General features: G+C 34.0%; 55 protein-coding genes (1 of these 55 running past the window's edge). 10 read left to right on the plus strand and 45 right to left on the minus strand.

The window, feature by feature from the left end:
- Nucleotides 1-109: 109 nt before the first annotated feature.
- From CP370_RS02375 to CP370_RS02435, 12 genes are all read right to left on the minus strand, one after another.
- Nucleotides 110-799, minus strand: coding sequence for an RNase H family protein (locus tag CP370_RS02375; protein ID WP_087712810.1), 690 nt, complete (start codon nucleotides 797-799; stop codon nucleotides 110-112).
- A 271-nt stretch (nucleotides 800-1,070) separates the two neighbouring features.
- Nucleotides 1,071-4,040 (minus strand): SEC10/PgrA surface exclusion domain-containing protein, encoded by a 2,970-nt coding sequence (locus CP370_RS02385; RefSeq protein ID WP_087712808.1) that lies wholly within the window; start codon nucleotides 4,038-4,040, stop codon nucleotides 1,071-1,073.
- Between the two features lie 169 nt (nucleotides 4,041-4,209).
- The gene (gene trxB, locus CP370_RS02390; protein WP_087712807.1) at nucleotides 4,210-5,145 is read right to left on the minus strand and encodes a thioredoxin-disulfide reductase; all 936 of its coding nucleotides are present in this window, start codon (nucleotides 5,143-5,145) and stop codon (nucleotides 4,210-4,212) included.
- 71 nt (nucleotides 5,146-5,216) lie between these two features.
- A complete protein-coding gene (locus CP370_RS02395; protein WP_087712806.1) occupies nucleotides 5,217-6,236 on the minus strand; it encodes an NAD(P)H-dependent glycerol-3-phosphate dehydrogenase in 1,020 nt (339 codons plus the stop codon).
- A gap of 36 nt (nucleotides 6,237-6,272) precedes the next feature.
- Nucleotides 6,273-7,109, minus strand: coding sequence for a prolipoprotein diacylglyceryl transferase (lgt, locus tag CP370_RS02400; RefSeq protein ID WP_087712805.1), 837 nt, complete (start codon nucleotides 7,107-7,109; stop codon nucleotides 6,273-6,275).
- Nucleotides 7,106-8,065 carry an HPr(Ser) kinase/phosphatase gene (gene hprK, locus CP370_RS02405; protein ID WP_087712804.1) on the minus strand — a complete coding sequence of 320 codons (960 nt, stop codon included), beginning with the start codon at nucleotides 8,063-8,065 and terminating at the stop codon, nucleotides 7,106-7,108. Before hprK ends, lgt begins: the two co-directional genes overlap by 4 nt.
- Nucleotides 8,058-8,336, minus strand: a complete 279-nt coding sequence (locus CP370_RS02410; protein WP_004897721.1) for a hypothetical protein — start codon at nucleotides 8,334-8,336, stop codon at nucleotides 8,058-8,060. Before CP370_RS02410 ends, hprK begins: the two co-directional genes overlap by 8 nt.
- An 18-nt stretch (nucleotides 8,337-8,354) precedes the next feature.
- Nucleotides 8,355-9,471 (minus strand): peptide chain release factor 2 gene (gene prfB, locus CP370_RS02415; protein WP_098043176.1). Its coding sequence is split into 2 segments (ribosomal slippage): nucleotides 8,355-9,398 and nucleotides 9,400-9,471, totalling 1,116 coding nucleotides; the frame shifts between segments, so codons are not numbered across the junction.
- Nucleotides 9,472-9,551: 80 nt separating this feature from the next.
- Complete coding sequence (secA, locus tag CP370_RS02420) at nucleotides 9,552-11,951, minus strand: preprotein translocase subunit SecA (protein WP_004893881.1); 2,400 nt, start codon at nucleotides 11,949-11,951, stop codon at nucleotides 9,552-9,554.
- A gap of 157 nt (nucleotides 11,952-12,108) precedes the next feature.
- Entirely contained in the window at nucleotides 12,109-12,654 is a 546-nt protein-coding gene (hpf, locus tag CP370_RS02425) for a ribosome hibernation-promoting factor, HPF/YfiA family (RefSeq protein WP_004897724.1), read from the minus strand.
- 81 nt (nucleotides 12,655-12,735) lie between these two features.
- Nucleotides 12,736-13,407 carry a ComF family protein gene (locus CP370_RS02430; RefSeq protein WP_012846454.1) on the minus strand — a complete coding sequence of 224 codons (672 nt, stop codon included), beginning with the start codon at nucleotides 13,405-13,407 and terminating at the stop codon, nucleotides 12,736-12,738.
- On the minus strand, nucleotides 13,404-14,591 hold the full coding sequence (locus CP370_RS02435) for a DEAD/DEAH box helicase family protein (RefSeq protein ID WP_087712803.1): 1,188 nt from the start codon (nucleotides 14,589-14,591) through the stop codon (nucleotides 13,404-13,406). The genes CP370_RS02430 and CP370_RS02435 overlap by 4 nt, the downstream gene beginning before the upstream one ends.
- A 122-nt stretch (nucleotides 14,592-14,713) precedes the next feature.
- Here CP370_RS02435 and CP370_RS02440 point away from each other — a divergent pair, with 122 nt between their 5' ends.
- Nucleotides 14,714-15,379, plus strand: a complete 666-nt coding sequence (locus CP370_RS02440) for a YigZ family protein (RefSeq protein WP_087712802.1) — start codon at nucleotides 14,714-14,716, stop codon at nucleotides 15,377-15,379.
- 17 nt (nucleotides 15,380-15,396) lie between these two features.
- On the opposite strand, the gene CP370_RS02445 is transcribed toward CP370_RS02440, so the two are convergent.
- The 13 genes from CP370_RS02445 to CP370_RS02505 all read right to left on the minus strand — a co-directional run bounded on the left by CP370_RS02445 (nucleotide 15,397) and on the right by CP370_RS02505 (nucleotide 29,577).
- Nucleotides 15,397-16,539: a glycosyltransferase family 4 protein gene (locus tag CP370_RS02445; RefSeq protein ID WP_012846457.1), complete on the minus strand. Its 1,143-nt coding sequence runs from the start codon at nucleotides 16,537-16,539 to the stop codon at nucleotides 15,397-15,399.
- A gap of 101 nt (nucleotides 16,540-16,640) precedes the next feature.
- Entirely contained in the window at nucleotides 16,641-18,263 is a 1,623-nt protein-coding gene (gene rny, locus CP370_RS02450) for a ribonuclease Y (protein WP_012846458.1), read from the minus strand.
- 126 nt (nucleotides 18,264-18,389) lie between these two features.
- A complete protein-coding gene (recA, locus tag CP370_RS02455; RefSeq protein ID WP_087283951.1) occupies nucleotides 18,390-19,481 on the minus strand; it encodes a recombinase RecA in 1,092 nt (363 codons plus the stop codon).
- A 162-nt stretch (nucleotides 19,482-19,643) separates the two neighbouring features.
- Nucleotides 19,644-20,207 (minus strand): CDP-diacylglycerol--glycerol-3-phosphate 3-phosphatidyltransferase, encoded by a 564-nt coding sequence (gene pgsA / locus CP370_RS02460; protein WP_004893865.1) that lies wholly within the window; start codon nucleotides 20,205-20,207, stop codon nucleotides 19,644-19,646.
- A complete protein-coding gene (locus tag CP370_RS02465) occupies nucleotides 20,207-21,256 on the minus strand; it encodes a RodZ family helix-turn-helix domain-containing protein (RefSeq protein ID WP_087283948.1) in 1,050 nt (349 codons plus the stop codon). The genes pgsA and CP370_RS02465 overlap by 1 nt, the downstream gene beginning before the upstream one ends.
- A 58-nt stretch (nucleotides 21,257-21,314) precedes the next feature.
- The gene (gene ymfI / locus CP370_RS02470) at nucleotides 21,315-22,043 is read right to left on the minus strand and encodes an elongation factor P 5-aminopentanone reductase (protein ID WP_087283945.1); all 729 of its coding nucleotides are present in this window, start codon (nucleotides 22,041-22,043) and stop codon (nucleotides 21,315-21,317) included.
- Nucleotides 22,044-23,279 (minus strand): pitrilysin family protein, encoded by a 1,236-nt coding sequence (locus CP370_RS02475; RefSeq protein ID WP_087283942.1) that lies wholly within the window; start codon nucleotides 23,277-23,279, stop codon nucleotides 22,044-22,046.
- Nucleotides 23,276-24,490 (minus strand): pitrilysin family protein, encoded by a 1,215-nt coding sequence (locus CP370_RS02480; RefSeq protein ID WP_012846464.1) that lies wholly within the window; start codon nucleotides 24,488-24,490, stop codon nucleotides 23,276-23,278. The genes CP370_RS02475 and CP370_RS02480 overlap by 4 nt, the downstream gene beginning before the upstream one ends.
- Before the next feature lie 2 nt (nucleotides 24,491-24,492).
- Nucleotides 24,493-26,916 (minus strand): DNA translocase FtsK, encoded by a 2,424-nt coding sequence (locus tag CP370_RS02485; protein ID WP_087712801.1) that lies wholly within the window; start codon nucleotides 26,914-26,916, stop codon nucleotides 24,493-24,495.
- 21 nt (nucleotides 26,917-26,937) lie between these two features.
- Entirely contained in the window at nucleotides 26,938-27,372 is a 435-nt protein-coding gene (locus CP370_RS02490) for a DUF1149 family protein (RefSeq protein ID WP_087283936.1), read from the minus strand.
- Between the two features lies 1 nt (nucleotide 27,373).
- A complete protein-coding gene (locus CP370_RS02495; RefSeq protein ID WP_004893849.1) occupies nucleotides 27,374-27,931 on the minus strand; it encodes a tRNA (cytidine(34)-2'-O)-methyltransferase in 558 nt (185 codons plus the stop codon).
- A gap of 87 nt (nucleotides 27,932-28,018) precedes the next feature.
- Complete coding sequence (locus tag CP370_RS02500; RefSeq protein WP_012846466.1) at nucleotides 28,019-29,185, minus strand: AI-2E family transporter; 1,167 nt, start codon at nucleotides 29,183-29,185, stop codon at nucleotides 28,019-28,021.
- Between the two features lie 11 nt (nucleotides 29,186-29,196).
- The gene (locus CP370_RS02505; RefSeq protein ID WP_012846467.1) at nucleotides 29,197-29,577 is read right to left on the minus strand and encodes a PTS glucitol/sorbitol transporter subunit IIA; all 381 of its coding nucleotides are present in this window, start codon (nucleotides 29,575-29,577) and stop codon (nucleotides 29,197-29,199) included.
- A gap of 138 nt (nucleotides 29,578-29,715) precedes the next feature.
- On the opposite strand from CP370_RS02505, the gene CP370_RS02510 reads away from it, so the two are divergent.
- Both CP370_RS02510 and CP370_RS02515 read left to right on the plus strand, forming a co-directional pair.
- Nucleotides 29,716-30,738, plus strand: coding sequence for a lactonase family protein (locus CP370_RS02510; RefSeq protein ID WP_012846468.1), 1,023 nt, complete (start codon nucleotides 29,716-29,718; stop codon nucleotides 30,736-30,738).
- Nucleotides 30,739-30,807: 69 nt separating this feature from the next.
- Nucleotides 30,808-32,037, plus strand: coding sequence for a DUF2075 domain-containing protein (locus CP370_RS02515; protein ID WP_012846469.1), 1,230 nt, complete (start codon nucleotides 30,808-30,810; stop codon nucleotides 32,035-32,037).
- Nucleotides 32,038-32,105: 68 nt separating this feature from the next.
- Here the strand turns inward: CP370_RS02515 and CP370_RS02520 are convergent, their stop codons facing one another.
- The 4 genes from CP370_RS02520 to CP370_RS02535 form a co-directional block, all read right to left on the minus strand.
- The gene (locus CP370_RS02520; RefSeq protein ID WP_087712800.1) at nucleotides 32,106-33,881 is read right to left on the minus strand and encodes an oleate hydratase; all 1,776 of its coding nucleotides are present in this window, start codon (nucleotides 33,879-33,881) and stop codon (nucleotides 32,106-32,108) included.
- Nucleotides 33,882-33,980: 99 nt separating this feature from the next.
- Nucleotides 33,981-34,880 (minus strand): RluA family pseudouridine synthase, encoded by a 900-nt coding sequence (locus CP370_RS02525; protein WP_087712799.1) that lies wholly within the window; start codon nucleotides 34,878-34,880, stop codon nucleotides 33,981-33,983.
- The gene (locus tag CP370_RS02530; protein ID WP_087712798.1) at nucleotides 34,880-35,692 is read right to left on the minus strand and encodes an NAD kinase; all 813 of its coding nucleotides are present in this window, start codon (nucleotides 35,690-35,692) and stop codon (nucleotides 34,880-34,882) included. The genes CP370_RS02525 and CP370_RS02530 overlap by 1 nt, the downstream gene beginning before the upstream one ends.
- Nucleotides 35,692-36,318 (minus strand): GTP pyrophosphokinase family protein, encoded by a 627-nt coding sequence (locus tag CP370_RS02535; RefSeq protein WP_004897745.1) that lies wholly within the window; start codon nucleotides 36,316-36,318, stop codon nucleotides 35,692-35,694. The genes CP370_RS02530 and CP370_RS02535 overlap by 1 nt, the downstream gene beginning before the upstream one ends.
- 77 nt (nucleotides 36,319-36,395) lie before the next feature.
- On the opposite strand from CP370_RS02535, the gene CP370_RS02540 reads away from it, so the two are divergent.
- Both CP370_RS02540 and CP370_RS02545 read left to right on the plus strand, forming a co-directional pair.
- Nucleotides 36,396-37,019, plus strand: coding sequence for a CYTH domain-containing protein (locus CP370_RS02540; protein ID WP_012846473.1), 624 nt, complete (start codon nucleotides 36,396-36,398; stop codon nucleotides 37,017-37,019).
- 70 nt (nucleotides 37,020-37,089) lie between these two features.
- Nucleotides 37,090-37,695, plus strand: a complete 606-nt coding sequence (locus CP370_RS02545; protein ID WP_095076660.1) for a DsbA family protein — start codon at nucleotides 37,090-37,092, stop codon at nucleotides 37,693-37,695.
- A 10-nt stretch (nucleotides 37,696-37,705) separates the two neighbouring features.
- Here CP370_RS02545 and CP370_RS02550 read toward each other — a convergent pair whose 3' ends face one another.
- From CP370_RS02550 to CP370_RS02575, 6 genes are all read right to left on the minus strand, one after another.
- Nucleotides 37,706-38,581, minus strand: a complete 876-nt coding sequence (locus tag CP370_RS02550) for a competence protein CoiA (RefSeq protein WP_012846475.1) — start codon at nucleotides 38,579-38,581, stop codon at nucleotides 37,706-37,708.
- Between the two features lie 58 nt (nucleotides 38,582-38,639).
- Nucleotides 38,640-39,293, minus strand: coding sequence for an adaptor protein MecA (locus CP370_RS02555; RefSeq protein WP_087712797.1), 654 nt, complete (start codon nucleotides 39,291-39,293; stop codon nucleotides 38,640-38,642).
- A gap of 102 nt (nucleotides 39,294-39,395) precedes the next feature.
- Nucleotides 39,396-39,797, minus strand: a complete 402-nt coding sequence (gene spx / locus CP370_RS02560; RefSeq protein WP_087283923.1) for a transcriptional regulator Spx — start codon at nucleotides 39,795-39,797, stop codon at nucleotides 39,396-39,398.
- A 195-nt stretch (nucleotides 39,798-39,992) separates the two neighbouring features.
- On the minus strand, nucleotides 39,993-41,732 hold the full coding sequence (gene ptsP / locus CP370_RS02565) for a phosphoenolpyruvate--protein phosphotransferase (RefSeq protein WP_004897751.1): 1,740 nt from the start codon (nucleotides 41,730-41,732) through the stop codon (nucleotides 39,993-39,995).
- Nucleotides 41,732-41,998, minus strand: a complete 267-nt coding sequence (locus CP370_RS02570) for a phosphocarrier protein HPr (RefSeq protein WP_004893814.1) — start codon at nucleotides 41,996-41,998, stop codon at nucleotides 41,732-41,734. The genes ptsP and CP370_RS02570 overlap by 1 nt, the downstream gene beginning before the upstream one ends.
- A gap of 119 nt (nucleotides 41,999-42,117) precedes the next feature.
- A complete protein-coding gene (locus CP370_RS02575; protein ID WP_004893811.1) occupies nucleotides 42,118-42,300 on the minus strand; it encodes a hypothetical protein in 183 nt (60 codons plus the stop codon).
- Nucleotides 42,301-42,507: 207 nt separating this feature from the next.
- Here CP370_RS02575 and CP370_RS02580 point away from each other — a divergent pair, with 207 nt between their 5' ends.
- Both CP370_RS02580 and CP370_RS02585 read left to right on the plus strand, forming a co-directional pair.
- Entirely contained in the window at nucleotides 42,508-44,676 is a 2,169-nt protein-coding gene (locus tag CP370_RS02580; RefSeq protein ID WP_087283920.1) for an ATP-dependent Clp protease ATP-binding subunit, read from the plus strand.
- A gap of 126 nt (nucleotides 44,677-44,802) precedes the next feature.
- Nucleotides 44,803-45,081, plus strand: a complete 279-nt coding sequence (locus CP370_RS02585; protein ID WP_034525186.1) for a DUF1827 family protein — start codon at nucleotides 44,803-44,805, stop codon at nucleotides 45,079-45,081.
- Nucleotides 45,082-45,125: 44 nt separating this feature from the next.
- On the opposite strand, the gene CP370_RS02590 is transcribed toward CP370_RS02585, so the two are convergent.
- Both CP370_RS02590 and CP370_RS02595 read right to left on the minus strand, forming a co-directional pair.
- On the minus strand, nucleotides 45,126-46,694 hold the full coding sequence (locus tag CP370_RS02590; protein WP_004897753.1) for a peptide chain release factor 3: 1,569 nt from the start codon (nucleotides 46,692-46,694) through the stop codon (nucleotides 45,126-45,128).
- A complete protein-coding gene (locus CP370_RS02595) occupies nucleotides 46,694-47,560 on the minus strand; it encodes a hemolysin family protein (RefSeq protein ID WP_004897754.1) in 867 nt (288 codons plus the stop codon). Before CP370_RS02595 ends, CP370_RS02590 begins: the two co-directional genes overlap by 1 nt.
- A gap of 115 nt (nucleotides 47,561-47,675) precedes the next feature.
- On the opposite strand from CP370_RS02595, the gene CP370_RS02600 reads away from it, so the two are divergent.
- Nucleotides 47,676-48,137 (plus strand): hypothetical protein, encoded by a 462-nt coding sequence (locus CP370_RS02600; RefSeq protein ID WP_004893795.1) that lies wholly within the window; start codon nucleotides 47,676-47,678, stop codon nucleotides 48,135-48,137.
- Here the strand turns inward: CP370_RS02600 and CP370_RS02605 are convergent, their stop codons facing one another.
- The 3 genes from CP370_RS02605 to recX are packed head-to-tail and all read right to left on the minus strand — an operon-like array spanning nucleotide 48,138 to nucleotide 50,049.
- Nucleotides 48,138-48,635 carry a hypothetical protein gene (locus CP370_RS02605; RefSeq protein ID WP_012846482.1) on the minus strand — a complete coding sequence of 166 codons (498 nt, stop codon included), beginning with the start codon at nucleotides 48,633-48,635 and terminating at the stop codon, nucleotides 48,138-48,140.
- Complete coding sequence (locus CP370_RS02610) at nucleotides 48,607-49,197, minus strand: DUF402 domain-containing protein (protein WP_004893791.1); 591 nt, start codon at nucleotides 49,195-49,197, stop codon at nucleotides 48,607-48,609. The genes CP370_RS02605 and CP370_RS02610 overlap by 29 nt, the downstream gene beginning before the upstream one ends.
- Nucleotides 49,198-49,233: 36 nt before the next feature.
- Nucleotides 49,234-50,049, minus strand: coding sequence for a recombination regulator RecX (gene recX / locus CP370_RS02615; protein ID WP_087712796.1), 816 nt, complete (start codon nucleotides 50,047-50,049; stop codon nucleotides 49,234-49,236).
- A 128-nt stretch (nucleotides 50,050-50,177) separates the two neighbouring features.
- Here recX and rlmD point away from each other — a divergent pair, with 128 nt between their 5' ends.
- Nucleotides 50,178-51,557, plus strand: coding sequence for a 23S rRNA (uracil(1939)-C(5))-methyltransferase RlmD (gene rlmD, locus CP370_RS02620; protein ID WP_180706986.1), 1,380 nt, complete (start codon nucleotides 50,178-50,180; stop codon nucleotides 51,555-51,557).
- A gap of 310 nt (nucleotides 51,558-51,867) precedes the next feature.
- Here the strand turns inward: rlmD and CP370_RS02625 are convergent, their stop codons facing one another.
- The 4 genes from CP370_RS02625 to CP370_RS02640 form a co-directional block, all read right to left on the minus strand.
- The gene (locus CP370_RS02625) at nucleotides 51,868-53,031 is read right to left on the minus strand and encodes a hydroxymethylglutaryl-CoA synthase (protein ID WP_012846485.1); all 1,164 of its coding nucleotides are present in this window, start codon (nucleotides 53,029-53,031) and stop codon (nucleotides 51,868-51,870) included.
- A 1-nt stretch (nucleotide 53,032) separates the two neighbouring features.
- Complete coding sequence (locus tag CP370_RS02630; RefSeq protein WP_012846486.1) at nucleotides 53,033-54,268, minus strand: hydroxymethylglutaryl-CoA reductase, degradative; 1,236 nt, start codon at nucleotides 54,266-54,268, stop codon at nucleotides 53,033-53,035.
- A complete protein-coding gene (locus tag CP370_RS02635) occupies nucleotides 54,246-55,412 on the minus strand; it encodes a thiolase family protein (RefSeq protein WP_087712794.1) in 1,167 nt (388 codons plus the stop codon). The genes CP370_RS02630 and CP370_RS02635 overlap by 23 nt, the downstream gene beginning before the upstream one ends.
- 124 nt (nucleotides 55,413-55,536) lie before the next feature.
- Nucleotides 55,537-56,481, minus strand: coding sequence for an alpha/beta hydrolase (locus CP370_RS02640; RefSeq protein ID WP_087712793.1), 945 nt, complete (start codon nucleotides 56,479-56,481; stop codon nucleotides 55,537-55,539).
- A 74-nt stretch (nucleotides 56,482-56,555) separates the two neighbouring features.
- Here CP370_RS02640 and CP370_RS02645 point away from each other — a divergent pair, with 74 nt between their 5' ends.
- A complete protein-coding gene (locus CP370_RS02645; protein ID WP_087712792.1) occupies nucleotides 56,556-56,852 on the plus strand; it encodes a hypothetical protein in 297 nt (98 codons plus the stop codon).
- Nucleotides 56,853-56,900: 48 nt separating this feature from the next.
- Here the strand turns inward: CP370_RS02645 and CP370_RS02650 are convergent, their stop codons facing one another.
- Nucleotides 56,901-57,671: the 3' portion of a Cof-type HAD-IIB family hydrolase gene (locus tag CP370_RS02650; protein WP_087712791.1), read on the minus strand. The gene runs 42 nt beyond the window's last position; the window shows 771 of its 813 coding nt (coding positions 43-813); the start codon falls outside the window, past its right edge; its stop codon occupies nucleotides 56,901-56,903.

Raw genomic sequence — 57,671 nt, forward strand, 5'->3', positions numbered from 1 at the left:
AAAGGAAATCATCGTTCTTTTTTCATGTCTTAGGAATTAGTTTTTTCCCAGACACTTTAATTTTGGAGAATGTAAATGAATATAAAATAGTTATTTAATGTGTTACTTATTATTTACCATAATTTTCTACAGCCTCTTTTGCTAATCGGTCTGCTTCTTCGTTATATTTAACGTTAGTATGAGCAGAAACCTTATGGAAAACAAGTTTCATATGCTTACTTGTTTCTTTAATTAGATTATAATATTTTACCCTAAGATCATTTTTTCCCTTATCATTCTTTTTATTAATATGAACGTTGTATCCGTAAGCCCAGCCAACAAGTCCGGCATAATCAAAGTAGATATCTAAACGTTTAAAGCCTTTACTGCGAGCCCATTCAATTCCTTTTTCAATAGCTTTAATTTCACCGGCAACATTTCTCATACCTTCAGGAGCACAAGTATCATTTTTAGGCTCTTTATGATCCTTAGTAATCTCAATCCAGCCAGCGCCGGCTATGTCCTTATTGACATCTTCCATATAACTACCATCTGTCGCAATGATAGCTTCATCATCAGTTAAAGAAGCAATACGGTCCTCAATTTCCTTATTAACTGCTTCGTTGTCGTCTGGATCAATGTCGCTTTCTTCAATATAGCCTTGATTAATAAAATCATTGGCTTCCTTTTCTGTGTTAAAGACTTTATAAATAAGACTAGATTTACTTTGAAATTCAGTTTTTATATTGTCCCATTCTTCATGACGTACATCAGTTTTACCTGTATTCGCATCAATCATCGCATAATATCTTTTAACCATATATTTATACCTCTTATTAAAAAAGAAATAATTAGATTAATTACCAACGATCATCGTGTTTATAGATTGGTACATATCTCGTAACCACTTTGGTTTTCTGCTTCGGCTCCTCTTTAGTATCTGTATCACCAAACAGAGTTCCAAAAATCATTATGAATAATCCTGCAATTACCCAAAATGCGATAAAGCACAGCAATTTAAAGGTGCACCAAATGAATGCTGCAACTTTTCCTTTTTTTGTTTTTGCTTTTCTGAATCTATCATACATATACTAATTACGTCTTCTCTTCTTATCTGAAACTAATGAACCTAAACCAATTGAAGCTAATGATAATCCTGCAAGTGCAGCGAAAATACTTACCTTATCATCAACACTAGTTTGTGGCAATGCATGCTTAGTGTTGTTAACAGTAGGCTTTACAGTAGCTGCTTGAGCTTTATTACTATTACTCATTGGAGCTGCTACAACAGCATCCAAAGCTTGGTTAATTTGAGCATCGAATGCTTTACGTGCAGCTGCTTCATGAACTTGCTTATTATTATTGATAATCTTAGTATTAGCAGCAATTCTGTTAGTAAGTGTCTTAATAGTAGCTTGAGACTTAGTAATAGTCTTATCTAAATCTTGAACTTTATTATCTAACTTAGTAACTTCAGCTTTAGCAGTCTTGTAGTCAGCTTCAGCCTTGTCATATGCTGCTTGAGCCTTTTGTACGGCTTCTTTCTTTTCGCTAACTACTTTATCTGCAGCTGAAATTTGATCAATCAAGTCTTTATGAGTATTTACGTAGTTGTCATAATCGGCTTGTGCTTTATCTAAGTTAGCTTTGGCAGCAGTTTGAGCAGTCTTAGCATCTGCTAACTTAACCTTTAAGTCATCTATTTGCTTATTAGCAGCATCTAGATCTTGATTAATGCGAGCTAATTCTGCTTTGTGTTGGTTAAGAATAGTTTCAGCTGAATTCTTATCCTTATTAGCTGCGTCTAGATCATTATTTAACTTCTCTAATTGAGATTTAGTGTTGTTGTAATCATTAATTACAGCAGCGTGATCTTGCTTATAAGTTGCTAAATCTTGAGCTATATCATCTTTAGCCTTAAGTAATGCAGGGTAAGCAGCTTGTAAGTCATTAATACGTTTAGTAGTGTCAACAATTTGATGTTCAACATTTTGCTTATCATTCTTAGCATTAGCTAACTTAGTTGACAAATCATTAATAGATTTAGTTAAAACATTTACTTTAGCTTGTGATTGATTGATATGATCAGTTAATGATTTAATTTGATTATCTAAGTCATTCTTTTGACTAATTAATGAGTTCACATCGTTTTGCGCTTGATCATATGCTTGTTGAGCTTTAACAGGATCAGTTGCAGTAGTCAATTCAATATTGTCGTTAACGTTAAATTTACTTGGATCCTTGATAAACTCATTTTCATGCCAAATTGAATCAATTATATCAGGAACACTAATATAGTGAATCAAAATAATATCTGGTGAACTTGACTGCATATCTATACTAATCGCACTATAAGTTGTAGTTTGACCTTTATTTCCTAGAGATTCTTGTGGCATATAATAAAATGACAACATAGCACCAGCATGTAACCACTCATTATCATGAAAATTAAAAATCATTCCTTTAATATCATCATAAATATGGTTTTTCAAAGAATCCATATCATCTCGCTGATGCCTATAATCATCAGCTGAGTGGGAATAACTTTCAACATGATATGCACCATACGGATCATAGTCGGTTACTGCCTCATACGGAGCTTGTGTGCTGAAATTTTCTCGACCTAATAATTCATACCAATTATTTGCATCATTTAATCCATATTTTCTTGCTGCGGCCGTAATCGCTTTAACATCATGACCACCACCATTGCGCAAACTATTTGTATTATTTGTGCGATAATTATTAGCCACGTCATTAGCAAATTTCATTGCACTTCTATTTAGAATCCGTGGCTTATTTCCTAATTGTGCGCGTGCTTGATTAATAAGATTTAGAGCGAATTTATTAATTTCTAATTGTTCTTCTGCTGTCAAATTATTAAGGTCAACCATATGCTTTTTATCTTTTTCATTAGATTTATAGTGATTTAACTTCCATCCGTCTATTGAAGCAGCATACATTTCTTTAGTGAATTGATCATCATTAAAATTCTTACGATCTTCATTAGAAATATAGTCCCATTTCTTTGCTGCTTTAATATAAGAATCTGGTAAAATCATTACATTTTGAGCTGATTCTCTAATTTGATCTAATGCACTCTTAGCTTCATCACGTTTGGCAGTAGCTTGTGATAACTTGCTATTAACATCATTAGCTTGCTTAGTTACATCATTTAACTTGTTTTGACTTTGGCTAATATCATTATTGACGTTAGCTAAATCTTTATTTGAGATTTCTAATTTAGCTTGAGTATCATTAACAGTTTTAGCTAAATCATTATCTTTAGTTTGTAAGTCAGATAAGGTCTTTTTACTTTGATTTAAATCAGTTTCATTTTGCTTTAAATCATTTTCTGCCTTAGCACTAGCTGATTCTTTAGCGTTCAATTCACCTTGAATTTGGTTATAGTCTTTTTGAACATTGTTAAATTTGTCTTGAGCTTGCTTTGCTTGTGCAGTCAATTCATTGACATGCGTATTAACATTATTCAATGTTTCAGTATTAGCCTTAACTTCACTTTCAGCATTAGTTCTTTGACCAATCAAATCAGTTTGCTTATTTTGTGCAGTTTGAACTTGACCTTCAAGATTTTGTACCTTTTGATCAGCTTGAGTCTTAGCAGCTTGTGCGGATTTTACATTGTTTTCATATGAACTATCATATTGTTTTGTTAAATCTTCTTGCTTAGTTTGTGCGTGAGTTAACTCACTCTTAGCATTATCTAAGTTAGATTTAGCAGTTTGCATTGCTTCTTGTTTTGCTGGCAGAGTAGCTTCAGTTTGAGTCTTTTGACTTTCAACTTGTGCTTTATCTGCTTGAGCTTGTTTTACTTGATCTTGAGTTTTAACAATATCAGACTTATCTTGAGCAATTTGTTTAGTTGCGGCTTTATCTTGAGCTGTGGCTTTTTGTTCTGCTTTATTATTTAAATTAGCATTGCTATCAGCATTAACTTTTTGAACTTCAGCTGCCTTAACTGTCGTAGTCTTAGCACCTGCGATTGATCCTGCAGCTACTACTGCTGCAGAAACATACATCAATTTATCTTTGTTCTTCATTGATACATCCTCCGTTTTATTAAATAACTGAGTTCAACCCTAATAGGTCGATACGAACCTAGTTTAACCCCCCCCATTTTGAGTTTTGTCAATGCTTTCACAAGAAAATAAATTACAACACAAAAAGCTGCCTATCGTTTGATAGACAGCTTTTAATTTAAACAAATTTTTATTCTTCGCTTAAACCTTGGTAATAGTTATATACTTCTTGACCAGCAATACTTCCTTCACCGACAGCAGTTGCAATTTGACGAAGTTCTTTTGCTCGAACATCACCCAAAGCAAAGACCCCATCAACTTTAGTACGCATATGATCATCAGTTAAGATCCAGCCTTGTTCATCAGTAATGCCTAAATCTCTAAAAGCATCCGTTTGTGGTTGAATACCAACATAAATAAATACACCAGCTACTTTAACTTCTTTTTCTTCACCAGTTTCTTTGTCCTTATATTTCACACCAGTTACTTTATTGCCATCTCCGACAATTTCTTCAGTTTGAGCATTCCAGATAAACTTCATCTTATCATTTTCGAAAGCTTTCTTTTGTAATTTAGCTTTTGCACGAAGTTGATCACGCCGATGGATAACCGTGACTGACTTAGCAGACTGTGCCAAATATAGCCCCTCTTGAATAGCTGAATCTCCGCCACCAATTACAGCTACATCTTCATCTCTAAAGAAAGCCGCGTCACAAACAGCACAATATGATACACCTTTTCCAGCATATTCTTCTTCACCGAGAACTCCAAGATGCTTATGAACTGCACCAGTAGCAATAACTACTGCACCAGCTTCGTATTCACCTGAATCAGTTTTAACAATCTTCTTACCACCATCCTGTACAATACTCTGTACATCGCCATAAGCAAATTCAGCTCCAGCATTTGTAGCAGTTTGATACATCTTTTCGCCTAATTCAGGTCCTTGAATATCAACAAAACCAGGATAATTATCAATGCCAGCAGTATTATTCATTTGGCCGCCATAAATACCACGATCCAAAATAACTACTTTCAAATTAGCTCGAGCGGCATATAAAGCAGCAGTTAAACCACCAGGGCCTGCTCCAATTACAATTACATCGTAATTTTTTTTCTCAGCCATATTCTAGCCTCTATTCTTACTTTTTATAAGTATATATTACTATGAACAAATAAAAATTGCAATCTTTTTGCTTATAGTTGAATTTCTGGCTTAGGATTTCTTCCCATCATTGTCTTAATTTCTTGATCTACATCGGCATTTTCATATAAAACACGATAAATAGCTTCACTAATTGGCATATCAATATTCTTTTCTTCTGCTAATTCATGTACTGCCTTAACAGTCGTAGCACCTTCGACAACTTGGCCCATATGATCTAAAACATAATCAAGGCTCTTTCCTTCTCCAATTTGCTTACCTGCACGCCAATTACGAGAATTTTGAGAAGTTGCTGTTACAATTAAATCACCAATTCCTGAAAGACCTGAAAAAGTCATTGGTTTTGCGCCGAAGTATTTAACTCCTAAACGAGTAATTTCAGCTAAGCCTCTAGTCATTAAAGCAGCTTTTGCATCATCACCATATCCTTTACCAACTAAGATACCTGCAGCGATTGCAATAACATTTTTCACTGCTCCACCTACTTCAACTCCCACTAAATCATTATTAGTGTAGAAACGGACATAGTTATTTGAAAATATCTTTTGTACTCTCTTAGCATTTTCTTCACTAGTAGATGCACAAGCAATTGCAGTTAAATCCTTTTGAGCAACATTTTCAGCATGACTAGGGCCTGAAATAGCTACTATTTTTTCACTATCATTTGGATAAACTTCCTCAGTTAAAATATCTGAAATTAGTTTTTTACTTCCTGGTTCAATTCCTTTAGTTGCAGTTACCAATAAAGGAGTAGCGCCAGTTTTATCTAATATTTTACGTACATTTTTAGCAACAATACGAACTGCTTTAGTTGGTAAAACAAATAAAACAATTTCGGCACCATCCAATGCTTTTTCTAAATCTCCAGTAGCGGGCACATTCGGATTAAGTTTCCAATCTTTCATGTAGTGAGTATTAGTATGATGTTCATTAATTTCTTGGTTAACACTATCAATGTTTCCATATAATACTACATCATTTCCGTTATCAGCTAACATTGAACCAAGAACAGAACCCCATGAACCATTACCTAAAACTGCAATCTTTGCCATTTTTTTACTCAAACTTTCTATAAAAAATTATTTCTTTCAATCTCTATTATACGGGTATTTTAAACCGCTGCCAGTTAAATACCACTTTGGCTTTACAACTTTACGACGATAAATCCAAAGAATAATTGCGCCAAAAAACAAAATCAAGCTCAATGCTTGTGAAACTCTAATTGTATTAGCAATGTATAAACTATCCGTTCTCATCCCTTCAACAAAGAAACGAACAGCGGAATACCAAATTACATAACTTAAAAATATTTCTCCACGCTTAAAAAGATGTTTTCTATGACGTAAACTCAAAATTAAAATTAAGCCAATTAAATTTAATGTCGACTCATACAAATAAGTCGGTTGGTAATATGAACCATTAATATACATTTGCTGAATAATGAAATGTGGCAAATGTAGACTTTCTAGAAAGGATAAAGTGGTTTTAGCACCATGCGCTTCTTGATTCATAAAATTACCCCACCGAGCAATTACCTGCGCAGCCATTACACCTGGAGCTATGATATCAAGCATTAGAAATGGCAGTAGCATTCGTTGATGACAAAAAATCAACAACACTATTAGTCCAGCGATCAAACCACCATAAATAGCAATACCACCATTCCAAATAGCAATTATTTGGTCGGGATGTTGAGAAAAATAGCCCCATTCAAAAACTACATAATATATTCGAGCACCAATAAAACCAATCGGAACTGCCCAAAGGAGGAAGTCAATGAAGTCATCAGGCATAATATGCCTTTTCTTTCCTTCATTAATTGCCATTAAAGTTGCTACTAAAACTCCCGTAGCCATTAAAATACCATACCACTTAACTTGAAGCGGGCCCAGATTAAAAGCTACAGGATTTAAAACTAAACTCATTTCCTGCTTTCACCCTCGTCTTTTTTAGAATGGTCTGAAATTAATTCAGTTAGATTTTGTTCAAATTTTTGGCTAGCATCATAGCCCATTTTCTTAGCTCTGAAATTCATAGCTGCTACTTCAATAATAATAGCCAGATTTCGTCCCACTTTAACTGGAACAGTTACTTGCGGTACATCTACTTCAAAAATTTCACGCGTCTTTTCATTAAATCCTAGGCGATCATAATTGGCTTTTGGATCCCAATTTTGCAAACAAATTATCAATTGAATTTCAGTACTGTCTTTAACTGCTCCAGCACCAAAAAGATTCATCACATCAATAATTCCAATTCCGCGAATCTCCATTAAATGCTTTAAGATCTTAGGAGCTTCTCCCACTACCGTCTTATCATCTTTTTGGTAAACATCAACTCGATCATCCGCAATTAAACGGTGTCCCCGTTTAACTAAGTCTAGGGCTGTTTCTGACTTACCAACACCAGAATTTCCAATGATCAATACACCCATTCCATAGATTTCTACTAAAACACCGTGAATACTCTTTCGAGGTGCAAGTTTTTCATCTAGAAATTGAGTAATGACACTTGATAAATGTGTTGTAGCCATATTACTCGAGAGAACAGGTATATTTTCTTTCTCAGCTGCTTCAAGCATCTCTGACGGAATTGGTAAACCTCGTGACACAACGAAACAAGGAGTTTCTGGAGCTGCCATTTTGGTAAATACTCGCTCACGCAAATCATGATCTAGTCGTGCACTATAAGAAATTTCTGTTCTTCCTAGCAATTGAATTCTATTTTTAGGATAAAAATCAAAATAACCTGTTAATTCTAAACCTGGACGTGAAATATCAGAAGTATCAATTAACTTTTGATCCAGATATTCCTTTCCTTCAACCACTCTAAATGAAGGAAGATCTTTTACTAATTCACTGACTTTAACTGCTTCAACCATTTTTGTTATCCTCTTTATCTTCTACATCTTTGACTGAAACATTTCGTGCTTTCTTTCGCTTTTGATTATTAGTGGATGGCTGCACTGGATTATGGCTATCAGTTTTTTCTGTATCTTTTTTGTTACCAGAAAACTTAGCCAGTAGCCAAATAATCAAAGCAACAATTATAGCAACAGGTAACAAGCCAATAAAGAATTTAAATATTGAAAATAAAATACTTAAAATCACTAAAGCAGCTAATACCAATATTAAAATAGTTACAAATCCCATAGATCTTTTCCTTAAACTTTAATTCGGATTTTTTTGGCTCAATAGCCACTGTAAATAAGCATAAATAAAATTATCTAATTTTCCATCCATTACACCATTTACATCACTGGTTTCAAAATTAGTCCGATGATCTTTTACCATATTGTAAGGATGAAAAACATAAGAGCGAATTTGAGAACCAAAGCCAATTTCTTTTTGATTACCTTTAAGTTCTTCGGTCTGCTTTCTTTTCTTCTCTTCTTCTAGCTGGAATAACTTTGCCCGTAACATATTCATTGCAGTTTCTCTATTTTGCAATTGGGATCGCTGAGCCTGCGATGAGGTAACAATACCAGTAGGTAAGTGGGTAATTCGAACTGCACTAGAAGTCTTATTAATATGCTGACCTCCAGCACCACTTGAACGATAAACGTCAATTCTTAAATCATCTGGATTAATATCAACCTCAATACTTTGATCAATCTCTGGTATTACTTCTACAGAAGCAAAAGATGTATGCCGTCTTTTTGCCGAATCAAAAGGAGATATTCTTACTAATCTATGAACACCATTTTCAGATTTAAGTAATCCAAAAGCATTTTTTCCTTGAATCCGGATGCTTACACTTTTAACACCAGCTTCTTCACCAGGCTCATAATCTTCAATTTCAAATTTCAAATCATGACTAGCTGCATAGCGTTGATACATTCTTAAAAGCATATCAGCCCAATCCATGGCCTCAGTACCACCAGCACCAGGATGGATTTCCATTAAAGCATTATGTTGATCATACTTATCTGATAACAATAATGATAATTCATAATCATGAAAACTTTGTGATAATGACACCATTTCTTCAGATAGTTCTTCACTCAATTCAGGGTCTGGATCTGCTTTAAGTAATTCTAAAGCAGTTTGAGCATCATCGAATTTTGCTTCAAGTTGCTTAAAGTTTTCACTTTTTTCCTTCATTCGATTAGTATCATTAATTAAGCTTTGTGCTTGTTCTTGATTATCCCAAAAACCTGGCTCTGCCATTTTTTGCTCATTAATCGCAATACCTTCATTTAATGAATCGAAGTCAAAGAGACCTCCTGAAATGCTCTAACTTAGGACTAAGATCATTTAATTCTGCTTGAATTTCACTAATCTCCATTTTTATTTTCCTCACATTATAAAATTAATTTTTACTTAATAATAGCAAAAAAGAGAGACATTATCTGCCTCCCTTTATTTTTATCGACTAATGTTTTGTCTTATTTGAGCCTTCATAAATAGACGGGTGGCATCAAATTCGATATTACTGATCATTTCTTCAAACATTCTATAGCCCGCTTCTTGATATTCAACTAATGGATTTAATTGTCCATATCCTCTTAGACTAATAGATTGTCGTAATTGATCCATCGCATCGATATGATCAGTCCAGCGTTCATCTACAACACGTAAGATAACAACTTTCTCAAATTCTAACATTTGTTCAGGATCAGCAAGTTGTTTTTCTTTTTCAGCGTAATTATCTTCTGCAATCTGATAAAGGCGCTTCTTAAGTTCTTCCGCACTTAAGTGCTTCATATTAAGCTTTTTCGTAGTTTCTTCATCGGTAATAGCAGATGAAATAAAATCTCTTAATTGATCATTACGCCAATCTTTTTTGTCGCCTTGGGTATACATATCAATCTGATGATCAATAGTCCGCTTAATCATTGGCATTAAAACAGGTTTCAATGATTTATCTTCAGAAATAACCTGCATTCTTTCCCCGTAAATAATTTCACGTTGCGTACGCATAACATCATCGTATTGCAAAGTTTGCTTACGAGTATCGTAGTTGTTACCTTCAACACGCTTTTGAGCTGATTCAACTTGCTTAGTAATCATACGTGATTCAATGACTTTGTCGTCATCATTATCAGATATTCGATCAAGGAATAATTTTACTCGATCTCCACCAAAACGCTTCATCAAATCATCTTCTAAAGATAGATAAAATCTTGTTACACCAGGATCACCCTGTCGACCAGATCTACCACGAAGCTGATTATCAATACGGCGAGATTCATGACGCTCAGTACCAATAACAGCTAGACCGCCTAATTCTTTAACACCTGGCCCTAATTTAATATCAGTACCACGACCAGCCATGTTAGTAGCAATTGTAACTGCTCCTCTTTGACCAGCATTCATAATGATCTCTGCTTCTTTAGCATGGTTTTTTGCATTCAAAACTGCATGTGGGATACCTGCTTGGTTAAGCATTTGGCTTAAACGTTCAGAACTTTCAATAGCAACAGTACCAACCAATACCGGCTGTCCTTTGGCGTGACGCTCTTTAATTTCCTTTACTACAGCTTCAAATTTAGAATCTAAGGTTGGATATAAAATATCCGGTAAGTCTTTACGAGCAATAGGACGGTTAGTTGGAATAGTGATTACTTCCATGTTATAGATCTCACGAAATTCTTCTTCTTCCGTCTTAGCTGTACCTGTCATACCTGCGAGCTTTTTATACATTCTAAAGAAGTTCTGGTAAGTGATAGTCGCTTGAGTTTTAGACTCTTCTTGAATCTTAACCCCTTCTTTTGCCTCAATTGCTTGGTGAAGTCCATCAGAATAGCGACGACCTTCCATTACACGTCCGGTGAAAGAATCGACAATCATAACTTCGCCATTTTGAACTACATAATCAATGTCTTTCAACATAATGTAGTTAGCTCTTAACGCTTGATCAATATGGTGAACTAAAACTTGGTTATCAATGTCATACAAATTCTTCAAACCAAAGTGTTCACAAGCTTTTTTAATTCCTTGATTGGTCAAATTAATTGTTTTGGTTGGCCAATCAATCTTGTAGTCACCATGGTCTTCTTCATCATCTACATCGTCATCACTTTTATCTTCAACTAAGGTTTTAACAAAACGATCAGCACGAATATACTCACTGTTTGCTTGCTCTGCTTGTCCAGAAATAATTAATGGTGTTCTAGCTTCATCAATTAAGATTGAGTCAACCTCATCGATAATTGCATAGTTAAGTGGACGTTGAACCATTTGATCTTTGTAGACAACCATATTGTCTCTTAAATAATCAAATCCTAATTCTGAGTTCGTTGAATAAGTAACGTCACAATTATAAGCATCTCTTTTTTCATCTGCAGACATCGAATTAAGGTTTAAACCTACAGATAAACCGAGCCACTTATATAATTGCCCCATTTCACTTTCATCACGGCTAGACAGGTATTCATTAACTGTTACCACATGAACACCTTTCCCCGTTAAAGCATTTAAATAAACTGGCAAAGTAGCAGTTAAGGTCTTACCTTCCCCAGTCATCATTTCGGCGATATTACCATAATGAAGCGCAATACCACCAATAATTTGAACACGGAAAGGATATAATCCTAAAACTCTTTTTGCACCTTCACGTGCTGTAGCAAATGCTTCTGGTAGAATATCGTCTAACGTTTCACCATTTTCTAAACGCTTACGGAATTCTGGTGTCTTTGCTTGGAGTTGCTCATCAGATAATTTTTCGTACTCGTCTCCTAAAGATTCTACCTTAGTTGCTAATTTTTCAAATTTCTTTAATTCTCTTCTATCGTTATCGTAAATTTTTTTAAGAATATTAGCCATTTAATCGGTCCTTAAATTTAAATTTTGTGCACAAATCTAAAATAATACTATGTAATTTTAACATTAATTTGGAAAAATGAGAAATCTACTATTGCAAGAAAAAGCCTCTTAAGCTTATCGCTGCTCAAGAGACTCTTAATTTATAAGATTGTTTTAATTATTCGTTAGTTTCAATCAAGCCATAACGACCATCATTTCTGCGATATACAATACTTGTTCCATTTGTATCTGCATCTTCAAAAACAAAGAAATCATGGCCCAACAAGTCCATTTGTAAAACCGCTTCTTCTGCACTCATTGGCTTCAAATCCAAATGCTTGTTACGAACAATATCAAATTCTTTAGGTGCTTTCTTTTCTTCTTCTAGGTCTTCATAGAAGAAATCTTTTAAGCCCTTCTCACGACTCTTTCTGTTAATACGAGTCTTGTATTTTCTGATTTGACGTTCTAGTTTTTCAGAAACAAAGTCAATACTCTTGTACATATCATCAGTTGTGTCTTCCGCACGTAAAACTAGGTATGGAAGTGGGATTGTTACTTCCACCTTAGCAGTGTGATCTGGATAAACCTTTAAATTGATATGAGCAATTACATCAGAATTAATTTCGAAGTACTTTTCGAGCTTATTCAATCTCTTTTGAACATAATCTCTTAAGGCATCAGTAACTTCGACATTTTCTCCACGAACATTGTATTTTAACATTGTAGATTCTCCTTCCAACATCTTATGACGTTTTTTCTTACACATTTAGTATAGCAAATTGTAAGCGGTTTTACTAATGATTTATCTGCTAATTGTAAAACTATTTATTTTACAATTAGGATAAACTTCTAAAAGAGCATCTCGTGCATGATACAGGGTTCTACCGGTCGTATAAATATCATCTAGCAATAAAATTTTTCCACTAACATTTTTATTATCGATAGCCGAAAAGGTTTGCTTAGTTAATAACCGTTCCTCCCTATTCTTTTCTCCCTGGGCTTTCTCCGTATCTGCCTTAACTAATAATTTCGTTAAAGGAACTAACTTTTGATAAATAGCGCAAACTGTATCAAATCCTCTCTTTTCTAGATGACTGGGCGAACTCGGAACTGGAACATAATAATCAGCTGCTGGCAACTGATCAATTAATTCAGCTAAGACATGACACAAAATATAATCTCCATATCTTTTGTACCGTACCATAACATCATGAAACGTATCATTATATTGATATAAAGAACGATTGTCTAACAAATTGCCTACATATTTCTGCTTCCACTGTAGACAATCATTACATAGTCCCTCTGTATTTATTTCTTTATTACAACCTGAACATATTTTTCCTTTCTTTTTAACAAACTTTTTTAGACATTCAGAACAAGTATATCTTTCCTTGTACTTAACAAATAAAAACAATTTTTCATAGTTTATCTCTCTGCAAAAAGAAGAGTGACACAATAAACAATTATTCACTTATTCATCATCCTAATCTGTTTCATCGCTTGTCGGATATTTTTTGTATATTTGTGATAACAAAATAAAACTAGCCCATCTCTGTCATCTGCACTTCTTCCTACTCGACCTGCAATCTGAACTAGACTTGGAGTATTGTAAATTGGATCATCTGCCGCAATTACAATTACTTGAACATGTTTAAAAGTTACTCCTCTTTCTAAAATCGTTGTTGTTAGTAAAATATCAATTTCTTGATTACGAAATCTAGCGACTTTACTTTGCCTTTCTTTGTCACCCGCATATACACTCACGATCTTTTTCTCTTTAAAAACAGTAGTCAAATGTTTCTTATATACGGGCAAATCTTTGATTCTCGGAACAAATACCAGAAGAGGTTTGTTCAGATTTATAATTCTCCTAATCTGCTTAATCAGAACAGGATGAACTTTTCCTTTATTAGAAATAAAAGGTTTAAAGAAATATTTTTCTTTCGGTACAGGTAGTAATCCCTTATGAAATCTTCTCTTCAGCAAAGAATAATTAATTACCTTACCTTTAGCCTGTTTTAGCAATTTTTCATCTGGAGTCGCAGTTAGAAAAAATGTACATCCCTTTTCTTTTACAGCATTTTCAGCTGCAAAATGAAGCATTTTATTTTCATAAAAGGGAAAAGAGTCTACTTCATCAATCACAATCAAATCAAAGGCTTGGTAAAATTTTAAAAGTTGATGTGTTGTACATATGATAAATTGCTCGTCTTTTGCATCATGATATTCACGTCCATGGTATTTTCCAATTTCCACATTTTCAAATGCTGCTTGAAAGCGGGGAAATAATTCATCAACTACGTCAATTCGAGGCGTAGCAATTGCTATTCGGAAACCATTTTTTAAAACTTCTTCTACTACTTTAAAAAGCATCTCTGTCTTACCGGCTCCAGTTACTGCATGAATTAAATGATTTCGTCGTTCTTTAAAGGAATTAACTAACTCATTAGAGATCAACTCCTGTTGATCAGTTAATTTTCCCTGCCAACTTAGTGGAGTAACTATTTTAGGATAAGTACTTTTTTCAATGTTTCTTTCTAAATTCTTCTCTTCACTTATTCTTCCAACCCCAATACATTCTCGGCAATATAAATATCCATTAGGTAATGTTGCATCTGCTTTAGTGTTACATCGTTGGCATAAACCATTTATCATTGCAGGAACTTTTGTCGTCTTACTATTTATGTTATGGTTATTTTGACTATCTATTCATTGGCGTCCTTTTAATTCACTCATCAATATCACCCTATATTAATTACGCAGTTGGAGGCGATTTTTTGTCATCAAAACAACTAAACTATTTAACAATCAGTAAATCGGGTCAACATGAGATAGTTATCAAAAAAAGTAGATTCATCTGCTCGTTAGCTCGTACTAAAACAGTGGAAGAAGCCCAAACATTTATTGAGCAAATTTCTAAAAAATATCATGATGCAACTCACAATACATATGCTTATACTTTAGGATTAAATGATAATCAAGTTAAGGCCAGTGATAATGGTGAACCTTCCGGAACAGCAGGTATCCCTGAACTAAAAGCTCTGCAATTAATGAAATTAAAAGATGTGACTGCTGTAGTCACAAGATATTTTGGCGGCATTAAGTTGGGAGCTGGTGGATTAATCCGCGCTTATTCAAATTCTGTAACTGAAGCTGCTCAAAATATTGGTGTTGTAAAATGCGTCATGCAGCAATTAATTGAATTTACAATTCCTTATAATCGACTTGATGAGGTTAATCACTATTTAAATGAAAATAAAATTCTCATTGATAATCAAATATATACTACTGATGTAACAATCCAAATTTTCCTAGATCTAGGTCAAATCACTCAAGTTGAAGAGGATCTAATTAATTTATTATCGGGAAAAGTAGATTTCAAGAAAATAGACCAAAGATTTAATGAAATTCCTGTTACTAATTTAAATTTCCATGAACAATAAAAAAGATTTACGTTGTTTTAACGTAAATCTTTTTTATTTGTATTCTTTTTATTTAATCGTCTCACTTTTACTTCAGGATCTGCACGCTCCATTTTATTAATAGTGTGTTGCAGAAAATGCAGAAGTGGTTTATATTTTTCGCCTAATAATCCGATCGTTTCAACAAAAAGCTCAACTGCGAATAACAGACCTAAAATTAATAACCAGATCCCCCAGCGAGGAGACACTAATGAAAGCAATGAGACAAAAGAAAAAATAAGTGAAATTCCATAAATAGCTAACACAGTTTGACGATGAGATAATCCCATTCGCATTAATTGATGATGCAAGTGATGTTTATCAGCTTGAGATATATTTTTTTTATTTAATTTTCGCCTAATCATTGCATAAACTGTATCAGTAATTGGAACACCCAAAATAAGAATTGGAACTAATAATGACACAAAAGTTACATTCTTTAATCCTTTTAACGATAGGACGGAAATCATAAAACCAATATATAAAGCACCTGTATCTCCCAAAAATATCTTCGCAGGATGAAAATTATAAGGTAAAAAGCCCAATAAACAAGCTGCTAACATAATACACATAATTGGAACATAGTGTTGCCAACTCTTTAAAAAGAAGAAACCAACAATTCCCATTGTTACAAGGGAAATTAAGGTAACACCGGTAGCTAAACCATCTAAACCATCAATAAGATTGACAGCATTTGTTAAGGCAAGAATCCAAAAAATGGTAAGGGGAAAACTCCACCAACCTAGTTGAATATGGCCTAAAAATGGCAAGCTTAACTCTCTTACTTTAATTCCAGCTAAGAAATATACAACCAGGGATGCAACAAAAATCCCAAACATTTTTTGTCTCGGTTTTAATTCTAAAATATCATCAATCAAACCAGTTAAGATAATAACACTGGATGCCAATAATACTGAAAAAAGTTCATGAGTCGGAAAATCCTTCCGTAATAAGACAAATTCTCCAATATTAAAAGCTACGAATATTGCTAATCCACCAATAGTAGGCATTGGCTTTTTATTGATGCGACGAGCATTTGGATTATCAACTGCACCTAACACAAAAGCTAATTCTCTAATAAAAGGAGTTATAGCAGCAGTAATAATTACTAATAAGAATATTTTAACAATTGTTTGAAACATAACAATCTACTTTCTTAAACTTCTCTTTTTCATTATACCTACACCCCAATATAAACACAATAAAGCGGTAAACAAAAAAGACGAATCTTAAAGATTCGTCTTTACTTAGCTATTGCAACAGCACGTTTTTCTCGAATAACCGTAACCTTAATGTTACCAGGATATTCCATATCTTGTTCAATTTGATTTCTAATATCATGAGCAAGAATAGTAGTACGAGCATCTGAGATCTTATCTGGCTCAACCATTACCCTTATCTCACGTCCTGCTTGAATTGCATATGCTTGTTTTACACCAATGTGTCCCTTTGCAATCGTTTCCAGTTGTTCTAATCGACGAATATAGTTTTCTAGAGATTCGCTTCTAGCACCTGGTCGAGCTGAAGAAATCGTATCAGCAGCTACAACTAATTCTGCAATAAAGGATAACTTAGGAACATCATCATGGTGAGCAGCAATTGCATTCACAACCAAATCTGGTTCATGATACTTTCGTGCAAGTTCAACACCAATTTCTACATGGGAACCCTCAATTTCATGATCAATTGACTTCCCAATATCGTGTAATAATCCTGCGCGTACCGCTATTTTTTCGTCTAAACCAAGTTCAGCAGCCATTACGCCTGTTAATTTACCCACTTCAATAGAATGAGATAAAACATTTTGTCCATAAGACGTACGATACTTTAAGCGTCCTAAAATCTTTACCAATTCTGGATGCATCTTATGAATACCAAGTTCCATTAAGGCACTTTCACCAGCTTCGTAAATATCATCATTTACTTCTTTACGAGCACGATCAACCATTTCTTCTATCCGCGCTGGATGAATTCGGCCATCTTTAATTAAACGCTCCAATGCTCTCTTTGCAATTTCACGTCTAATTGGGTCAAAGCCACTTAAGACCACTACATCTGGAGTATCATCAATAATTACATCTACACCAGTTAAAGCCTCAAATGAGCGAATATTTCTACCTTCACGGCCGATGATACGACCTTTCATATCATCACTTGGTAAATTAACAACTGAAACAGTTTTTTCAGAAACTGTATCGGCTGCACTACTTTGAATTGCATCTACAATTACTTTACGAGCAAAATGATCGGCTTTTGCCTTAGCAAGTTGATTACTTTCTTCAATCATTTCTGCTCTTTCCTTAACCAATTGGTCTGAAAGTTTATCTAAAACGATCTTTTTAGCATCTTCTTGATTCAACTCTGCAACTTCATAGAGCTTTTTCTCTCGCTCGGTCACTAATTGATCGGCTCTATTTTCTTTTTCTAGAACTTGAGCCTGCAATTTTTTAATTTGGTTTTCTTTCTGTGTGAGTTGTGAATCTTTTTGATCCAACAAACTATCTTTATGATCAATAGCATCTTCACGTTGCAGTAAGCGACTTTCTTGTCTAGAAACCTCTTGACGTCGTTCATTAAGTTCATTATCTACTCTTTCGCGATAATGATGAATTTCTTCTTGTGCTTCCAGAATTTTTTCTTTTTTTGCATCTGCTGCAGCTTTCTTCATTGCTTCTTTTTGTGAAGCAAGCTCAGCTTCTACAGCTTTAGCTTTACTTTCTGCATCTGCCAAGATGTGTTTTGCATCATGGGCTGCATTCTGTGCTTGAGTTTCCCACTTGTTTTTACGGATACTATAGCCAGCACAACCTCCAACTAAGACAGAAACAATAGCGACAGCAACAGGAACTAAAATTGTATTTACCATATTTTTACTATCGCCTTTTTTATAGAATTATTTCACACATTATTAATAATAAAAGTATCCGGAAGTGATGTCAATCATACAAAAAACCTTGGCCTCTAAAAGCCAAGGTTTAACTGTATCTGTCGATTATTTTTTTTCACTTTTTTCATCGGAAGCATCTTTGTTTACTGGTACTTCCTTGTCTTGTTTTACCTTTTCAGGATTTTCCCGTTCTTCAATTGCTTTAGCATCAATTCCATAAGCTTCACGAACTTTTTCTTTTACTTCTTCGTAAACATCAGGATGCTCTTCTAGATATTGCTTAGCATTCTCGCGGCCTTGTCCAATGCGATCATCCCCATATGAATACCACGAGCCAGCTTTCTTAATGATATCTTTATCAGCAGCCATATCAATTAACTCACCAGTTTGAGAAATACCTTTCCCATACATGATATCGACTTCTGCCACTTTAAATGGAGGAGCAACTTTATTTTTTACAACCTTTAATTTAACTCGGTTACCAATTACGTCTGATCCTTGTTTAATTTGTTCTGCTCTACGTACTTCTAATCTAATCGTAGAGTAAAACTTCAAAGCACGTCCACCAGGAGTAGTTTCTGGATTTCCAAACATAACTCCAACTTTTTCACGAATTTGGTTAATGAAAATAGCAATAGTTTTAGTTTTAGAGATATTTCCTGAGAGTTTACGTAAAGCCTGACTCATTAATCTGGCTTGCAAACCAACATGTGAATCTCCCATGTCACCGTCAATTTCGGCTCTTGGTACTAACGCAGCCACGGAATCCACAACCAAGATATCAATTGCACCACTCGCAATAAGCGTATCTGCAATTTGCAAACCTTCTTCACCAGTGTTTGGTTGAGATAAAATTAAGGAATCAATATCAACACCTAATGCTTCGGCATAAGCAGGATCCATCGCATTTTCCGCATCGATATAAGCTGCCGTTCCTCCACGCTTCTGAACTTCTGCAACAGCATGAAGAGCCACAGTTGTTTTACCAGAACTTTCTGGTCCATATACTTCAATAATTCGTCCACGAGGATAGCCACCAACTCCAAGAGCTGCATCTAAAGCTAGTGAACCGGAAGGAATAGTGGAAATTTGAGTGTCTACTTTTTCACCCATGCGCATCACTGCGCCTTTTCCAAAGTCTTTTTCAATCTTTTTTAAGGCAATGTCTAAAGCCTTCTTTTTATCATCTTTAGCCAAATCTCTTCCTCCTTATTCCATTTATAATAATTATACTTGGTTTGACTACCTAAAAGCAAGAAAAATACGAACTAGCGTTCAATATTATGTTTCTCTACTTTTTATTACGCATTTTTTATTAATTTTTTTCAAAAAAAAGAAGCATCTCTGCTTCTTTTAATCTTAAATTTCACCTTTAAATACATCACCGCTTTGCTTAAAGTAATCGTAACCAGAGTAAATAGTAAAGATTAAGCAAATGTACAATAAGATTGTACCAATATAGTACACATCACCAAGCAATAAGAAAATAATCGAGAGCATCTGAGTCGTAGTTTTAATTTTACCTGGCATTTTTGCTGCTAAAACTTGGCCTTTATTTTCAGCCAAAATCAAACGTAAACCAGTGACGGCTAATTCACGACAAACAATGATAGCTACTACCCATGCAGGCGCTAAATTTAATGAAATTAAAAATACAAAAGCTGTCATCGTTAGCATTTTATCTGCTAATGGATCAGCAAATTTTCCGAAGTTGGTAACTAAGTTTCTTGAACGAGCAATATGTCCATCCAAAAAATCAGTTATTGATGCCACCGCAAAAATTACAGCTGCTAACACATGAGACCAATAAATATGTGCTCCTAGGAAAGTTGCCCCGCCTGCTGGCCAATTAAAAATTAAGACTAGCATAAAAACTGGAATCATAAAAATTCTAAACATAGTTAATTTATTTGGTAAATTCATTAACGGTTACTTTGACCTCCATTATTTTGGGTAGTATTAGTTTGACCTTGTGTGTTCTGCGTATTTTGCGTATTGTTTTGAGTAGTTTGGCCATTTTGTGTATTTTTATTTTGTTGGTTTTGTTGTGTTTGATTATTTACATTATTAGTTGAACTTTGAGTAGTTGCACTACTTTGACGAGTACTACTACTTTGGCTACTTTGATTACTATGTCCAGCAAATGTAAATCTAATTGTCATTGGTGAAGCTGGATTAGTTGCATTATGTGCATTTACCTTCTTACCGGCTAAAGTCAAAGTAGTTGATACACTGTTCCCCATTTGTACAGAAACATTGTTTACATTTTCTGGTAATTGAACTGAGTGCTTCTCATTAGCTTTCAAAGTTCCTTGCCAAACAGAAGAACCATTTACTAAAATTTGTGCCCAAACATCATCCTTAGTGGTTCCTAAAGTTAAAGTTCGGTCACTCTTCAATCCACTAACACGGTAACTATTATTACCTAAACTAGAAATTTTAACTTCTGAGGTTGTAGTTTTTGGAGTTGATTTCTTCTTTGATGAAGCTTTAGATTTTGAAGATTTGATATGAGAAGAAATGGTTACATTCTCAGCTTGATTTGCTGACTGTTGATTAGTTCCAGTAAAGAAGCGAGTGTAAACAATATAAACTACTAGAATTACTAGAACAACACCAACTACTGTTGCAATTTGAGGTAAATAGTTACGCCATAGTCCTTTACGACTATTAGTCGTCTCTTTAATTCTTTCGCTCTTATTGTCGATTGAATTTTCAACATATTCTTCTGGTTTTGCTTCAGGTACTTCAGATTTATAATCTGCTAATAATTCCTTGCCGTTAAGACCAACAACATCAGCAAATTGTCTAATAAAGGCTCTAACGTAAAAATCTCCCGGTAATTGATCAAAATCATCATTTTCAATTGCTGTAAGATATCGACGCTGAATCTTAGTTATTTTTTCTACATCTTCAATTGACATGCCCTTTGCCTTACGAGCACTGCGTAATTTATCTCCAATATCTGCCATAATATCCTCTCAACTTTTTGCAATAATTCAAATATGAGTATACCAAACTAATCGACCATTAAACAAGCCAGCCACCATCGACATAAATAGTTTGTCCAGTTAAATAGTCTGAACGTTCATCAAGCAAATTTTCTACCCAAAAAGATATATCCTTCGGATCTGCCAATCTTCCTGCAGGAATTTCATTTTTAACTTCGTTTAAAGTCTCAGCATCAAAAATTGCATTCATTGGTGTATCAACTGCTCCAGGAGCAATCACATTTACAGTTAAATTAGTCGATGCTACCTCACGTGCATACCCTTGTACAAAGCTTGATAATCCACCTTTACTGGCACTATACACACTCTCTAGCGCACTTGCTTGTCCTCCATACACAGATCCAATAAATATTACTCGGCCATGTGCCTGCTTTAAAAGCCGGGATTCTAAAAGGGAAGTTATCTTTATCGGGGCTAATAAGTTAATTTGGATAATCTTCTCAATTTCATCTAATTCTTGACTTCCAAGAAATTGATAATTAGTGATTCCTTGTGTAAAAATCACAGCACTTATTGGTAAGAGATTTGATACTATTTTTTTAATCACATCATCTTCAGCCAAAAAATTTAATTTTAATGAAAAAAATTCTTGGTCTGGATATTTTCCAATGAATTCCTGTACCATTTTACCGGCTTCTTGTTGGTTATGATTGTAATGAATATATAAAGACCAGCCATTTTCAGCCATATTTTCTGCAATAGCTCTTCCTATTCCACCAGTTGCTCCGAAAATTATTGCACGCTTCATTTAGTTAGCTTCCTCTTTACCTTTTAAAGTTGTAGTAAATATATCACTTTTATCCAATATATTTTCAACAGCTGTATAAAATTCATTAAAACTTAAAGATTGAATTGCCTGAGATGCTGAATTAAAACTATCATTTTCAAGTCCATATTCTGCTTCTTCAATAGCAATTGTACTAAGATCATCAAATTCTCTAATAGTCTGTGCCAATGCTTCCTTTTTTTGAAATACAAAGGCCTCTTCCGTGACTGGAACTTCCAAAAGTTGGCTCTTAATATTCTTTAAAAACAAATCTGGTTTACTTGAAGCGCCGATAATTGTAGCAAAATTACCCGCAGTAGTATATGAGACCTGCAGCTCCATCGGTGAATTTAAAATACCTTGTTTTTGCATCTTTTCAAACCAAGGACTAGTTACTCCTAACTTTGCTTGGAGCATCATTTCAAAAATACTTTGTGCTGTGCTATTCCTTAAACCTACTTTTTTAAAGTCAGGTAGTTTTATTCCTATACCGACCCTAGACGTAATTAAATCGGATGCAATAATTTTATTATGCTGTTTTTGAGAATTTACAATGGATAATTTTTTAGGTGTAACTTTTTTAGAAATTAAATATTTACTCTCAAGTTTCCCTACCTCACGTAAAATTTCTTTAGTTTGGTTTTCGCTGAATCCCCCACAAGCAACAAATTCCATCCGGCAACTAACATAGTTATTGTCATAAATTTCTTGTAAAATTTCTGGCGTCATTTTTTTCAAACTAGATTTTGTACCGGTTAAATCTTCTGCCAAACTTGTTTTCGGAAACATCATTTGCATTAACTCATAATTCACTTGCCAATTAGGGTCGTCTTGGTACATCGCTAATTCTTGAGCAATAATTTTTGATTCTTTAGTAACATTATTTTTAGTAAAATACGTTGTTCCAACTAATTCAAAAATTAACGGTAAAACCTGACGCCAATGTTCAGTAAAGCTAGCGTAAAACATCGTTTCATTATACGTAGTAAATGCATTTGTAGAAGCTCCAATTTCTTCAAATCGTTGAGAAATGTCGCCACTTTTCTTAGTAAATAATTTATGTTCTAAAAAATGAGCTCCACCACATAATTTTTGAGGATCACTACCACCAAAATCTACAATTATTCCCATAAACTTTTGTGCAAAAAGTGGTCTTCTAATTACTTTTGCCCGAAATCCAGATTTGTAGTCTCTAGTTGTTACATCTAATTTTTTCATTTTAAACAATAGCTTTCGTTAAAGTATAATTTTTGACTAAATTCAACCAATTTATCTATCTTGAAGTGATCAACATCAGCAATTCTCTGTACAAAAGTATAGTCACGCCCTCTTAGAGCATTGGCTAGCATCTGAATCAAAATCAAATCTTGCCTATCAGTACTAATTTGGTAGTTACGCTTTAAGGCAGACTTAGCCTTAGAGAAAATTCCTTCATCCACTTTTCCATCTTGCACTGCTTTTACACCCATTTTAATTGCTTTAGAAGCAGCTGCTATTTTATCTTTAGAAATTCCTGTACTAATTAAAAATAGAGAATTATTGAGATAATTAGTCGCATCAATCGCATATGCTGCTCCTAGTTTTTTTCTAACTTCAGTAAAGAGCTTAGACGATTCATCCCCAGCAAGATATTCTCCTAAAAATAATCCGCCAAATTGTTTTAGATATATTGGAAGAGATTGATCATACCCATATCCAATTAAAAGCTGGGCTTGTTCACTCTTAAACTGTATCTCTCTTTCAATTGGATTTTCTTCTGCAGGAAGAGACAATGTAGAAACTACAAAATCATCAAAATAGCCAGGCCAATCAAGTTGTGTTTGAACTAAGTCAGTTAAACTATCGGGATCTTGTGCTTGTCCTAAACAAAAAGCTGGAGCATTTTTCAACGTATTAAAAAATGACTTAATTTCTTCTAAACTAGCGTTTTTGAGTGTCTTTTCATCCCCAAAAACACTATCTTGGTAACTAGGCATATTTCGATACCAGGTATTAAAAAATCCGCTTAAAGAAACATTCGCTGGCAACTCATAATATTGTTTTCTTTCTTGTTCGAGCTGCCTTTTTGCTAATTCTAATAATTGACAATCAAAAAGAGGTTCTTTTACCACCTTAAAGAAAGCATCCATTATTACTTCATAATTATAGTCCGGATCTAAGATTTCACGTGGTTCAACGAAATTTATAGTATAAAAAACTACGATTTGATTTCCAAATACTTCAGGAAAAACTTGCAAACTCGTATTATAAAGATTAGAAAAAGTTTTTGCCTGTAAGTTTATACCCGGAAATTCTTTAGTGGCATTGCTCTGCATGTAAGCTAAGATATTTGCTAATGCCAGTGTTTTTTTATCTAAAGGTAAACGTAAAAAACAGCCCAACGTGGCTGTTTTAAATTTTAAATTATGGTCAATTCTAATATTTGTCATAATTACTGGTCATCGTCCTTTTCTGGTGGAATAAGTACTTGTCTAGGTTTTGATCCTTCGGATGGTCCAACAATTCCTTTAGCTTCCATTTCGTCTACAATTCTTGCAGCTCGATTATATCCAATTCTAAATCTACGTTGAAGCATAGAAACACTAGCTGATTGTTGCTTTCTCACTAAGGCTACTGCCTGATCATAAAATTCATCTTCAGGCTCATCTTCGTTCTCAGCTTGATCCTCAGAATCATTTTTCGAAGGAATCATATCTTCGTTATATACGGCCTCTTGTTGTTCCTTTACCCAGGATACTATTTTTTCTACCTCAGTTACAGAGATATATGCTCCCTGAACCCGTTCAGGTTTAGCAGCACCAATTGGCAAGAAGAGCATGTCTCCACGTCCTAGAAGTTTTTCTGCACCAACTTGATCCAAAATAGTTCGCGAATCTACTCCACTAGAAACAGCAAAAGATATTCTTGAAGGAACATTTGCTTTAATTAACCCGGTGATAACATCAACACTAGGTCTTTGAGTTGCTAAAATCATGTGAATTCCTGCTGCTCGCGCCATCTGAGCCAAACGAACAATTGCATCTTCTACATCATGCCCAGCAACCATCATTAAATCACTTAACTCATCAACAATCACAACAATATAAGGTAGCTTTTCCATTACTGAATTATTTTTATCAGCATTATTTTCAACTACTCTTTGATTGTACTCAGTAATATTTCGAACGCCTCCAGCAGCAAAAAGCTGGTAGCGTCTTTCCATTTCTTTAACAGTTTTACGTAAGGCATTCGTTGCTAATTTAGCATCCGTAACAACAGGGATTAGCAAGTGGGGAATTCCATTATATACAGAAAGTTCAACCATTTTTGGATCAATTAGTACTAACTTTACATCCTCAGGGTAAGCCTTCATCAAAACACTAGTAATAATTGTGTTAATTGCAACGGACTTACCGGATCCAGTAGATCCCGCGATTAACAAGTGTGGCATCTTACGTAAATCTGCTGAAATTACTTTTCCTTCAACATCTTTGCCTAATGGCACATCAAGCGAAATCTCTTTTGATTTTGCATCTTGATGAACCATAACATCTTTAAATGAAACGGCAGAAGTAGTTCGATTCGGCACTTCAATACCAATTAATGGTTTCCCTGGAATTGGAGCTTCAATACGGATATCTTTTGCAGCTAAAGCCAAAGCAAGATCATCCGCTAAGTTGACTATTTTACTTACCTTCACCCCAACTGCTGGCTGGACTTCATAACGAGTGACTGTTGGACCTAATACAGCTTTTTTTACGATAACATGCACACCAAAACTCTTAAAAGTTGACTCTAAAACTTCTTTATTTTTCTGAATTAGAGCCTTGTCTTGACTCTGATCTACATTCTTTATAGTTGACAATAAATTAATTGGCGGCTTTTTATAGTTGGGATTCTTTGGCTGAGTACTTTGTTTTGTCTCTAAATCTCCATGATCAACAGTTTGAAGTTCTTGTTTCATCTTTTGATCTTCTTCAGCATAAGTATGCGAAGCCGGCAAATCATCTATAGGTTTGGCTTCAACTTCTGTTGCTATTGGAATGCTTTCTTGGGAAACTTCAATTGGAGGATCAAATTTTGGACCGCTTTCTTCCTTAACTTTATTAGAAGCCGCAGGTTCACTATTAAAATCAAACATACTTGGGAAAGTATCATCATGATTATCTAAAGGATCAGTTAGTTTTTCTCGATTATTTAATTTTTCTTGCTTATTTTGCTCATGCTTTTCAACTAAATCGCTGTATTTAATTTTTAAAGCTTCCCCAGCATCTTTATTTTTTTCAATTACTAATTGTGAACCTTTTTGAAAACCGGACAGCAAGGTAGCAAATTTTACGTTACAGATCATTAAAATACCGATTAGCATCATCAACAAAGATATTACTTCAGATCCTACGGTTCCCAAAATTGGAAAAGCAAGTTGATAAAACATGCTTCCAATAAAGCCGCCACCGACCTTAGTTGTAATCTGCGCCCGGGAAAATTCTTCACCAATTGATGTCAAAAAAGCATTTACAAATCCTTGATGAATCATCATTTGATTAAAAACGCGAGAACTTTCCCAAAGGAGTAAACCCAAGTAAAATACACCTAACCCACTACCACGCTTCAAACTGAAATGTGGGGGTTGATTATAAATAACCATTACTAAGCCAAACAAACCAAGAATAATACTAGCTAAATAGTGGCTATCACCAACAAAAAATCGAATTAAATTAATTAGTTGTTGACTAAATAAACCGAAATGAACGCAACTTAAAACTGCTACTAAGACAAGTACTATTCCTGTAATGACCCAGTCCATACTTTGCTTTTTCTTTTTAGTAGTTGTTTTTTTCTTTTTTGTTGCCCTGCGTTTTCGCTTTTTAGCCATCAAGACACCTTCTCAATCTTTTTATTTGTCATCTTTATCTTTTTGATTATCCTTGTTTAACTCGTTAAAGTTTGACTTAAAACTAAGGTTAACTGGGTGGTCTAAAGTTAATTGAGTAATTTCATAAGTCAAAGTTTCAATTTCTTCAACTAAAGGTCTAGAAAGTAGTTGATAATCTGACGGTTCTAAATCTGAACCATCCCCAAAATAGTCAATAAATTGAACCACTCTAGTAATCACTCCACTAACTGTAAAGTCACCTGGAGCAGGTGATACTTCAAAAGGAACGGCAATTTCGAAATATTTGCCGTTCTTACCTTCATCTTGACTGCCATCTTCTAAATCTTGATAAACCTGGCGCAAGGAAACATTAACTTGATTTTTTACCATTTGTTCATCATTTAAATCATAGTGAAAAGAACGAACTACGATTGGGGTCATATTTTTAAAATCCATTTTAATTCTCTCCTAAATTTCTTTCATAACGTTCAGGACGATTGTAATTATCCTTTAACTTATCATTTTCATAGTGATGGCTCTTTTCCATATTTGGAAAACCTTGCTGTCTTAAAGCCTCCAATAAAACCATAGCAACTGAATTTGATAAATTATAACAACGAATATTATCAGACATAGGAATTCTAAGATTCCGATCATAATATTCTCTCATAAAAGTTTCTGGCAAGCCTGTTGTTTCTTTACCAAAAACAAAATAATAATCTTTATTTGGATCCGTATAGTCTACTTGAGCATAATTTTTTGAAGAAAACTTTGAGATTAAGTACATTTCATCATTTGGACCAAGTGTATTTAAAAAAGCTTCTAAATCATCATGCATTCTAATATCAACTTTATCCCAATAATCTAATCCAGCACGCTTCATTTTTTTATTATCAATTTGAAAGCCAAGCGGTTCGATTAAATCTAAAACTGTATTAGTACCTGCACAAGTACGAGCAATATTTCCCGTATTTGCTGGCATCAATGGTTCATAAAGTACAACGTGATTTGTCATAAAAAACTCCTCTTGTAAAAAAACGCAGCACCTGTAATATGGCAAGTACCACGCTTAATTCTATCTTCAATTCTACTCTTTACTTCCTTAAGTATCACTATCTTCGATTGATTCATCATCATAAAGATTTGAAATCTTACGATAATAATTGAATAATCTGGTTACAATTATTTTGATTACAGCATAGACAGGGATGGCAAAAATAACTCCCCATAAACCAGCTACTGCGCTTGCACCAATTAATAGCAAAATAGTTGTAACAGGATTCATATTCATCTTATTTCCCATTACTAGTGGTGAAATAACGCGTCCTTCAAGTGTTTGCTCTATAGCAAAAACTATTAAGACTTTGATCAACATCATTGGAGAGCTGATTAATCCTAAAATAATTGCAGGAATAAAGGCAATAAATGTACCAAAATATGGGATCATATTCAAAATTCCAGCTAAAACTGCTAATGTAATTCCATAATTTAGTCCAATTACTGAATAACCTATTGCAAATATTACTCCAACCCAGAAGGCAACAGTAATTTGGCCTCGAATATAGGAAGCAACTGCTCCGTTAATATCACTAAGTAAGCTTGAAAAACTAGGTTGTAGTTTTTTAGGAGCAATCTTAGTCACATAAGGATTCAAACGATGACCATCTTTTAACATAAAGAATAAAACAAATGGTGCTGTTAATAAGGTCATAAAAATCATTGTAATTACGTTAACAGCAGATGACAAGTTACTCAAGGCTAAATTGAAGCTATCTTGACCTGTTTTAAACATTTTAGTTTGTGCATCAGAAATAGCTTGATTAATTCCTCCGCGGACTCCATTTAAGCGTGGATCGCGAATCATCTTTTCGAAACCTTTTTGTGCATCATTCCAATAAGTTGGCCAATTCTTTACTAGGGAATCAGTTTGATGCTGAATAATAGGGATCAAAGTATTAATGATCCAAATCAATCCTCCTACAACGATAACAAATAGTAGAATAATCGTAATTATTCGGGGAACTTTTAATTTTTTCTCCATCCAATCAACTACTGGATCCATTAAATAGTATTGGATTGATGCAACTAAAATTGGTGGAAAAATTGCATTAAAAAATGTCCAAAAAGGATTTAACACAAAAGAAATTTGGTTAAATACCAAAATGATCAAGAAGAACAATAAAATATTAAGTAAGGCTATGCTAAAACGGTTGTTCAAAAACCACTTAACAAAAAAATTACTCTTCTGATGATGTTTTTTTACATCCATAGCTTTCCCTCTTATCTATGTTCATAGGTAATCCACTCGCCTACCTTAAATTCTGGCATTTTTTCTTTAGAATCTTTTTCTAAATATATAGCATTAGTCATTGGCTTTTTCGGAACTTCATCAGTAAATACCAAAGTAGCATGACCAATAGCTTGTATATTCATTTGAACCATTGGTCCAACATATAGAGCTAAATAGGTAGTGCCATCAATTGTGATAGAATCGTCTTTTTTAAAGACAAATTTTTCTACTGGTGTTGCTTGATCGAACTCTTGCAATACAGCAACATCCCGCAACTTATCGGTAGCCTTATTATCAAATAAAATTACGATGTTATCTGCTGGATCCAATGCTTCCGAACCAATAGCAGTAATTGTAGAATTCCATTTCATTTTTATCAACCTCTCTATTAAATTTTACCATATCAACTTATTTATCCAATAACACTTAATTACGATTGCCTATTCGTATTAAAAGGTAGAAAATAAATATGTTATGGAAAGTTTTATCAGGAGGCTAACATAAAAATTATGAAAGTTTGGTTTGGTGGCTATACGAGCCATGACTCAAAGGGTATTTATACCGCTAATGTTGAAAATGATGGAACTGATATTAAACTAACTAATATTAAAAATACTGTTGAAATTGAAAGACCAACGTATTTCCAATTAGTTGGTGATTTATTGTTTACTATCATTCAAAAAGGAGACCAGAGTGGAATTGCTACCTATAGAATTAAAAATGGTGAAGCTGAAAAATTAGATACCTATTTTCACAAAGGAGCAGCTCCTTGCTACATCAGTGTTGATCCACAAAAGCATTTAGTTTTCACTGCAAATTATCACTTAGCAACTATTAATGTGTTTTCTTACGACAAAAATGGAAAATTAACCTTCATTACTAACGACAAGCATGAGGGTCATGGACCAAGAGTAGAACAAGATCAGGCTCACCCACATTTCTTCGATGAAACTCCTGCTGGTAATTTAGTTTCATGTGATTTAGGAATCGACGCTGTTGATTTTTATAAGTTAGACGATAACAGATTAAAACACCTAGCACGCTATCAAATGGAAAAAGGCTTTGGTACTCGGCACCTTACCTTTTCACCAGATGGTAAAACCATGTACATTGTTGGTGAATTATCTAGTCAGGTTAATGTTGCCCGTTTAAATGAAAATACTTGGGAATTTGAGGATATAGCAACATATAAGACTATCCCTGATGATTTTACTGATCATAATGGAGCTGCTGCAATTCGAATTTCTAAAGATGGAAAATTTATTTATATTTCTAATCGTGGTCATGATTCAATTGCTGTCTTTAAAGTTTTAGATGATGGAAAAATAGAATTAGCCCAAAGAATTTCTGTCTTTGGTTCCTTCCCACGTGATTTTAACTGGGATAAAGCAGAAAAGTACCTAGTTGTAGCTAATCAAAATACTAATAACGCAACTCTTTACCGTCGAAACTCTGAAACTGGTAATCTAACTCCAATTCAAAAAGACATTTCTGTTCCTGAAGCTACACGCGTATTATTTGAAGAAGATTAAACTCATTCTATAAATTAAGCCATGAATATTCATGGCTTTTCTTTATTTATTGGAAAAAGGATATACAATATGCAAAATAATGCAGCTGATAAACTTTCACCTTTCAAGAAATTAACAATAGAACAACAAAATCTAATTACTCAAATTATTTCTTTTACTAAACAACACATTAATCGGAACTTTCCCGCTATTTTCACCATCTATGGAGAGGCTGGTACGGGAAAAAGTGTCGTTCTTTCTTCCCTGTTTTACCAAGTGCAGAAATTACGTCATGATAAAACTAATAGTATTTATCAAACTAATAATTACTTTCTTGTTAATCATCCAGAGATTTTGAAAGTTTATCGTCAAATTGCTGGAACTTTGCCTAACCTCTTAAAGAAAAATTTTCAAAGACCAACTACTTTTATTAATCAATTAGATAAGAAAAATGAACACGCTGATATTGTTATAATCGATGAAGCTCACTTACTTCTTTCTAAGCCAGATCATTACAATAATTTTTATCATGAAAATCAGTTAACTGAAATTATTAAAAGAAGCAAGGTAGTGATTTTAGTATTTGATCCATATCAAGTACTAAAAATGAAAACTCTTTGGACTAAAGATCGCCTAGAAAAAATTATCGATCCCTATCCTCATCAAAAATATCATTTAAAACATCAATTTAGAATGACCGCTCCTTCTGAGTTACTTAGTTGGTTCAATTCATTTACTAAACATAAAATCATTGATCCTATCCCTACTAATGCTAATAGCAACTATGACTTTCGTATTTTTGATGATGCCGAGAAAATGCGAAAGGAAATCGTTAAGCGCAACCGTGAAGTAGGATTAAGTCGAGTTCTTTCTACATCCGGCTATCCTTCGACTTTAGATGGAGGCAAACATTACATCCAAGAAGGAAAATTCAAAATGCCATGGGACCAATATAACTACACTGCCACTCCTTGGGCTGAAATACCAAAAACAATTGATGAGGTAGGCTCAATATATACTTGTCAGGGATTTGATTTAAACTATGCTGGTATTATTATCGGACCGCCCATCAGCCAAATCCCAGATAAAAACAAAATCCGTGTTAATTTAGACAAAATAACTGATATAGAAATGTTTAAAAAGAGAAAAGATCTATCTGATCCTCATGAAATCAAAACTCTTGAAGAAGAAATGGTTCTTAATTCTTTAAACGTTTTATTTAAGCGTGGAATCAAAGGAACTTATCTTTATGCTCACGATCCCTTGCTTAGAAAAACTTTAGTCTCTATGTTCAAGCAAGCAACACAAAAGACAAAATAAAAGATTATGGCTTAAAACAAACCATAATCTTTTTTTGTTAATTCTCATTCAAATAAATTGTTACATCTTTAAATTAGATTTGATTCTTCAAGCAACTCTTCAATCCATGTTCCCTTAATCTTTTTCATACCAGCTCTTACAGCTAATTTTTCTGGTAATGGCATTTCTTGGTCTGCTAATTTCTTTTTATCAGACATGTAATACATAGCACGAAGTAATTCCCGGATATCATAAACAGAACTCCAAACTTCTGGAACTCCTCGATCTACATTAAGTAGTGTATAAACAGATTCCATAGCTGTTCTAACTGAATATTCTGTCGTAAACACTGTATCTCTAGTAGGACTTTCAGCAAAGTTACCAATAAATGCTAAATTTTTTGATCCTTCTGGTACAACAGCTGGCCGGTCCCCATCATGACGAGGCATGAAGTAACTAGTAATATAAGGCATATATACCGGAACGGTGTTCATATTTTCTTCTGAAGACAATTCTTTAATTTCACTTTCTGGCACACCCAAATGATAAAGCATTTCTTCAGCAATTTCTTGTCCAGTACAGTCGACTACCTTTTTCTTAATATAATTCCCCTCAGTATCTGAATACAAAGCATAGATCCAGACTACAATTTCATTTGGCTTTTGAGTTGGAAAATGAGGTTGACGGTGAATAGTAAAACTTAGACCCCAATTTGAATCTGTAACCGTAATAATTCCACCAGTATTTACTTTTCCGTCATACAAACTACGCTTAGTCAATCTTTCAAAGTAAGGAGCCACTTTTTTATTCTTTAATGTTGTAGTTGCAGAAACAAACCATGATTTTTCAGGTAAGTTTTCACTAAAGACATCAGGGTGACCAAATGCCGGATCTTGTTTAGCTAAGTTTTCCCATAACTTCCAAGAGCCACCCTTAGCATGAGTAATTGGCGCAGGCGTAGTTTGGTTGCCGTAAGTGGAACTTTCAGTAATTGATCCATTAGTTACAAAGACAATGTCATCTTCAGTTAAATCAATATCTTCTTGCTTACGGTTCTTCTTCATCATAATCTTTTTAGCAACTTTTTCATTTTCTTCATGGTCAACTAATACATTTTCTACTTGAACACCATATTCAAATTTAACGCCATGGTCTTTTAGGTATTTAAGTAGTGGCTTTACCATAGAATCATATTGATCATATTTGTTAAACTTCAGGGCAGTAAAGTCAGGCAACCCATCAATATGGTGAATGAAACGCATACAATAACGTCTCATCTCTGCAAGAGAATGCCATTTTTCAAAGGCAAACATCGTTGACCAATAAGTCCAAAAATTAGTTTCAAAAAATTCAGGTGAAAACCATTCTTCAATTGTTTTTCCTTGAATTTCAGATTCTGGTGTCAAAACTAACTTAACAATTTCACTAGCATGTGAACCCAATTGATATAGTCCATCTGTTGGCAATTCATTACCACGCTTATGAATCAATCGACAATTCGAGGAGTTAGGATCTTCTTTATCAAGCCAGTAATATTCATCTAAGTAAGAAGCTCCTGATATCCGCAATGATGGAACTGATCGGTACATGTCCCACATACATTCAAAGTGGTCTTCCATTTCTCTACCACCTCGAACTACAAAACCAGCATTAGGACGGTTAGTCCCATCTAGAGAGCCGCCCGCAACATCCAATTCCTCTAAAATATGAATTTTATCACCAGACATCTTAGCATCTCGAACCAAAAAGAATGCTGTTGAAAGGCCAGCTAATCCACTACCGATTATATACGCAGATTTTTTGTCTACACCAGCCGGCTTTTTAGTATCCGCAAAAGCTTCATAGTTTCCTTTTGAATAGTACATACAAGTGATCCTCTTTTCTATATTCGAATAGTATTAACACTTCTTATATTCAATTCTATGTAAAGCGGTTACAATAGTCAATTAATTTAGCTGTTATATTTATAATTTATTACTTATCAAGTTCTTCCATAATCTTTTCATATCAATAGGATCTGCTATTTCAATTTTTTGTCTTTTTTCTGAAAAAGGGTCATCAAATTCAAGATAAAAACAATTTAACGCTTGTCGCTTAAAATTATCTTTAATTCCATACAAAGGATCACCAAACAAGGGATGTCCTAAATATTGCATGTGCACCCTAATTTGATGAGTTCGTCCAGTCAAAAGCTGTAATTCTATTAAACTAGCACCTTTAACTTGATCTAAAACCCGATATTCTGTAACTGATCTTTGTCCGTTATTTACTACTCCGCGCTTAACTCCGGTATCTATTTTGCCAATTGGTGCATCAATAGTTCCTTGTCTTTGTGCTTCTTCAAAATTTCCATGCACAATTGCATGATATTTCTTAATAAACTCATTCTTTTCCATCTTACTAAAACGTGCATGCGCAACTGCGTTTTTTCCTACCAAAACTAATCCAGATGTATCTCGATCAAGTCTTGTGATCACATGTGGCTTAAGATCAGTTTGTTTTTGTTGTTGAAAATAGTGCAATAAACGATTTACTACTGCATCATTATCTTCATAGCGAGATGGAATTGACAATATTCCGGCATCTTTATTAATAACTAAATAGTCTTTTTGTTCAAAAACGATATTTAACTTCTTAGATGAGGGCTTTAACCATTTATTTTCTTTTTCTTCTCCTAAAATAAAAATTACTTCATCCCCAGCATGTAGTAAGTAGCTCGTATACCGGCGGTGATGATTCACTAGAACCATCCCACCATGATGCTGGCTATTAGTCAAAGCGCGTTTAGAAAAACCATTTTTTAACAAAAAACGCCCCAGTTTCTGAGGTGTTTTATTTTCAAATTTTAATTTAAAATATTGCATTATTGTTTATCTTTAGGTTGGCCGATAAAGGCATCTTCTACACGATTCCAAAAATGAGTATGTTGATACTTATCGAAACGAATAACATGTTGAGAAATTCGGTACTCAATTTTTTTAATATGCTTATGATTAAATTCATAACCATCAAATGTAACTACATAATGATCATCACTACCTGTTTCCGGCTTAATAGTGATCCATTCATCAGGTGCAATTACAATTGGAGATGAGAGTGTTCTAAACACACGATTATTAATTGAAGCTATTTCAGTCATTTGTAAAGCTTTTAAACGTGGATGAATAACAGCACCGCCTAATGACTTACTATAGGCAGTAGAACCTGTAGGTGTTGAAACACATAAGCCATCCCCCTTAAAACTTTCAAAAAACTGGTCTCGGATGTAAACATCAGCCTTTAAAGTCTTAGAAACTCGTTTAATAGTCGCCTCATTTAATGCAAGCAACTTTTTCTTTTCACCTGCTCCAGTAGTAATGATCAATTCCAATAGTGGATAGGAAGCTGAAGATGGTTGTTTCTTAGTCAAATTATCTACCATTTTGTTAATTTCAAAATTACGCCAGTCAGTATAAAAACCTAGGTGTCCAGTATGAACACCAATAAATCTAATTTTATCAACTAGATTTTGGTATTTATGAAATCCTGAAATTAATGTTCCATCTCCTCCGACAGTAATTACTACGTCAGGATTTTCAGTATCTATTTCAATTTTTCTAGCCTCTAGTAATTTTTCTAACGCTCTAACTACTGCTAAGGTTTCAACTTTATTATTATAAACGAGTGCGACTTTCATTATTGCTCTTTTCCTTTAGATTTAGTAAAAATTCTCTGTGCTTCCTGCACTTCATCTTTAATTGATGACATTTCTTCATCTAACTTATAAGCAGCTTCAGCTGTTGTCTTAAGTCGCTTAGAAATATCTTCCGGATATTTTCCCTGATATTTATAATTTAATGTGTGTTCTACTGTTGCCCAGAAATTCATTGCCAAGGTACGAATTTGAATTTCAGCAATTATTTTCTTTGGTCCATCAGGTAAAAAAACTGAATATTCAATTACCATATGATAGGATCGATATCCTGATGGCTTAGCATTTTGAATATAGTCTCTTTCCTCAACTACCTGCATATCTTGCCGTTCATGAATCAGATCAACTACTCGATATATATCATCAACAAATTGACACATGATTCTAATACCGGCAATATCTTGCATATCGTTCTCAATTACCTCAGGGGCAATAACACGCCGTGTCATTTTTTCTTTAATTGAATCAACTGTTTTAACACGTCCGACCACGAATTCAATCGGCGAATGCTCACCCTTGTTTAAAAAACTTTGTCTAAGTGATCGAAATTTAACTTTTAATTCAGAAACAGCCTGTTGATAAGGCCATAAAAATAAATCCCAATCTTTCATGTATAAATCCTTTCCGTTTCAAACAAAATTATTCTACCATATAGAGGGATAACATTAACTAGTGAAAGGATAAAATTATGAGTAAAAATTTAGAAATTGAATCAAAAACCCTACTAGATAAAGAAACCTATGAGAAAATGCGTGCAGCTTTTACCGCAAAATCTGATTTTATTCAAAAGAATTATTATTTTGATACACCAGACTTTGATTTAAAAAATAGTGATACTAGTCTGAGAATTAGAATTCTTGTTGATCATGCAGAACAAACTATTAAAGTTAAAGAAACTAATCTTAAGGAAAAGAAATATAGTGAACGAGTTGAAATTAATGATTTACTATCTGTAGCACAAGCGGAGCAAATGACTCAAAGTTCATATGAAGGTGACTTCTTTTTATTTGGGGGAGATGTTGGTGACTACCTCCAAAAGCATTATTCCAACGAAGCAATTCGCTCTTTGAAATTAATTTCTTGGAGTCAAACTCGAAGAATACTAGCTAACGGTCCAGAAAACTGTGAATTGACTTTAGATTTAACAGAATTTCCAGATGGATACTATGACTTTGAATTAGAAATTGAAAATGATGATCCTGATACCATCAAAAAGGTACTTTCTGAATTAGAAAAACAATTTAATTTTACAGCTAATAAAGAAAATACTAATCAAAGTAAAGTACAACGTGCCTGGGAACATAAAAAATAAAACAAATTTTTTTTCATTTCATTCATTTTCTGATACAGTATTCATGAACTTGGATGGAGGAAATAACAAAATGTTTGAAATATTTTTCTTTGTTAATCCGATTGGGATTAACTGTTATCAAAATGAGCAGGAAATAATTGCTGCAGTCAGTGGTTACAATCAAAATATTTCTTACCACTTTATTCCCATGACTACAATGAACACAATTCGTAACGATATCAAAGCTAGACATCTTTCTTTAAATAATGTCGAGGTTTTTAACACTTTTAGTCAAAGTGCTTATAACGCAACTAAAGATTATCACACTCTAAAATTGATTGTCGGTAATAAAAAGGCTAGACAATATATCATTAATTTGCAGCATGCGATCAATGATATGAATAAAACTTATTCTCCCGAGCTTGTTATTGAAATTCTCGATTCTTTAAATGTTTCAATTAAAAGCTTTAAGAAGAATCGTGAATCAAACTACATAAAGCTCTCAATGGATAAGGATTTAAAACTCGTTGATGACTTAAACGTCGTCACTACCCCTACAACCATTATTTTTAACTATGATGATGATCGGGGAGATTCTGGTATGATGATCGAAGGTTGCGCAAATCGTGAAGAAATTGAGGCTGCAATCATTGGGGATAAACAGACTAGTAGTGATAATAGTTTACGCTTGTTGTAATTAAATTAGGCTAGATGATTTTTGAATCATCTAGCTTTTTTTGTAGATAAGTTATTATTGGGCTCTTTTCCTTTGGCTCCCTCAGCTCTAAAAATAGTTTCTCAGGTATATCTGCTACTGAAAAATGTAATTGGTATAACAAAGAAGCAATTTCTAACCCTAGTTTACTTTTCTGGGTAATTTGTTTCTGTAAATATATTTTTTGATCTTGAATAGAAGAATACTTTATATTTCGTCGTTTAGCTGGAGTAAAAGTAAATAAATTTGCAATTCCCTTCTCATCTAAAGAAAAATGTTTTATATCATAACTTATTTCCGAACTAAGTGCAGCCTTTAAAATATTATATTTTAATGTAATTACACAACTAAATGGATTAATTTCTAAATAATACCATTGCCATTTTGGACTATACCTTAAAAATATTTCTTTTGAACGATTAAGTTTATTTTTTAAATAATGCCTTTGACCCACAATCCAAATATCTTTTATGGATAATTTTTCATATAAACTATGTCTATGCCTAAATTCTGTCTCACTTAACGGTGCACACTGCACTTCAAAAGCTAATTTATTTTCTACTAATACATCAGCTCTCAATTGTTGATCAAGCAAAGGAACCTCAACTTCTGCATTAACTCCATTTGCTTTTAGTGCAGTACATAAAAGTTGCTTAGATTGATAATGTTCTTCTTTCTCTCCTGTTCCTTTAACTTGATAGAAATGCTTAAAAAATGGTAGCTTTTCTTCTGATAGAATCAAAATCATTCGTTTTCTACAAGACGGACAAGTATAGTAATCTTGATTTAATTTCTTAAAACCTTTATTAACTTGTTCTGCTTCCTTGATGGCTAAGACTAATTTTTTATTTAAAATAGCTGCGTACATTTTATCGCCCAATATTATATACGCAAAAAAGAGAGATGATTTTTTTCATCTCTCTTTTTTAATCGAAATACTCTCTTATATTCCCTAATGCATCTTGGCCAATTAAGCACTTAGTATTTTTCTTTATTCTTTGGAATTGCTTTTCAGTCATTCCATTTCCATATTCATTAGCAATTACCCAAGTATCTTCGGGTTTCAATTCTACATAATTATCATCTAAATAGGCTAAATCTAGATAGTATTCATGATGATAGGTATATAAACTGGAGGCTAATCCTTCAACCTTTAAAGCATCGGCTAAGGCTGCAACTAAATCAATACTATCCAGCTTAAAGACGCGACGATTATCACTGACTAATTTTTCACGATCATCATTAATTTCAGTTTTGCGTTGATCATCATCTCCAGCCCCTAATCCCTTTAAAAGATCTCGTAATTGATCATTTGGATTGTTACTACTATCATCATCACTATCAGGTACTTTTGAAATAAGTAATTCTAATCCAGAACTACTTGGCATAACCTGAAAAGTAACAGGATCTCCTTTAGCAAAAGTATGATCTGTGTCGACTTCACTTAAAATTTGATAGAAGAAATGTTGAATCTGACTTTTGTTTCCTAACAAGTCGAGCATTGTTATTCCGCGTTCTTTAAGTTCATCTGCGTCCATTGTTACACGAATGGTATTTTCACTTATTCTGTGTACTTCCACTTATTATCACCTCGAAGTCTCTATCTTTAATACATTGTAACCTATTTTCCTACTCATATAAAAACGCTAGCTTAAAAAAGCTAACGTTTTTACAATTTTTAATTAAAAATCAGCAGTCATTGCTTGGATCTCTTCAAGTTCTAAGCGACGAACTTTACGAGGAAGAAATCTTCTAATTTCATCTTCGTTGTAGCCTACCTGTAAACGTCTATCCTCCATAATGATTGGACGTCTTAATAGACTAGGATTCTTTTCAACAAGATCAATTAGTTGATCGATTGATAAATCATCTAAATTAATCTTTAAGTTTTGGAAAGTACGAGAACGAGTAGAAATAATTTCTTCTGTGCCGTTTTCAGTCATTCGTAAAACTTGCATGATTTCCTCTTTATTTAGCGGATTGGCGAAAATATTTCTTTCCTTGAATGAAATATCGTGTTCCTTCAACCATGCTTTTGCTTTACGACATGAAGTACAACTTGGTGATGTATATAAATTTAACACTTAACTCCACACTCCTTTGCGTGTAGAAAAATAACTACTGTTTCACTTATATAAGACATTGTATCACAAATACTTGTCTTTTATAAGTTGTAATCAAATTTCTTTTATCAGCTTACATAGTATACTTTAGCAACAAATATTGAAGTTTGTGTGAAGTTCTAACAAAAAAAGAGTACTATTTTAGTACTCTTTTTTCTAATCAAGAATATTAAGCTTTTTCATAGTTTCTTCAACTAATTTCTTGTTTTCATCAGCAGTTTCTGAAACAAAACAAGCTTTATTTGCTAATTCTTTAATATCTTCAGTATTGATCTTCTTCATCAAACTTCTGATACGTAAGATTGAAGTTGCACTCATTGAGTATTCATCAAGTCCCATTGACAAAAGGATTGGGAACATAATGTCATCACCTGCAGCTTCACCACACATACCACACCAAATACCATTTTCATGAGCACCATCAATAGTATGCTTAATCAAACGTAAAACAGATGGGTTGTATGGTTGGTAAAGATAAGAAACGTTATCATTACCACGATCAGCAGCCATAGTATATTGGATTAAGTCGTTAGTTCCAATTGAGAAGAAATCAACTTCTTTAGCAAATTGATCAGCTAAGACAGCAGCAGCTGGAACTTCGATCATCATACCAACTTGTAAGTCGTCGCCGATCTTAACGCCTTCTTTAGCGAGTTTATCTTTTTCTTCAGCTAAGATTTGCTTTGCTTCACGTAATTCTGCTAAAGTACCAATCATTGGGAACATAATTCCTAATGGACCATATGCAGATGCACGAAGTAAGGCTCTTAATTGAGTTCTAAAGATATCCTTGTATTGCATTGAAAGACGGATAGCACGAACACCTAAGAATGGGTTCATTTCTTCTGGAAGATCCCAGTAATCTAAGTGCTTGTCTCCACCAATATCACAAGTTCTAATGATAGTTTGCTTACCATCCATGTCTTCGATAACTTTCTTGTAAGCATCAAATTGAGCTTCTTCGGATGGGAAGTCTTTTGAATCCATGTATAAGAATTCAGTTCTGTACAAACCAATTGCTTCAGCACCGTTTTCTTTTACACCCTTCATATCATTAGGAGTACCGATGTTAGCAGCGATAATAAATTTCTTACCATTTGCAGTTACAGATGGTTCATTCTTTAGCTTCTTCCATTCTTCCTTTTGCTTAGCGAAGGCTTCACCCTTCTTAGTGTATTCTTCGATTTGAGCATCAGTTGGATTAATGATAGCATCGCCGTCTAAACCATCAGCAATAAGCATATCGCCATCTTTAACATCTTTAGTAATAGTTTCAGTACCAACAACAGCTGGAATTTCCAATGAACGAGCCATGATTGCTGAGTGAGCAGTTCTACCACCAACATCAGTTACAAATCCCTTAACGTACTTCTTGTTAAGTTGAGCTGTATCACTTGGTGTTAAATCGTAGGCTACTACTACAACTTCATGGTCAATAGCTGCAGGATCTGGCAATTTCTTACCAAGAAGATGTGCCATAAGACGCTTTGAAACATCGCGTACGTCAGCTGCACGTTCTTGCATATATGCATTGTCAGTCATACCTTCAAAAATAGTAATGAATTTTTGAGCAGTTTCATCTAATGCAGCTTCAGCATTAATTTTTTGATCTTTGATTTCTGTTTCAATAGCCCCAGTAAATTCTGGGTCGCTTAAGAATAGAAGGTGAGCATCAAAAACTTGTGCTTCTTCTGGTCCTAAACTTTCCTTAGCTTTATCACGAACTTTTTCAAGTTCTTTAGTTGATTCTTCAACAACTTTTTTAAAGCGAGCTACTTCAGCATCAACATCGCTAACTGAAGTTTTAGAAAACGAAAGGTCAGGTTCTACCAAAAGGTAGGCTGGTGCAACTGCAATACCATCACTGGCTGCAATTCCCTTTAAAGTTTTCGACATTATTCAGCTAAACCTTCCTTTTTCATAGTGTCAGCAATAGCTTCAATTGCTTCTTTAGCATCGTCACCATCAGCAGTAATAGTTACATCTGCACCTTGGCCAACACCTAAAGACATAACACCCATGATTGACTTCAAGTTTACTGATTTACCATTGTATTCCAAGTTAATATCTGAGTTAAACTTAGAAGCAGCTTGTACCAACAAAGTAGCTGGACGAGCATGAATACCAGTTTCAGCAATAATATGAAATTCGCGTTTTTCCATTTTAAATTATCTCCTTTAAAATCAAAAATAATCGGGAGTTTTATACCCACTCGTTTATTAGGTTATCATGTTTTTTAAATGAAAACAACACAAATGTAAATGTTTACATTATAAAGTACTTAATTTTCATTGTCAGATAAGGTATAAATTATATCCCCACCTCTTTGGGCAATCCCAGTTATACTCTGTCTTTTACCATAGCTTCTAAGAGCTAATTGAAATTGAAAAGCATCCTTGGGACTAACTCTATATTCTTTTAATTCACCACTTATAATTTTATCTAATATTTCTTTATAATCCATTTCTTATACTTATCTCCTTGAAGTTTCCACGTCTTTATAAAAAAATTTTGTTCTTTATCCTATTATATCAATTTTCTATAAAAATCTGGGCTTACCACTTGCAATTAGTAAGTATCCGTACTATTATATTAGCAAGTTAGCACTCATATATAAAGAGTGCTAAAATAGGAATATAGCCTGAATATTATAAGAAAGGCGGAAATATTAATGTTATGCGATAACTGTCACGAACGTCCTGCCTCTATTCATCTTTATACAAATGTAAATGGGCAAGATCGTGAAATCTCATTATGTCAACAATGTTATCAAGAATTGAAAAATCAACAAGGACAAAATAATAGTATGAATAATAACAATGCATTTTTTGGCGATTTTGATGATTTATTCAACGCCTTAAATAATAACAACAATGAACAAAATAATCCTCAAGGACGTGACCCACGCATGCAAATGGGTGGTGGCCGCAGAAGTGGAAACAATGGTGGTCAAAAATCTCTACTCGACCAGTATGGTACAGATTTAACCGACTTAGCAAAAAAAGGTAAGATTGATCCAGTTATTGGTCGTGATAAAGAAATTGCTCGCGTTATTGAAATTTTAAACAGACGGACTAAAAATAATCCTGTTCTTATCGGAGAAGCCGGTGTTGGTAAAACTGCTGTTGTTGAAGGCTTAGCACAACAAATTGTCGACGGTTCAGTTCCAGCTAAGCTTCAAGATAAAAGAATCATTTCTTTAAATATGGTATCAATGGTTCAAGGAACTGGAATTCGCGGTCAATTTGAACAAAGAATGCAGCAACTAATCAAAGAATTAGAACAAAATGATAATATCATCCTATTTATTGATGAAATTCATGAATTAGTTGGTGCTGGCAACGCTGAAGGTGGTATGGATGCTGGTAACATTATTAAGCCAGCCTTAGCTCGTGGAGATTTCCAACTAATTGGTGCTACTACTATTAAGGAATATCGAAACATCGAAAAGGATTCTGCCCTTGCTCGTCGATTCCAACCAGTGGAGGTTAAAGAACCTACAACTGAAGAAACAATTAAGATTTTGCAAGGCATCCGTAAGCGTTACGAAGATTACCACCATGTTCACTATACTGACGAATCTATACAAGCTGCAGTAAATCTTTCTTCACGCTACATTCAAGATCGTTTCTTACCTGATAAAGCTATTGATCTTTTAGATGAAGCTGGTTCAAGAATGAATCTCACTATTCCTTATGTTGATAGTGAAAAAATCAAAGAAAGACTAGATGCTGCTGAAAGCTTAAAGCAAGATGCTTTAAAAAATGAGGATTACGAAAAAGCTGCCTACTATCGTGATCAGATTGAAAAGTATGAAAAATTAAAAGATCAAAAAGTAGATCCTGATCAAACACCTAAAATCACTGAAAAGATCATGAATAAGATCGTTGAGGAAAAAACTAATATTCCAGTTGGTGACTTACAAAAACAAGAAGAAACTCAATTAAAGAATTTAGCTACTGACCTTAAAGATAATGTAATTGGTCAAAACAAAGCTGTTGAAACTGTTGCTCGGGCAATAAGACGAAATCGAGTTGGATTTAACAAATCTGGTCGTCCAATCGGCTCATTCTTATTTGTAGGACCTACTGGTGTAGGTAAAACGGAATTAGCTAAACAATTAGCCAAGCAAATCTTTGGTACAGAAGATGCAATGATTCGATTTGATATGAGCGAATATATGGAACAATACTCTGTATCTAAGCTAATCGGATCTGCACCAGGTTATGTAGGTTATGAAGAAGCTGGTCAATTAACAGAAAGGGTACGCCATAATCCATATAGCTTAATTTTATTTGATGAAATTGAAAAAGCTCATCCTGATGTACTCCACCTATTCTTGCAAATTCTCGATGATGGCCGTTTAACTGATTCGCAAGGTCGCACAGTTTCCTTTAAAGATACCATCATCATTATGACTTCTAATGCTGGTCAAGGAATCAAAGAAGCTAGCGTAGGTTTTGCAGCTGAAAACAGTCATCAAGAACAATTTAAGAATAGCTTAGGTCAATACTTTAAACCTGAATTCTTAAATAGACTTGATGATATAGTTGAATTTAATGCACTTGATAAGAAAGACTTAATCAAGATTGTTGATTTAATGCTTGCAAATACCAATGATATGGTAAAAGATCAAGGTCTACATATTGATGTTACACCTGAAGCAAAAGAACTTCTTGTCGAAAAAGGTTATGATCCTTCTATGGGCGCTCGTCCACTTCGTCGTACAATCCAAGAGGAAATTGAAGATAAGGTGGCCGATTATAAACTTGATAATCCAGCTGCTAAAGACCTAAAGGCTAATGTAGTTGACGGTAAAATAGTAATTAGTGAAAATTAATTATTTAAGGGCAAATAAGAGTCACAGGTTCCGTGACTCTTATTTTTTATTTTTATAAATTCTGCAAAAAGGTTATACTTAAATTGGGATTTTAAAGACACATTATATATCGAGGTTATAAATATGATGCATTTAATTGATGTTACAAATAGCTACCGTGATTTAGTCCAAAGACAATTAGCAGCTACTAATAGTCAATTCGTAAAAGTCTACTCTTTAGGTAATACCACAGTAGTATACAGCGAAACAGCTGATAAAATTGAAATCGTTATGGAAAATCATAAACGTCCTATTAGACAAGATGAAGTAGAATTTGTTATTAAGCGTCTAATTCATGAAGATCGAATTTATGATATAACAGTTGATAAAAGTAGAAAAATTATTTCTATCACTTGTGATCGTTAAAATCGCAAAAAAGCCGTGGAACAACTCCACGGCTTTTTTCTATCTTATAATCTTGAAGTCAATTCAACATCAGGATACTTATCTTTAAACCATCTCTCAGCAAATGCATTTTCAAATAAGAACAATGGCTCGCCATCCCGATCTTTAACCAATAAGTTACGGGATGATGACATTTTAGGATCTAATTGATCCGGGTTAATCCAACGAGCCACACGGTTTCCTAATGTATGGAGCTCAACTTCTGAATTGTATTCATTTTTCATTCTGAAAGAGAATACTTCAAATTGTAATTGACCAACTGCCCCCAAAATATAATCATCAGTTGAATAGCCACGATAAAGTTGAATAGCACCTTCTTGAACTAATTGATTCATCCCTTTATGGAATGATTTTTGCTTCATAACATTTTTAGCAGTTACTCGCATAAAAATTTCAGGCGTAAATTGTGGTAGCTCTGGATAGACAATTTTCTTCTTCCCAGCATAGATTGAATCACCAATCTGGAAATTACCAGTATCATACAAACCAACTATATCTCCAGCTACTGCATCAGAAACTTGTACACGTTCACTAGACATAAACTCAGTTGCATTGTTCAATCTAACAGGCTTACCAGTTCGAGCTAAAGTTACATCAATTCCCTTTTTGAATTCGCCACTTCCAATTCTTACAAAAGCAATTCGATCACGGTGGTTAGGATTCATGTTTGCCTGAATTTTAAAAACAAAACCAGAGAATTCTGGATCATCTGCAGCTAACTTTTCATCTTCATTAACCACATGTTCTTGAGGAGCAGGTGCTAAATTAACAAAACTATCCAAGAAAGTTTCTACCCCAAAGTTAGTTAAAGCCGATCCAAAGAAGACTGGTGTTTGATCTCCTCTTAAAATCTTATCTTTATCAAAAGTATTTCCAGCTTCTTTCAACAAGTCAATATCATCTAAAGTCGATTGGTATAAACTATCCTGTGCTAAAGCTTCATCTTCAGATAATTTGCCATTTTCATCTAATGGTAAATAGCGATCATCTTCATCTTTTCGATAGAGTTCAACACGATTGTTTGCAATGTCGTATAAGCCTTTTAATTGCTTTCCCATACCAATTGGCCAGTTCATTGCTACACCTTCAATGCCTAGCAAATCTTCTAATTCAGCAATTAAGTCTAGTGGTTCACGTCCATCCCGATCTAATTTGTTCATGAAAGTAAAGATCGGAATACCTCTCTTCTTTACAACTTTAAACAGCTTCTTAGTTTGAGGTTCGATACCTTTAGCAGAATCAATAACCATTACTGCAGCATCAACAGCCATTAAGGTTCGATAGGTATCTTCAGAGAAATCTTGGTGTCCAGGAGTATCTAGAATATTAATTCTCTTTCCTTGGTATTCAAATTGCATTACTGAACTAGTAACTGAAATACCACGCTTTTTTTCAATTGCCATCCAGTCACTAGTTGCATAGTGACCACTTTTACGTGCTTTAACTGTACCTGCGCTTCGAATTACTCCACCAAAAAGTAGCATTTGTTCAGTAATTGTAGTCTTACCCGCATCCGGGTGAGAAATAATCGCAAATGTGCGTCTTTTTTTCACTTCATCCGTTAACTTTGTCATTAATCTTTAGCTTCTTCCTTTTCTTGTTTTTCTGGAATTGTGAGCAGCAGTGTTAATAAACGAGACCCTTTCATTCGTCTCGTGGTTAAAACCATCCCATTATCAAGTTTAACGCTCAACTTCTCTCCCTTAGCGGGAATTAGACCTAATTTAGTAATTACATATCCAGCAACAGTATCCACATTTTCCATTGCCAAATCAGTTCCAAATTCTTCATTGAAGTCAGCTAAAGGCATTTTTCCATAAATAACATACTCTCTTGGACCAATTTTTGAAAATAATACCTCAGCCTTATCAACTTCATCGTCAATATCGCCGACAATTTCTTCAATTAAATCTTCAATTGTTGCGAGTCCAACAACGCCGCCGTACTCATCAGTCAAAATAGCAAGCTGTCTTTGGGTCTCCTGCATCTCGACTAACAATTCTCCTAATTCAATAGTTTCAGGTGCAAATAAAGGCTTAAACATAACCTGATCGTAGTCTAGCTTATCAAAACCAACTTTATGAGCTTTTCGTAAAACAGTTCTAATATGAATGACGCCTACAATCTTATCTTTATCCCCATCATAAACAGGTACTCTTGAATAAGGCTCTTTTAAGATCTTATCTAAGTTTTCTTGAAAACTATCATTAATATCGACCATGAAAGCATCAGTTCGAGGCACCATTACTTCTCGTGCCATCTTTTCCTCAAATTCAAGAATACCTTCCATCATTGAATATTCACGATCGCTGATTTCTTTTTGCTCATGTAATTTATTTAAAATTTTATTTAGCTTACGTTGGCCATCAATATCTTCATCGCCACGAAATTTAGCTCTTAATTTGCTAAATATATCCCCCGCACCGGGATCACTACTCATCTTTAAATTCTCTCCTTCTATTGATGTGTTAAGGCTCATTTTAATCACAATTATCGGTAATTATATCACATGCAAATATATGATAAAATAAGGAACAAGAAATGGGGTCCTATAGATGAAAAAACAAAACATCTACTTAGTATTTACTTTTTTACTATTAATTCCGTATCTTTGCAGTTTAACCCTAGTTGGTATCTGTTATAATGCCTTAGTTAGACATTCTAGTGACATTTTTAGAAGTTTTATCGGTGCCTTAGTTGGTACAATTATTATGTTTGCAATTAAGGCCACTATTCAACGTCCACTTGATTTAGTCTCTGATGAAGTACCAAATAACTTGTTTAAACAGATTTTACGTTTTTATAGTATTCGTAGACGTAAATTTCTACTTATTTGTAATTGTTTAGTTGACTTTGCCCTCTGCTGGCTTGCCATGGACTTAGTAAGAAAATTCTTCTCACTATCTTTTATTATTGGCAATTCCGTTGGGATAGTCTTATTGATCATGCTAATTTCAACATGTATTGGCGCTTATATTGAATATGATAATCTTTCTATTGATCCTAAACAGAAGTAATTATTTTGAACTTTCTTCAGAACTGGCATCTAGATATAAAATCTGGGCCAGTTCTTTTGTTTCTAAGTTTAATTTAGCTAAAACATATGGTTTTTCACTATCGCCTAAATTTTCGTACATAGTAATGCCATCTTTTGACAATTTATCTAAAAAAGTAGGAATAACAAAATTTAAAGGTTGGCTAAAGAAAGCTAAATTACTATCTGGTGTATCAATTTCTGCAATTTCTGAAGCAGGTAATTCAAATTTATTTAATCCTGCAACAGGCATTTGTTTGTCATCAGCCAAGATTCCATACCAAAACATAAAGTTTTCTGGTCCAAATACCACCAAGCTTGCTCGTTCATTTTCATACCCATTGTCTTTGATAAACTTTTGGAATACAGGATCATTTTCCATCTCTTGAATAGCGGTTGTATATGTCTTATTTTCGTCAATTTGATTTGGCATAAAAACCTTACCGATAAAGTTATGTGCCGAGTATTTTTCTTTCTTCATTTTTTCTCCCCTTAAAAAAGCTTCGATCTAAGTCAGGACGTAATTGGTTATAGCGTTCATACCAAATTTGTACAAACTTTTTAGCAAACGGTCCCTTCTTTTGATCAATCCAATCTAATAATTCAAAACTAGTACTACGCAAAATACTATCAATCTCTTCGCTATAATGCCAGCGTTTTTTGTTCATTGCATACTCATCGGCGTCTAGAAGTCTTTTTTCTCCATCTGGAAAAACTTTAATATCTAGATCATAGTCGATATATTTTAATGCTTCTCGATCTAAAATAAATGGACTAGCTAAATTTGCGTAGTATGCAACACCATCTGGCCTAAGCATTGCTATCACATTAAACCAAAGTTTACGATGAAAATAAACAATTGCTGGTTCACGACTAATCCATTTTCTACCGTCTTCTTCGGTAATTAAAGTCCGATCATTAACGCCAATAATAATATTTTGTTCTGTTTTAACTACCATAGTGTCACGCCAATTTCGGTGTAGCGTACCATTATGTTTATAACTTTGTATTGCGATATAATCGCCTTCACGAGGCATCTCCATGATATTCGCCTCCTAACTAAATATTATACCAGCAAATTAATATTCATCTATTTCTTCTAAATTTACTACTTCACCACTTAAAAAAATATCAATCTCTCCACTGGAAAAACCATGTTGAAATAAGTATCTTTTAACTTTCTGTCGTCTCTTAAAGTCATCATCTCTTCGATAACGACGCCAAGCTTTAATTCCTTGTTTTTTCAAAGCCTCTAGTTGATCATCTTCTGTACTTTCTAAGTCTAACTGATCAACTACAAGTTCTCCTAGCTCTTGGTTAAAACCATGTGTTTGTAGTTTTTTTAGCGCTTTTTGCTTAATTTCTTTATACGACATTTTTCCTACTTGATGACCAATTGAATGTATTAAGCGCATACCAGCTTCTATCCATTCTTCATCATCTATTTCATAAAGAGAATCCTGAATAATATCGTTAGCTACACCTTTTTGTTTTAATTTACTACTAATTGATCTTGGGCCATCTTTTCCTACTCTAAGGTTATTCTGGATAAATAAGCGTGCAAAATTATTATCATCAAGATAATTTAATTCTATTAAGTTTTCTATAGCACTTTGACTAGCTTCTGGACTAATCCCCTGCTTATTTAAATAAGTTAAAACTTCATATACACTACGCGGCTGATAGCTTAAATAAGACATAGCTAGCTGGAGCGCATGACTATCTGCTTCAGCTTTTTTTATTTTTTCAATATCTTCAAGTCTTAGTTCAGTTCCTTTTAACAGTCTTTTTTCAGCTAATGTTCTTTCACTGACACTGAAGGCATATTCGTTATCAATAAAAATATTATAGCGTCCCTGCCGCTTTTGCGTACTAATCTTAGTAATAATTGGCATTATCACACCTTCTTAATTTTTTTATTTCTTCTATATTATAATAAATTAAATACTTGTATCACTTGAAAATAACGCTTATGCTTATTGTGACACTTTTTTCATGAATCAATCGAAATGAGGGCCTTATTTTGACAAAATTTACTAAAAACAAACAAGAAAAAAATATTATCATCACTATTAAACGCTTGGGTATTAATGGCGAAGGTATTGGATACTATAAAAAGAAAATTATTTTTATTCCTGGTGCGCTTCCAAATGAGATAGTTGTTGCTAAGATAGTTGATCGCCATCCACACTATCTGGAAGGTGAATTAGTAAGAATTAAAGAAAAATCTCCTGACAGAGTTACCTTTCCTAAAGGAGTTGATCCTGCAGTTGGTGGGCTAGAACTCGCACACCTTTCTTATCTAAAACAACTTGAATTTAAACAGCACCTAATTCTAGAATCGCTTAGAAAATATCATCCAAGAGACTATATTAAATATAAAGTCAAAAAGACAATTCCTGCACCAAACGCTTGGAATTATCGAAATAAAGCTCAATATCAAATTGAATTTAATAAGGGGAAGAGTAAACTTGGTCTCTATGCTCCTAATTCCCGTCGTCTTATTGACCTGCCTGATATGCCTACTCAAACAAAAGAGACTCAAAAAGTAGAACGTGAAATTAAGAAACTAATCGATAAACTTCACATCCGAATTGCCGACTTTAGACGTCATACCGATGGAATTAAAACCATTGCCGTTCGTCAAAGCAATGCTACTGGTGAAATTCAGGTAACTTTAATTACAATTGGTAAAAAAATTAAAGATCTCAAGTTACTTGCTAGTCATATTATGAAACTTCCGAATGTAGTTTCCGTTTTCCAAAATGAAACTCAATGGCAAAATCCTCAAGTTTGGGGCAATAAAACTATTAAATTATTCGGAAAGTCACATATTACAGAAGAAATACTAGGTAAAAAATTTAAGCTTTCACCACGCGCATTTTTCCAGCTTAACCCTGAACAAACTACTACTCTTTACTCAGAAGCCCTTAAATATCTTGACTTAACTCCTGATCAAACTTTGATCGATGCTTATGCGGGCGTTGGTACTTTAGGAATCTTAGCTAGCGATCAAGTAAGACAGGTTATTGGAATTGAATCCATTCCTGAAGCCGTAATCGATGCTCAAGAAAACTGCCGCTTAAATCATGTAAGAAATGCGGAATATATTCAAGGAAATGTAGAAAAATTACTTCCAGAATTAAAAAATCAAGGTGTTCCAATTAATGCATTAATTGTCGACCCACCACGTACGGGATTAAGCAAAAAGTTAATTAAAACTCTACTTGAAGTAAAACCTGAAACCTTTGTTTATGTTTCTTGTAACCCAGCTACTCTTGCAAAAGATTTAGTTCTTCTAAGTGAAGCTTATGATGTTAGGGTAATTCAACCGGTTGATATGATGCCACAAACACCACGTTGGGAAGGCGTTACCAAACTAGTTTTAAGAAAAAATAAGTAATTATATTAATTTAAGCAGTCGATGTGACTGCTTTTTTTGTGCTTATAAAAAAGGTTGTAGACTGCCTAGTCTACAACCTTTTTTCAAGTGGATGAGGTAAATACTATCTAGCGCCATAACGTCAGTATCTGGGTTTGATATTATGACTTGATCAACATCACTTGTTTGCATCTGTATTGAATAACGACTATTTGATCTTACTAAGAGAATCTTGTCTTTAAAACACTACAATCTGGAGATAAAAACTATTTACAATATTATTCTACCTATCCACACATCTTATTATAGCAACTATGTAAGCGAATACAAGTTATTTAACTTGATATTGGCGGATATCATTACGAACACCAGCAAAATAATATCTACCAGTTTCTTCATCACTGATAAGCTCAACATTATTTTCTGGATCTTCCAAACCTGCAGAAAAGATTTCCTCATATTCGGCAACACTAAGCTTGCTTCGATTATCTAATAAAGCTTTATCTCCAACCTTATCAAGTTGTTTTTCATAGCCTTCAACTACATTTGCGGAATAAAATTCAGCCATTGCACCTGAACCATAAGAAAATAGACCGACTAAGTCTCCAGCTTTTAACCTACCGTTTTCAAGTAAACTAAGTAGACTCAAGTATAACGATCCAGTGTAAATATTACCTACATTTGCATTCAATTCTTTAGCTGCAGTAAAGCTGTCCATTAAACGGGCATTTGTTTCTTCATCCGTTCCCTCAACAGCTAATCTATTTGCCTTTAATCCCATCTTAGTAAAAGGTAAGTGGTAGACAATAGCAGCAAAATCTTTTGTTTCAAGATTCTTTTGTTCTTTGTAAGCAGAAAAAGTATGTTTGAAAAAGTCTAAGTAAACTTGAGTAGAATACTTTCCATCTACCTTGGCTGTTTTAGAATAGTTAGGCCGCCAGAAATCATTGATATCCTCACTATAAGCACTATGGCCTTCATTTAATTCTAAAAGTCTTGGATTATTAGAAATTAATAAACTAACACTGCCAGCTCCTTGAGTAACTTCACCAGCAGTATTAACCCCATAGCGAGCAATATCACTGCCGATAACAATAGCAGTTTGATCAGGATGAAGTCGTACAAAATCTTGGGCAATCATTAAGCCAGCAGTTAAGCCAAAACATGCTTCCTTAACTTCAAAAGCTCTCACAGTAGGATCTAACCCTAATGCCGATTTTACAAATAAAGAACCAGATTTAGATTGATCCACACTACTTTCAGTACCAAAAATCAAAAGTCCTACTTTTGATTTATCAATCTTATCGATATAGCGTAGAGTTGCATTAATTCCCATTGAAACTGCATCTTGAGTTGGATCTGCAACGCTCATTTTTTTCTGTCCAATTCCAATTAAAAATTTATTTGGATCTTGATTCCTAGCATGGGCTAAATCCACCATATCAACATACTTATTTGGAGTAAAATATCCAATTTGATCAATTCCAACCTTCATCTTATTTTTGATCCTTTCTTATTTTGTTTAAAAATTCAAAAGCTGCTTCTTGAGTATATTTTTTACTTTCCTGCAATTTTTTTAAAACTATTGCTTTTTCACCTTTACTAGCTTTTAAGGTTGCTACTAAATTTCTCGCCTGCAATTTCATATGCCCAGCTTGAATTCCCTTAGTAGAAATTGCTAAAAGAGCTGAAAAGTTATTTGCTAAGCCTGTGGTCGCAATAACTTCTGCTAGTTGCTTGGCAGATATATTACCTAATAAACTAAAGCTTTGCTGAATGTCTCGACGAGCCTTAATTGAACCACCTACTACACCTATTGCTAAGGGAACTGTTACAGTCCCCACTAATCTATCTTCTTCAATTTTCCACTTACTCAAAGATGTATAGGCACCATTTTTATTAGCCCAAACAGCAGTTGCTGCTTCAACTCCGCGATAATCATTACCAGTTGCAACTAATACACTATCAATACCATTCATAATTCCTTTATTATTAGTCACTGCCCGGTAAATATCTGCTTGTCCTATTTTACTTAATAAAGCTATCTTTTTAGCAACTTTTAATCCTCCTACACTGTCAATTGAAAGACTTACTTTAGCACTAGTCAATTGCGTAGGATAATTAGACAAAATTGCATACAGAGTTTGTTCAATATCTGGCTGCTTCTCTAATTCATTTCCTAAAAATTCTAAAATAGCATTTGTCTTATTAGCTCCCATAGCTTCTGCTGGGTCAACCAAAACTCTAAGAAAAACTAAATTTTCTTTTTGAGAAGCTTCAATTTTACGAACTCCTCCACCATGCTTAACTAAGCTAACGAATTTTTTATTAGCTAATCTAATTAATTGAGAAAATTCAGTAGTAAACTTAGTTAAATCAAAATTATCGGTTACCTCTAAAACAATTTGACCATATATTCCATTTCGTTTACTATCAGCTACTGCTCCACCATTTTGATTAAAAATTTTAGCTGCATGGTTTGCTGCTGCAACAACGGATGGTTCTTCTACGGCCATTGGTACTTGATAATCTTTCCCGTTAACTATTAACTTGGGAAGCACACCAAGAGGAAGACGGACTTGACCAATTACATTTTCACTAAGTTTATCTAGTCTTTCCAAAGTTTCAGAATCAATCTCACTTAGTTTAATTCCTTTTTCGGTTAAAAAGGCTCTTCTTTCCTCTGGCAGCCATTGATAAAATTTCTTTTTAGATGATTCTTCTAATTTCATATGCGATTCCTTGGCCACCGCCGATACATAGAGATACAATTGCTCTTCGACCATTAATTTTGCGCAAACCATTTACTGCACTCATTACCAAGCGCGTACCGGTTGCACCAAGCGGATGTCCTAAACTAATTGCTCCTCCAGCGATATTTAATTTTTCTTTTGGAATATTTAGATCACGGGCTACAGCATATGCTTGAGCTGCAAAAGCTTCATTAATTTCAATAAGATCGTAATCTTCAATTGTACTATTAGTTTTTGTAAGTAATTCTTTAATGGCAAAGTATGGCGCATAGCCCATATAGGCAGGATCACAGCCAATTTCTGCATAGGCACCTAGGTATGCTAATGGGGTTAAATTTAACTCATCTAATTTTTGTTGATTAGATAATAACAACATACTTGCACCATCAGTTAGCGGAGAAGAATTACCAGCCGTAACTCGTCCATTTTCTTTAAATACAGGTTTTAATTGCCCTAATGCTTCTAAACTAGAATCTGGTCGAATGGTTTCATCATGATCAAGAACATTACCATCGAGTTCAATTGGTGCATACTCTTCCTCAAACCAGTTGTTCTCTTGAGCTGCATAAGCCTTGGCGTGGGAATCACGCGCAAATTCATCCATATCTTGACGCGTAATATGGTATTTATCAGCTACATTCTCAGCTGTAATTCCCATTGGCTTTCTCGAATAAGCATCCCCAATTCCATCTATCATTAAACTATCTTGGTATGCTGGATTTTTATCATGCTTTTTACTTTTATCAAGTAAAAGTGGTGCATTTGTCATACTTTCTGCCCCACCTGCAATTGCAATTTGAGAATCTCCTAGAAGCATTTGACCTTGAGCAAACCGTAATGCCTTTAAACTTGAACCACAAACATCGTCTACGCTAGTACCCACTACAGATTCAGGTAAACCTGATTTTAAAGCTATTTGTCGAGCGACATTTTGACCTAGCCCAGCACTTAATACATTTCCCACCAAAATGCTATCTATTTTATTTTGTGGAACAATATTCTTTTTCAATAATCCCTTAAGTGCTAACACTCCTAGGTCAACAGCACTTTTATCCTTATAAAATCCACGATACTTACCAAAAGGAATTCGATTCATTCCTACTATATAAACATCCTGTAACACTCTTCCACCTCTTAATAAAAATTATTCTATTAACATGATAGCTCACGACCTTCATCAAATGTATAAAGTATAATTTTTTTTAATCAATTCTAAAAAAAGATTGCTAAACAATCTTAGCAATCTTTTACATATACTTATTCAAAAACTTATTTACTTTTTCCTGATATTGAATCGGGTGAGTCGCAAATGATTTAGCGTGTTTAGCTCCGGTAACAACCCAAAGTTCTTTTGGACCATTTGCTGCCTTATAGTTTTGATAGACCATCTGTGTTGGTACAAAAGTATCTTTAGCACCATGAATAAACAATATTGGTCTTTTATTTTTAGCAACTTGTTTTACGCTACTAGCATCTTTTAAAAAGTAACCTGCTCTAATTCTAGTTATTCCACTTAAAACTTCAACTAAAGGAAAACGGGGAAAAGCCGGAAAATGATATAAGTCTTCTGCTTCATGTTCTATCTCATCCTTAACATTAGTGTAGCCACAATCCTCAATATAAGCTTTTACTTGTTTAGGCATTTTTAGTCCACTTGACATCATTGTTGTAGCACCACCCATACTTACACCAAAGATAGCAATCTGACTCTTATTTCCATTCCTTTTAATAACTTTTTCAGCCCATTTTTTAACATCTACTTTTTCACGCCAACCATACCCAATATAGTTTCCTTCACTTTGTCCATGACCACGTGCATCCGGTAATAGAACATTGTAGCCTAGTTTGTGAAACATAGCAGCATAAGCTCCCATTGTATCTTTATTATTCATAAAACCGTGCAGGACAATAACTGTCTTTTTAGAATTATTTACTGGAATATAATTTGCATCTAACCTTAAATTATCATCTGCTGATTTCATAATCCACTTTTGTTTATGCACATTTTGATACCACTTTTTTTCCTTGTATAGTGGGTCAGTTTTAACTAGCTTAGTATCATTGTTAATAAAAGTTTTATGTCCTGGAACAACAGCAACCTGATAGAAATATAGGCCTGCAGCTAAAAAAATACCACAAACTGCTAAAATAGAGATAATAGCTATTTTTATTTTTTTACTCTTCAGCTTCATTAGAAGACCTCGGTTCTAAAATATAATCTATATTATCTATAAAAAATATAGAAATCAAGAGAGGATAAAGATCTATGTATTTAGATGATTTCTTAATTTTAATTTCTGATCTCCATCCTAATTTTCAATTTTTTTATCAAAATAAGAAAAATGGCGTAATTGATCCAATCAGTAAAGTCCAAATTGACGGAGATCGATGCCTTTTATATACAGGAGAAAATACTAAAACAATTGCTCAAATTAACCATTTACTGGGCAAATTAAAGTCTAACCATCTTCCTATCTATGTATGTACGAAGAATACAAACGAAAAAAGTAAAATTTTTGGTATCAAAATAAACTTAGTAAAGGGACAGGTTTATATTTTATAAGATAGCAAAAAAAGATGTAGAAAAAATCTACATCTTTTTTGCTCATCCCTAATTTTTATCTAAATATTCATTTAAAACTCTCAAAACTCCATTGTCATTATTGCTAGGAGCCAAATACTTTGCATGTTCTTTTGCAATAGCCATCCCATTTTCCATTGCATAGCTATATTTTGCAAAATCTAGCATTGGAATATCATTACCACTATCACCGAAAGCAATTAAATCTTCACTTGTCAACTCAAAATAAGCCAGTAACTTTTTCAATCCAGTTGCCTTATTAATCCCATGTTTAACAGCATCAATAGCTACTGGATTTGAAGCAAAAGTAGTCACAATATTCCCATATTGCTCATTAAATTTTTTCTCAATCTCTCCAGCTATTTTACTATCATGATGAAAAGTCAATTCAATAAAGGTATCATCAGGTAACTCTTGCCAATCACTGATTTCTACACTTTCTTTAGCGAAGTACTGCAAAAATTCTTTATCTTTTGCTGGTGCTTCAGTTCCAATATATGCTGTCTCCCTGCCATAGGCCATTGTCGCCATACTTCCATAGGTATGATGGACAAAATTAATTAAATCAATGGTCTGCTTTTTAGTTAATCCTTCAACAGCCACTTCTTTTCCTTCAACAATTAGTCGAGAACCATTAGCAGTCACGAAATCTACGCGATCAATAAATTCAGAAAAGTCATTTTTTAAACGAGCAAATGGACGACCACTAGCTACAATAAATTGAATATTACTTTTTTCTAATTTATTTAAAACTTGAGCAAACAAATCATGGTCATAGTTTCTTTGATCGTTTAAAAATGT

The organism is Lactobacillus sp. UMNPBX19 (assembly GCF_002553805.1).
GTDB lineage: Bacteria > Bacillota > Bacilli > Lactobacillales > Lactobacillaceae > Lactobacillus.

Coding starts and splice junctions, on each gene's coding strand:
- CP370_RS02490 (WP_087283936.1), bottom strand. CDS start 27,372: ATGGATTTTAAAAATATGACCCCAATCGTAGTTCGTTCTTTTCACTAT.
- CP370_RS02465 (WP_087283948.1), bottom strand. CDS start 21,256: ATGGCAGATATTGGAGATAAATTACGCAGTGCTCGTAAGGCAAAGGGC.
- CP370_RS02585 (WP_034525186.1), top strand. CDS start 44,803: ATGCATTTAATTGATGTTACAAATAGCTACCGTGATTTAGTCCAAAGA.
- CP370_RS02485 (WP_087712801.1), bottom strand. CDS start 26,916: ATGGCTAAAAAGCGAAAACGCAGGGCAACAAAAAAGAAAAAAACAACT.
- CP370_RS02570 (WP_004893814.1), bottom strand. CDS start 41,998: ATGGAAAAACGCGAATTTCATATTATTGCTGAAACTGGTATTCATGCT.
- CP370_RS02505 (WP_012846467.1), bottom strand. CDS start 29,577: ATGAAATGGAATTCTACAATTACTGCTATTGGTTCGGAAGCATTGGAT.
- recX (WP_087712796.1), bottom strand. CDS start 50,049: ATGCCAATTATTACTAAGATTAGTACGCAAAAGCGGCAGGGACGCTAT.
- CP370_RS02550 (WP_012846475.1), bottom strand. CDS start 38,581: ATGTACGCAGCTATTTTAAATAAAAAATTAGTCTTAGCCATCAAGGAA.
- CP370_RS02445 (WP_012846457.1), bottom strand. CDS start 16,539: ATGTTTCAAACAATTGTTAAAATATTCTTATTAGTAATTATTACTGCT.
- CP370_RS02435 (WP_087712803.1), bottom strand. CDS start 14,591: ATGATAAATGGTTTATGCCAACGATGTAACACTAAAGCAGATGCAACA.
- CP370_RS02520 (WP_087712800.1), bottom strand. CDS start 33,881: ATGTACTATTCAAAAGGAAACTATGAAGCTTTTGCGGATACTAAAAAG.
- CP370_RS02640 (WP_087712793.1), bottom strand. CDS start 56,481: ATGAAGCTGAAGAGTAAAAAAATAAAAATAGCTATTATCTCTATTTTA.
- secA (WP_004893881.1), bottom strand. CDS start 11,951: ATGGCTAATATTCTTAAAAAAATTTACGATAACGATAGAAGAGAATTA.
- CP370_RS02625 (WP_012846485.1), bottom strand. CDS start 53,031: ATGAAGGTTGGAATTGATCAAATTGGATATTTTACTCCAAATAAGTAT.
- CP370_RS02590 (WP_004897753.1), bottom strand. CDS start 46,694: ATGACAAAGTTAACGGATGAAGTGAAAAAAAGACGCACATTTGCGATT.
- CP370_RS02580 (WP_087283920.1), top strand. CDS start 42,508: ATGTTATGCGATAACTGTCACGAACGTCCTGCCTCTATTCATCTTTAT.
- CP370_RS02475 (WP_087283942.1), bottom strand. CDS start 23,279: ATGAAAAAATTAGATGTAACAACTAGAGACTACAAATCTGGATTTCGG.
- CP370_RS02535 (WP_004897745.1), bottom strand. CDS start 36,318: ATGAAAGATTGGGATTTATTTTTATGGCCTTATCAACAGGCTGTTTCT.
- CP370_RS02395 (WP_087712806.1), bottom strand. CDS start 6,236: ATGGCAAAGATTGCAGTTTTAGGTAATGGTTCATGGGGTTCTGTTCTT.
- ptsP (WP_004897751.1), bottom strand. CDS start 41,732: ATGTCGAAAACTTTAAAGGGAATTGCAGCCAGTGATGGTATTGCAGTT.
- ymfI (WP_087283945.1), bottom strand. CDS start 22,043: ATGAAGCGTGCAATAATTTTCGGAGCAACTGGTGGAATAGGAAGAGCT.
- CP370_RS02385 (WP_087712808.1), bottom strand. CDS start 4,040: ATGAAGAACAAAGATAAATTGATGTATGTTTCTGCAGCAGTAGTAGCT.
- CP370_RS02600 (WP_004893795.1), top strand. CDS start 47,676: ATGAAAAAACAAAACATCTACTTAGTATTTACTTTTTTACTATTAATT.
- CP370_RS02595 (WP_004897754.1), bottom strand. CDS start 47,560: ATGAGTAGTGATCCCGGTGCGGGGGATATATTTAGCAAATTAAGAGCT.
- CP370_RS02495 (WP_004893849.1), bottom strand. CDS start 27,931: ATGACAAATCACGTTGTACTTTATGAACCATTGATGCCAGCAAATACG.
- CP370_RS02375 (WP_087712810.1), bottom strand. CDS start 799: ATGGTTAAAAGATATTATGCGATGATTGATGCGAATACAGGTAAAACT.
- CP370_RS02545 (WP_095076660.1), top strand. CDS start 37,090: ATGTTTGAAATATTTTTCTTTGTTAATCCGATTGGGATTAACTGTTAT.
- pgsA (WP_004893865.1), bottom strand. CDS start 20,207: ATGAATTTACCAAATAAATTAACTATGTTTAGAATTTTTATGATTCCA.
- CP370_RS02540 (WP_012846473.1), top strand. CDS start 36,396: ATGAGTAAAAATTTAGAAATTGAATCAAAAACCCTACTAGATAAAGAA.
- lgt (WP_087712805.1), bottom strand. CDS start 7,109: ATGAGTTTAGTTTTAAATCCTGTAGCTTTTAATCTGGGCCCGCTTCAA.
- CP370_RS02610 (WP_004893791.1), bottom strand. CDS start 49,197: ATGGAGATGCCTCGTGAAGGCGATTATATCGCAATACAAAGTTATAAA.
- CP370_RS02515 (WP_012846469.1), top strand. CDS start 30,808: ATGCAAAATAATGCAGCTGATAAACTTTCACCTTTCAAGAAATTAACA.
- CP370_RS02605 (WP_012846482.1), bottom strand. CDS start 48,635: ATGAAGAAAGAAAAATACTCGGCACATAACTTTATCGGTAAGGTTTTT.
- CP370_RS02500 (WP_012846466.1), bottom strand. CDS start 29,185: ATGGATGTAAAAAAACATCATCAGAAGAGTAATTTTTTTGTTAAGTGG.
- CP370_RS02480 (WP_012846464.1), bottom strand. CDS start 24,490: ATGACAAATATTAGAATTGACCATAATTTAAAATTTAAAACAGCCACG.
- CP370_RS02530 (WP_087712798.1), bottom strand. CDS start 35,692: ATGAAAGTCGCACTCGTTTATAATAATAAAGTTGAAACCTTAGCAGTA.
- CP370_RS02645 (WP_087712792.1), top strand. CDS start 56,556: ATGTATTTAGATGATTTCTTAATTTTAATTTCTGATCTCCATCCTAAT.
- CP370_RS02630 (WP_012846486.1), bottom strand. CDS start 54,268: ATGAAATTAGAAGAATCATCTAAAAAGAAATTTTATCAATGGCTGCCA.
- hprK (WP_087712804.1), bottom strand. CDS start 8,065: ATGGTTGAAGCAGTTAAAGTCAGTGAATTAGTAAAAGATCTTCCTTCA.
- CP370_RS02575 (WP_004893811.1), bottom strand. CDS start 42,300: ATGGATTATAAAGAAATATTAGATAAAATTATAAGTGGTGAATTAAAA.
- CP370_RS02525 (WP_087712799.1), bottom strand. CDS start 34,880: ATGCAATATTTTAAATTAAAATTTGAAAATAAAACACCTCAGAAACTG.
- hpf (WP_004897724.1), bottom strand. CDS start 12,654: ATGTTAAAATACAATGTTCGTGGAGAAAATGTCGAAGTTACTGATGCC.
- CP370_RS02510 (WP_012846468.1), top strand. CDS start 29,716: ATGAAAGTTTGGTTTGGTGGCTATACGAGCCATGACTCAAAGGGTATT.
- rny (WP_012846458.1), bottom strand. CDS start 18,263: ATGGTAAATACAATTTTAGTTCCTGTTGCTGTCGCTATTGTTTCTGTC.
- trxB (WP_087712807.1), bottom strand. CDS start 5,145: ATGGCTGAGAAAAAAAATTACGATGTAATTGTAATTGGAGCAGGCCCT.
- CP370_RS02410 (WP_004897721.1), bottom strand. CDS start 8,336: ATGGGATTTGTAACTATTTTAATATTGGTATTAGCTGCTTTAGTGATT.